Origin of the sequence: Actinoplanes sp. NPDC051475 (assembly GCF_040689425.1) — a bacterium.
Lineage (GTDB): Bacteria > Actinomycetota > Actinomycetes > Mycobacteriales > Micromonosporaceae > Actinoplanes.
On record NZ_JBFAZZ010000007.1, the window covers coordinates 282638 to 338951 of the forward strand.

Here is a 56314-nt window from a genome sequence, read left to right on the forward strand (position 1 = left end):
TCGGCGGAGCCCGCGGGCCCGGGGCCGGAGCCGGTGCCGTCGGAGTTGTCGCCGTCGTACAGGAAGTAGCCGGGGTTCGGCGAGCCGACCATGTCGAAGTTCAGGTAGCCGGTGATGGCGGCCTTCTGCGCGGAGCTGAGCGAGTTCACGTACGCCGTCGAGCCGCGCAGCCCCAGTTCCTCGGCGCCCCACCAGCCGAAGCGCAGGTGCCGGTCGGGGTGGAAGCCGGTGCGCGCCACGGCGAGCGCGACCTCGAGATTGGCCGCCGAGCCCGAACCGTTGTCGTTGATGCCCGGACCGGCCGTGACGCTGTCGAGGTGGGCGCCGACCATCAGCGTGTCGGCGGTGTCGCCGCCCGGCCAGTCCGCGATGAGGTTGTAGCCGGTGGCTCCGCCGTACGTGAACGACTGCTGTTGGGTCTGGAAGCCGGCGCTGTCGAGCAGGCCTTTCACGTAGGTGACCGATGCCAGGAAGCCGGGGCGGCCGTGGGCGCGGTTGCCGCCGTTGGCCGTGGCGATCGACTGGAGCTGCGACAGGTGGTTCTTGACGTTGGCGAGCGGGATGTCCGGGGGCGCCACGGCTGCGGCCTGCGCCGGTGCCGCCGCCGCGACGGTGACCAGCAGGGCCGTCGCGCCGATCAGGGATAGTGCTCTCACGGGAGTCCTCCGCGGGCTCGGGTCGCCGGCGCCGGGGGTGTGGCGCGGCCAAGCCGAGCATTTCAGAGAGGACGGTCGATGGATTCATACCGACTGATACATACCGTCCGGGCTCACGGATCGGTGTAGAAGGTGCTGACGATCATGCCCCAGGTGGCGAAGTTGGCCGGCCAGTCGAGGTCGCGGGTCATCAGCCCGAACGCATAGCCGCTGCCGTCCGACGCTATCCAGCGGGTCATCGCGTGCATGCGGACGCCGGTCGGGCCGTCGTACGCGTACTCCCAGTCGGCGGCCCGGGTCAGCGACGGCACCTTTCTGAGCGCGTACTGCTGATAGCCGGGCAGGTCGCCCGCGGCCCGCAGCCGGGCGGCCTCGTCCCGGCAGGCCTTGACCGGGTCGCCCTTGGCCTTGCGCTCCGGGTCGACGCTGAGCACCCGCAGGTTGCTGGGATCGCGGAAGCAGAGCGTGGTGCCGATCCGCTCGTACGTCCAGCCGTCGGGCACCGCGATGTGGAAGTCGCCCCGGGTGAAGTAGGACCAGCCCTGGTAGAGCGCCCAGCCGTCGCGCAGCTTCTCCGCGCCGGACTGCGGGGTCCGCGGCAACCCGGGCGCGGCCGGGCTCAGACAGCCGACCGGGCTGAAGCCACCGGCGCCGCCGCCGACGCCGGACGAGGACGTCACCGGCAGCGAGCCGACGGCGCTGGGCGGTGTCACCGGGGCGTCGTCACTCATCGTCAGGCCGGCGGCGATCGCGGCCGCACCGAGGACCGCGGCCGTCGCCACCCCCGCGACGAGCAACCGGGATTTCGGGCGGACCGGGACATACGAGGAGTGGTCGCGCTGGCTCGGGATCAGCGGTGCGTCGAGACGCGTGGCGACCCGCGCCGCGGCCAGGAGCGCGCCCCTCGCCGGATCGGCTGCGTGCCGCGGCCCGGTGCCGGCGTCGGCAGACCTCCTCGGCGCCGGTACGGCCGGACGACCGCCCTCGTCGGCGGCGAGAACAGCGTGCAGCCGCTCCCCGGCCTCCTTGCCGGTGAGGCGTTCCACCGGCTCGCGCTGCAGCAGGCCCATCAGCACCGGGGCCAGCGGTCCGGCCCGGGTCGGCAGATCGGGCTCGTCGGTCGCGAGCGCCATCAGGGTCGCCATCGCGCTCTCCCGCGCGAACGGTGAACGGCCCTCGACGGCGGCGTACAGGGTCGCGCCGAAGGACCACATGTCCGACTCCACCGTGGACGCGCCGTCGCGCGCCCGCTCGGGCGACACGTACTGCGGGGAGCCGACCACCAGGCCGGGGCCGGTCACCGAGCCGTCGTCGACGAACGTGGCGAGCCCGAAGTCGGTGAGGACCACCCGGCCGTCGGTCCCGATGAGGACGTTGTGCGGCTTGACGTCGCGGTGCAGCACGCCGGCGCGGTGGGCGGCCGTGATGGCCTCCAGCACGTCGAGGCCGATGCGGGCGGCGTCCTGCGGCGAATAGGGGCCGTCCTCGCCGATGACCTGGTGCAGTGAGCGCGACGGCACGTACTCCATCACGATCCACGGCAGGTCCTCGGCGTGCACGACGTCGTAGATCCGGACCACGTGCGGATGATTGAGCCGGGCCGCACTGCGGGCCTCGCGCAGCGTCCGGGTGCGCAGCCGGGCCTTCTCGCCGTCGGTCATCCAGTCCGGCGGGACGAACTCCTTGACCGCGACGTCCCGGTCCAGCATCTCGTCGCGGGCCAGCCACACCCGGCCCATGCCTCCGGCACCGACCGGCTCGTGGAGACGATACCGACCGGCGATGAGCATCCGCCTGACCGCCATCGGCTCCCACCCGTCGCTTCGTTCTCAGGATAGTCGTGCGGACGGGCCATCGGGTACCACGATCACCCGGCCACCGCGTACACCACCAGGTTGTCCCGGTATGACCGCAGACTTCGGTCGAAGACGCCACCACAGGTGATCAGCCGCAGCTGGCGATCCGGCGTCGGGCCGTAGACGCGGCCGGTCGGGAACGCCTTCTTCGGATACCAGGCGGTCCCGGTGACCGTGAACGTGACCGCCGCACCGCCGCGGATCACCTCGATGCGGTCGCCGACGTCGATCTCCCGGAGCCGGTAGAAGACCGCCGGGCCGCTCCGGGAATCGACGTGGCCCGCGAGCACCGCCGGACCGACGTCGCCGGGCGCGGTGCCGTCGGCGTACCAGCCGGCCCGCTCGTCGCCCTTCGGCGGCACGAGTTCGCCGTCGGCGCCGAGATGCAGCGTCTCCAGCTCCGTGTCGATGCCCACGGCCGCGACCCGCAAGCGGGTCGGCAGGCCGTTCACCTCCGGCTTGGCGGTCCGGAACGGGTCCGGCACCCCCGCCGGCTCCGGCCAATCCGAGGGTACGGGCACATTCGACGGTACGGGCACAGCAGGCGCGACGACATCAGGAGTGGCGCGAGGCTCGTGGGTCACCAGGTAGCCGGCCGCGACGACGATCCCGGTGAGCAGGGCGACTGCGACGGGCAGGAGTGCGCGCCGCGCTGTGGTCCGTACCGTCATCAGGAGATCTTCGGGCGCCGCCTGAGCGCGACCACGACGCCTCCGGCGAGCACGGCCGCGAGGCCGGCCAGCAGCAGAGCCGCCGGCAATGGATCCTCCGGGCGACTGCCGCCCGCGCCGGTGGCGACCCCGCCCTGCGGCACCCCGCCCTGCCGGGCCGCGTCGATGTGCAGCTCCGGCTTGAGGCCGCCGTTCTTGTCGTCGAGCACCAGCAGCGAGTAGACGTTGCCCGCGCCCAATGTGCACGGCAGATCGCTGGTCCTGCCCCCGCCGGACGGCTGTACCTTCACCGTCCACTTGCCCGGGTTCACCTCGCGGTAGGCGGTGGTGGTGGCGAACGCGACCCCGTCGGCGATGGTTCTGCCGTTGGCGCCGCCCACGTCGAGCACGGGTGCGCGTACCGAAGCCTGAATGATTCTGATCTTGGATTCGTCCCGCCCGGGCAGGCGCAGGTCGTCCTTGAGCACCCGCAGGCCCAGGTCGGCGTAACGACCCACGCCGGCGACCGTGTACGCCGCGCCGTCGTCGACGGTGACCTGGGTGGTGAGCACCGGCGGCGTGCTCGCGGCGGCACCCGCCTTGCGCATGGCCACCGAGTAGGTGCCCGTGGGCAGGCGCAGGTAGTCGGACATGGCGCCGTACGCGACGCCGTCGAACCTCTGCGCCTTGGCGCTCTTGCCCTTGAGATACACGTCGACCGCCGGAGTGTCCGGCGACAGATGCGCCAACCGTACATATCCGGCTCCGGCGGCCGTTGCCGGCGTTGCAGGCAGGACGAAAGCGGCGAGCAGGACGAGTACGGCGGCGATGCGGTTCACCACGGAGCCTCCCGTTCGGTCTCAGCGTCAGGCATCAATGTGCTCCCCATCACCTGAGGAGCACCATGGTCCGTCCGGTTCGGCATCGCCGCCGGTCCGGTGCCCGAACTGTGGTCCCGCGTCTGATTTCGTCGGCTCACGCTTTTCTGTCGTACCCCCGGGGCACGATGAGAGACGTGTCAGACGTGCTGGAGCAGTTCGGCCTCGCCACCCGCGAGTGGTTCAAGGCCGCCTTCGCCGCGCCCACGGCCGCCCAGGCCGGGGCGTGGCGGGCCATCGGGGCCGGGCGCAACGCGCTGGTGGTCGCGCCCACAGGCTCCGGCAAGACCCTCGCGGCGTTCCTGTGGTCGATCGACCGGCTGGCCCACGAGGCCGCTCCCGAGGATCCGAAGCACCGCTGCCGCGTCCTCTACATCAGCCCCCTCAAGGCGCTCGCCGTCGACGTCGAGCGCAACCTGCGGGCGCCGCTCACCGGGATCCGCCAGGCCTCGGGGCGGCTCGGCGTGCCTCCCCCGGACATCACCGTCGGCATGCGCACCGGCGACACCCCGGCCGACGAGCGCCGCAGCTTCGCCCGGACCCCGCCGGACATCCTCATCACCACGCCGGAGTCGTTGTTCCTCCTCCTGACCTCCGCCGCCCGCGAGTCCCTGCGCGGCGTGGAGACGGTCATCATCGACGAGGTCCACGCCGTGGCCGCCACCAAGCGCGGCGCGCACCTCGCGCTGTCCCTCGAGCGCCTCGACGGCCTGCTCGGCCGGCCGGCCCAGCGCGTCGGCCTGTCCGCGACCGTACGGCCCATCGAGGACACCGCCCGCTTCCTCGGCGGCGCCCAGGACGTCGAGATCGTCCAGCCGAAGAGCGCCAAGACCATCGAGGTCACGGTCCAGGTGCCGGTCGAGGACATGACGCGCCTGGACGAGACGCCCGACCCCGACGCCGACGACCCGGGAGCGGGCCGCCACTCGCCGTCCATCTGGCCGGCGGTCGAGGAGCGCGTCCTCGACCTCATCCAGGAGCATCGCTCGACGATCGTCTTCACCAATTCGCGGCGCGGCGCCGAGCGGCTCTGCGCGCGGATCAACGAGCTGGCCCTCGAGCGGGCCGGCGGGGAGCTCACCCCGTCGCCGCGGCCCCCGGCACAGGTGATGGCCCAGTCCGGTGAGGCCGGCGGTGCGCCGCCGGTCGTCGCCCGGGCCCACCACGGCAGCGTGTCGCGCGAGGAGCGGAAGCAGATCGAGGAGGCGCTCAAGTCGGGGCAGCTGCCCGCGGTGGTGGCCACCTCGAGCCTGGAGCTGGGCATCGACATGGGCGCGGTCGACCTGGTGGTGCAGATCGAGGCGCCGCCGTCGGTCTCGGCCGGGCTCCAGCGCATCGGCCGGGCCGGCCACCAGGTCGGCGCGATCTCCCGGGGCGTGGTCTTCCCGAAGCACCGCGGCGACCTGGTCTCGTGCGCCGTCGTCGCCGAGCGCATGGGTGAGGGGGCCATCGAGGAGCTGCGCTACCCCCGCAACCCGCTCGACGTCCTCGCCCAGCAGATCGTCGCCATGGTCGCGCTGGACGAGTGGCACGTCGACGAGCTCGCCGCCCTGGTCCGCCGTGCCGCGCCCTATGCCGAGCTGCCCGACTCCGCCCTGCACGCGGTGCTGGACATGCTCTCCGGGCGCTACCCGTCCACCGCCTTCGCCGAGCTGCGGCCCCGCCTGGTCTGGGACCGGACCACCGACCGGCTCACCGGCCGCCCGGGCGCCCAGCGGCTGGCCGTGACCAGCGGCGGCACGATTCCCGACCGCGGCATGTTCGGCGTCTTCCTCGCCGGTTCCGAACGCGCGTCCCGCGTCGGCGAGCTCGACGAGGAGATGGTCTACGAGTCCCGCGTCGGCGACGTGTTCCTGCTCGGCTCCACGTCCTGGCGCATCGAGGACATCACGCCCGACCGCGTCCTCGTCTCCCCCGCGCCCGGCGCGCCCGCGCGCATGCCGTTCTGGAAGGGCGACGCGCTGGGCCGCCCGGTGGAGCTCGGCCGGGCCATCGGGGCCCGGCTGCGGGGCCTCACCCGCGCCGGCGACGACACCGCCACCGCCTCGCTGCGCGAGTCCGGCCTGGACGAGTGGGCGGCGAACAACCTCGTGGCCTACCTGCGCGAGCAGCGCGAGTCCACCCGGAACCTGCCCGACGACCGCACCATCGTGGTCGAGCGCTTCCGCGACGAGCTGGGCGACTGGCGGATGACGGTGCACTGCGTGCTGGGCGCCCGGGTCAACGCGCCGTGGGCCCTGGCCATCGGCCGCCGCCTCAGCGAGCGCTACGGCGTGGACGGTCAGGTCATGCCCTCCGACGACGGCATCGTGGTGCGCCTGCCCGACACCGCCGAGGAGCCGCCCGGCGCCGACCTGGTGGCATTCGACCCGGAGGAGATCGCCCAGCTCGTCGAGGAGTCGGTCGGCACGTCGGCGCTGTTCGCCTCCCGGTTCCGCGAGTGCGCCGCCCGGTCCCTGCTGCTGCCGCGCCGCGACCCCCGTCGCCGCCAGCCGCTCTGGCAGCAGCGGCAGCGCTCGGCCCAGCTCCTCGACGTGGCGCGCGAGTTCGCCGACTTCCCGGTGACGCTCGAGGCGGCCCGCGAGTGCCTGCAGGACGTCTTCGACCTATCCGGCCTCGTCGGGCTGATGCGCGAGATCGCGGGCCGCAAGGTGCGCCTGGTGGAGGCCGAGACGCCGCGCCCGTCGCCCTTCGCCCGTTCGCTGCTCTTCGGGTACGTCGGCGCCTTCCTCTACGAGGGCGACGCACCGCTGGCCGAGCGCCGGGCCGCCGCCCTCGCCCTCGACTCGACGCTGCTCGGCGAGCTGCTCGGCCGCGTCGACCTGCGCGAGCTGCTCGACCCGACGGTGGTGACCGAGAGCGAGAGCCAGCTCCAGTGGCTGACCACCCAGCGCACGCCGCGCGACGCCGAGGACGCCGCCGAGCTGCTGCGGCTGCTCGGCGACCTGTCCCCGGAGGAGCTGACCGCGCGCTCGGTCGACCTCGCCTGGATGGACGAGCTCGTGGCGTCCCGCCGGGCCATCCGGGTCCGCATCGCCGGCGAGGACCGCTGGATCGGCGTGGAGGATGCCGGCCGCTACCGCGACGCGCTCGGTGTCGCCCTGCCGGTCGGCGTCGCGGAGGCCTACCTCGAGCCGGTCAACGACCCCCTCGGCGACCTTGTCGCCCGGTGGGCGCGCACCCACGGCCCCTTCGCGGCGGCCACCTGTGCGGCCCGGTTCGGCCTCGGCGTCTTCGTCGTGGAACAGGCCCTCAAGCGGCTCAGCGCGACCGGCAGGGTGGTCTCCGGCGAGTTCTCCCCCGGCGGCGCCGGCACGGAGTGGTGCGACGCCGAGGTCCTGCGGCTGCTGCGCCGGCGGTCCCTGGCCGCGCTGCGCCGCGAGATCGAGCCTGTGCCACCGCGCGTGCTCGCCGCATTCCTGCCCCGCTGGCACCAGATCGGCGGCAACGCCCGCGGCATCGACGCGGTCGCCGCCGCCGTCGAGCAGCTCCAAGGCGTGGCGGCGCCGGCGTCGGCCTGGGAACGCCTGATCCTGCCGGCCCGCGTCGCCGACTACGCACCCCCGCAGCTCGACGAGCTCTGCGCGGGCGGCGAAGTGCTCTGGGCCGGCTCGGGCAGCATCGCGGGCGGCGACGGCTGGGTCACCCTGGCGTACGCGGACAGCGCCCCGCTGCTGCTCCCACCCCCGGACGACGAGCTGCCGCTCACGCCCCTGCACCAGGCGATCCTCGACACCCTCGGCGACGGCCAGGCGCTGTTCTTCCGCAACCTGTCCGACCGCGTGGGGTCCACCGACGACACCGCCCTCGCGGCGGCCGTCTGGGATCTGGTGTGGGCGGGCCACCTGACGAACGACACCCTCGCACCGCTGCGAGCACTGCTCGGCAGCAGCGGCGCCCATCGCGCTAAGGCCGCCCCGGCCCGTACCCGCTACCGCCGCCCGGGACGCCCCACCATGCCGTCCCGCAGCGGCCCCCCGGCCATGGCAGGCCGCTGGTCCCGCCTCCCCGACCGGGACCTGGACCCCACCCGCCGCGCCGCGGCCCTCGCCGACCTCCTCCTCGAACGCCACGGCGTCGTCACCCGCGGCGCCGTCATGGCCGAGGGCGTCACGGGCGGCTTCGCGGCGGTCTACCCGGTCCTCGGCGCCCTCGAGGAACGCGGAGCAGCCCGCCGCGGCTACTTCGTCGAAGGCCTGGGAGCGGCCCAGTTCGCCGTGCCCGGCGCGGTCGACCGCCTCCGAGCCCTGTCCGAGCCGGCCGAACTCGCCAAACGCACCGGCGTCACGGCCGTGGTCCTGGCCGCCACCGACCCGGCCAACCCGTACGGCGCGGCGCTCCCCTGGCCCGACCGGGTCGTGGACAGTGGCAACGGCGAAACCGTCCCGGCCGCCGGCCACCGCGCAGGCCGCAAAGCAGGAGCCCTCGTAGTCCTGGTAGGAGGCGACCTGACCCTGTACGTCGAACGCGGCGGCCGCACCCTCCTCTCCTTCACCGACGACACGGAAGCGCTGGTCGCGGCCGGGCAGGCGCTGGCAAGCTCGGTCCGCTCGGGCGCCCTGGGAGCGATGTCGGTGGAGCGGGCGGACGGCGAGTCGGTGCATTCCTCGCCGTTGCGGGACGCACTGACGGCGGCGGGCTTCCGTGCCACGCCTAGGGGGTTGCGCTTGCGCGGCTAAATCTCTTCGCGGTGTTCCCATGCGTGCGTTGCTCGGTCGCGTGTCGCTCCAACGTGCATCGCTCAGCCGCCGCCCGTCGCCCGCTGACGTCTCGGGTCCGCCGGGCGCCGTCCCGCCACGTCTTACCACACCACGCGTGCACGCTTGGCGTCACCACGCCTCGTCGCGGCGCGGACCGCCGCACCACGCCCCACCAGCGCGGACCGCCGCACCACGCCCCACCCGGCCAACCAGCGCCCGGGCCGCCGCACCACGCCCCACCACCCCCGCGGGCCAACACCCTCGTCGCGCCCATGACCACCCCACCACCTCGACCCGGGCCACCCGCCATCCCCGCTTGCGCGCCGCACTTCCCCCATCGCCCGCCGCCCGCCACCTCAGCGCCACCGCCACCGGCCGCTAGCACCTGGCCACCCGCCACCGCCACTGCCACCCACCGCCACCCGCCACCCGCCACCCGCGACCGGAATCGGCGACCGGAATCGTTTGATGCGGCGTCGCCGGCACGGCGGCTATCGTTGCGCCGATGAGCCCGGCCCACCCCGTGCCCCGCGCGAAGCAGGCCGACCTCCCGAAGTGGGAGAAGATCCGGATGCTCCGCGCCGAGGCGGAGTACGACGCCGTCAAGAAGGACGTCCGGGTGGCCTACGCCCTCTGGTGCGTCGTCGGCCTCCTCGGCGGCCACCGCTTCTATCTCGGCGACACAGCCCGGTCCCTGGCGATGCTGTTCACCTTCGGCGGCCTCGGCGTGTGGACGCTGCTCGACGTGTTCTTCATCGCCCGCCGGGTCCGCGCCGTCAACCGGTCTCGGCGGGCTTCGGTCATGGCTCGCTACGGCATCCTCGACGATCCCGACTACGCCTGACCCTATGCAGAACTAGGAATAGCCGGCACCGTCGCTCGCCGTGGGCACCCTTCGCATGACGACGCCGCGCTTGCTGGCGCTGCAGACGCTGTTGGACGATCCGGAGCAGGAGCGTTACGGGCTGGATCTGGCCACTCAGGCCGGCCTGGAGCCGGCCACCGTCTATCCGATCCTGGTGGCGTTCGAGACGGTCGGCTGGGTGAGCAGCCGGGAGGAGGACGTCGACGCACACGTGGTCGGGCGGCCGCGGCGGCGCTACTACCGGCTGACCGCGACCGGGGTCACCGCGGCGCGTGACGCCATCGCGGCCCGGCATCAGCGCAGCGCCAGGAGCAGCTCGCGGCGGCTGGCATGGTGAGCCGCGAGGGATCCACGGCAGCGAGTTCGACGAGCGCCGGGCAGGCGGGGACCGTTGCGGCAGGTGCCGAGCGGGCGGCGGTGGCCGTGCTGGCCCGGATGCTGCCGGCCGGTTTCCGGGACCGGCAGCGGGCGGAGTGGACCGCCGACCTGCTGGAGGTCGCCGTCCGCGGCCGGGTGGCGCAGTGGCGCTACCTGTTCGCCGCCGCGTGGACGCTGCCCACCCTGCGCTCATTCGCCCGGAAGGGCGCCGCCGCGGGCGCCGGTGGCCTCCGCGACGTGGTGGCCGCGCCCGCAGGGTTGAGGCTGATTGCCCGGACCCTGGTGGCGAGCGTGGCAGTGCCGGCTCTCTGCGTAGCGGTGTCCATGGTGCTGAGCCAGGATTTCGTCAGGTTGCCGCAGGTGCTGCGCGCCTGGGATGAGATCCCGCTTCAGGTGCTGTATCTGGCTCTCCGGATCCCGGCCCTTGCCATTTGGTACGGCGGTGCCGCGCTGGTCGCCTGGCTAGCCTTGATCGTGATGGTCCTGGGCCCGCTGCAACGGGGCCTGCGCGCCGGGCGACGGGTGGCCGCGGGCCTGGCCGGCCTGGCAACGGTGGCGGCTCTGGTGGTGATCACCTTCTGGCTGAACCAGTACCCGGGCGGCCGGCTTCATTCCGCATTGGACTGGCTGGTCAACGCCGACGGGGACACGGGCGCGATGACGGGGCTGGTCGGTGCGGCGAGCGTGGCGCTGAGCGTACGGGGCCGGACCCTGTCCAGGCGCATCCGCATCGCGCTCACTGTTGCCGGCATCGCCGCGTTGACGCTCACGGTCCTGCATTACAGCCCGGCCGACGCCTGGATCAACCTGCAGTTGCAGGACTAGTTCCAGCGCAGCGTGTACATCCAGTCGGGGCCGTCCTCGCCGGGTTCGTCGAGGTGGTCGGCGCGGAGCAGGCCCGCACGCATGGCGACCCGCTGGGAGGCGATGTTCTCGGGGCGTACCCGGGCCAGGATAGGCCATTCCGGCAGGTGCTCCCCGGCCCATGCCACGACGGCGGACGCGGCCTCCGTTCCCAGGCCGCTGCCCCAGGCCGCGGTGGCGAAGCGGTAGAAGAGGTTGAGCACCTCCCGGTCCCGGAAGCGTACGAACTTGAGACCGCAGAAGCCGATCGTGGTCCCGGCCGCGCGGGTGCGGGCCACCCAGTAGCCGAAGCCGTGCCGCCGCCAGTGCTCGTCCCACTTCGAGAAGAGCTCCTCGGCGTCCGTACGGGCCGCGAGCATGTCCGACGGGTTGTGCCGGCAGGCCTCCGGGTCGTGGTGGATCTCGTAGATCGCGTCGAGGTCGGAAGGGACCGGTGGGTTCAAAGCGAGCCGGGCGGTGACAATCTCCACGGTTTGCGACTTTACGATCTAGCGCGGCATCCCCACCAACGCAACACATACCGGCCCCGCCCGGTTGAGTAGCCGGACGGGGCCGAATGAGCAGAAAGTCGTCAGGCGAGCTGCGGCGCGACCGCCGAGGCGACCAGCTCGACGTGGTCCAGGTCACTCAGGTCGAGCATCTGCAGGTACGTCCGTGAGGCGCCCGCCTCGGCGTACCGGCCGAGGATCTCCACGACCTGGTCCGGGGTGCCCACGATGCCGCCGTTGCCGCGCATCTCGTCGACCTCGCGGCCGATCGCCGCGGCCCGCCGGGCCACCTCCGCGTCGTCGCGGCCCACGCAGAGGACCGCGGCCGCCGAGAACTCCGGGGGTGTCTCGCGGCCGATGGCCCTTGACGCTTCCCGGACCCGGTCGTACATCGCCGGGAGATCGTCGATCTTCGCGAACGGCGTGTTGAACTCGTCGGCGTACCGGGCGGCGAGGGCCGGGGTGCGCTTCTTGCCCGCCCCGCCAACGATGATCGGCGGGCGCGGGGACTGTGCCGGCTTGGGCAGGGCCGGCGAGTCCACGATCTGATAGTGCTTGCCGTCGAAGCTGTACGTGTCGCCCTGCGGGGTGGTCCACAGGCCCGTGACGATCTCGAGTTGCTCCTCGAGGCGGTCGAAGCGCTCACCGAGCGGCGGGAACGGGATGCCGTAGCCGGTGTGCTCGGCCTCGAACCAGCCGCCGCCCAGGCCGAGCTCGACCCGGCCGCCGCTCATGGCGTCGACCTGGGCCACGCTGATCGCGAGCGGGCCGGGGAGGCGGAAGGTCGCCGAGGTGACCAGCGTGCCGAGCCGGATGCGGGAGGTCTGCACGGCCAGCCCGGCCAGCGTCACCCACGCGTCGGTCGGGCCGGGCAGGCCGTCGCCGCCCATGGCGAGGTAGTGGTCGGAGCGGAAGAAGCCGTCGTAGCCCGCCTCCTCGGCGAGCTGGGCGACCCGGCGCAGGTCCTCGTAGGAGGCACCCTGCTGGGGTTCGGTGAAGATGACGAGACGCATGAATCAACCCTGCCAGACCCGGCGACGCGCCCAGGGGACCTGTCGCACACACAGCGTGCCGGGGCAGTAACGTAACTCCTCATGGGCCCCTATGGATGGATCAGCCTCACCACCGACTACGGCACGTTCGACGGGTTCGCCGCCGCCTGCCACGGGGTGATCGCGCGCCTGGCTCCCGCCGTACGTGTCATCGACGTCACCCACCACGTGCCGCCGGCGGACGTCGCTCGCGGGGCCGCGGTGCTGGCGCAGACGGCGCCGCACCTGCCGCTGTCCGTCCATGTCGCCGTGGTCGACCCGGGGGTCGGCACCGAGCGGCGCGGCATCGCCGTCGGCACCCCGAACGGCATCCTCGTGGGCCCCGACAACGGGCTGCTGGTGTGGGCCGCCGAGGCGCTGGGCGGCCTGGACACCGTGGTGGAGCTGACCAACCGGGAGTGGTTCCTCGGCGACGTCTCCCGCACCTTCCACGGCCGCGACATCTTCTCCCCCGTCGCGGCGCGGCTGGCGCTCGGCGAACCGCTCGCCGACGCCGGGCCGTCGGTCGACCCCAAGTCCGTGGTACGCCTGCCCGACCCGGTCGTCGCCATCGGGGACGGCTGGATCGAGGCGGAGGTCGTCACGGTCGACCGGTTCGGCAACGTGCAGCTCGCGGCGGGCGGGAGCATGCTCGCCGACCTCGGACCCGAGCTGGTGGTCGGCGGGGTCAAGGCCCGCCGGGCGCAGACGTTCGGCGACGCCGACAAGGGCGAGATGATCGTGTTCGAGGACTCCGCCGGCCGGCTCGCGATCGCCGTCAACGGTGGCCGGGCGGTCGTCGTCCTGTCCGTCCGGCCCGGCGACGTCGTGCGAGTGGCGGAACGCTAGAGACATGCCCGAGGGTGACACCGTATGGAACACCGCCCGAGGCCTGGAACGCGCGCTGCTCGGTGACGTCCTCACCGGCTCCGACTTCCGGGTGCCGCGGCTGGCGACCACCGACCTGACCGGCTGGACGGTGGCGGAGTCGGCCAGCCGCGGCAAGCACCTGCTGCTCCGGCTCACGCGCGAGGACCGGGCCATGACCCTGCACTCGCACCTGCGCATGGACGGCGCCTGGCGGGCGTACGCGCAGGGTGAACGCTGGACCGGTCGCCCGGCGCACCTCATCCGCGTGGTGCTCAAGACCAAGCGGTCCGTGGCCGTCGGCTATCACCTGCACGAGGTGACGCTGGTGCCGACCGCCGAGGAGGACTCCCTCGTCGGCCATCTCGGCCCGGACCTGCTGGGCGAGGACTGGGACGCGGCGGAGGCGGTGCGCCGCATCGCCGCCCGGCCCGAGGCGAGCATCGCCGAGGCGCTCCTCGACCAGCGCAACCTCGCCGGCGTCGGCAACCTCTACAAGGCCGAGACGCTGTTCCTGCGCGGCCTGTGGCCGTGGACGCCCGTGGCGGACGTGCCGGACCTCGTCGGCACGGTGACCCTGGCCCAGAAGCTCCTCGCCTCGAACCGGGGCCGCTGGACCCAGACGACGACGGGCTCACTACGCAAGGGCCAGACCAGTTACGTGTACGGCCGCAGAGCGCAACCGTGCCGTCGCTGCGGCACAGCGATCGCGAAGGCGGAACAGGACGAGCGCGTGACGTACTGGTGCCCGCACTGCCAGCCGAAACCTCATTGAAGGGCGGGGGTGGATCCGGACGGGGACCGGATCCACGCCCCGCGCCTTCACGAGGCGGCGGTCAGGGGGTGAAGGCCTGCGCCGCCGCGTAGCTGTTCTCGAACATCGTGTAGCGGGTGATCCGGCCCTGCTCCACGGTGATCCGCAGGGCGAACCGGCCCTCGAAGATCTTGCCCGTGGCGATGACCTCGTGGGCGAGCTCGCCGAGGACGATCCCGTCCGCGCCGTCCACGATGGTCTTCTCGATGGCGAAGCGCTGCGTCCGGATGTCCTCCATCGCGCTGCGGACGAAGCCGGCGATCTCGGCCGGGGTCCCTCGCTTGCCGGTCCACGGCACGATCTGCGCACCGGGTACGTCGAAGTCGACCCGGTCGGCGAAGGCGGCGAGCATGCCTTCGGCGTCACCGGCGCCGAAGCGGTCGAAGAACGCCGCGATGGTGTCGGCGGTGCCGCGTACGGCGGTGGGGGCGGGCGTGGTCACGAAGCTCTCCTCGGGTTGGGTTTCGACAGTCACTGCAGCGCGGCAGCCGCGGGTACGGACATCTCGGTGATCGCCGTCAGGTGTTCGCGGATCGCGGGAAGCCCCGGCGTCCGGTCCTGCGCCGCCACGTAGTGGTCGGGTCGGACCAGGGCGGCGGCGAACCGGCGGGGCTGCCACGCGCCCGCGTACCGGAAGCCGGTGCCGCGCGGCGCCTCGATGGCCAGCGGGTCCCGCAGCGCGCCGGTGCCGTCCAGCACCCGGACGTGGATGAGGCCCTCCCGGGTCGACTGCAGGGACCGCAGCGTCATCAGCACGGTGGCCGGCAGTACGTCGCCCGCCGGCACCGTCACCAGCACCGTGTACCGGTCGCTGGGAAGCGCCTCCCGCAGCGGGACCGCGGTCGGGTGCCCCGGGGCGATCACGGGCGGGTTCGGCAGCAACCGCCCGGCGTGGAAGTCGGTACGGCGCCCGCGTCCCCGGCGCGGCACCGGTCCGACGATGGCCCCGCTCTCCGGGTAGTCGTTGGTGAGCCCGGCCAGCCAGGGCGAGTACCAGCGGTCGAAGGCGCCGGTGGCCTCGGCCAGCCGCGCGGAGCCGTCCCGCAGCGCCACCTGCCAGCGCTTCTTGAACAGCCACGCCTTGGTCTGCCACTCGGCCTGCTTCACCACTGCCGTCGCGACCGCGCCTCGTTCCGTACCGTAGGTGTCGAGCAGACCCGGAACGGCGCGGCCTCCGTGCACCAGCGCGAGCTTCCATGCCAGATTGTTGGCATCGGTGATGCCGGTGTTGAGGCCCTGGCCACCGGCCGGGCTGTGGATGTGGGCGGCGTCGCCGGCCAGGAAGACGCGACCCTCACGGAACCGGTCGGTGTGCCGCGCGTGGATGCTGAACGCGGTGTGCCAGCCGACGTTGTGCAGCTCGAGGCCGCCGGGGCCGCGCTCGTCGACGTACTGCTGCAGCAGCGGCACGGTCAGGTCGTCGGGCTTCATCGTGGGCGGGCCCGCGGTGAAGATCCGGAACCGGCCGTTGGGCATCGGCACCATCACCAGGATGCCGCGGTCGGAACAGTAGTAGTGCACGGCGTCGAACTGGAGGTCGCCGCGGACCTCCGTGTCGGCGAGCAGGAACAGGTTCGGGTACGTGGCACCGTGGAACTCCATGCCGACCAGGTCACGTACGGTGCTGCCCGCGCCGTCGCAGCCGACTACGTACGAGAACTCTTCGACGGTCTCGGTGCCGTCGGCCGCGCGCAGCCGGGCGTGCACCCGGTCCGGCTCCTGTTCGAGGCCGAGCAGGCGGGTCTCCCACTCCGTCGCGCCGCCCGCCTCCTTGAGGGACGCGCGCAGCAGATCCTCCACATCCGGCTGCGGTAGCACCACGGGCTGCGTGATGCCGTCGAAGCCGATGCGGCAGATCTGCTTGGCGTTCGAGTAGTAACGGAACGAGTCGACCGGCAGGCCGTGGTCGACGATGTGGTCGACGCCGCCGAGCTGACGCAGGATGTCCAGGGTCCGGGGCCAGACCATCAGCGCCTTGGTCAGCGGGCTGGGCTGGGCGGCCTTGTCGACCAGGCGCGTCTCGACGCCGCGGCGGGTGAGCTCGGTCGCGGCCGCCAGCCCGACGGGCCCGGCGCCGACGACGAGCACCGGCAGTTCTTCTCGCATGAGGAAACTCCGATCGGGATGTCGGGACCGGTTCAAGGACGGCCCGCGGGTTCGGTGAGGGGTGCCGCCGCCAGGTCCGCGGGGGCGGCGGGTGTCCGGCGCTCGCGCAGCAGGGCGACGATCGCGGGGGCACCGACCGCGCAGACCGCCGCGAGGATCCACAGCACGGTGTGGAAGGCATCGGTGTAGGCGCCGCTCACGACGTCCACGAAGGCGGACTGCTGGCCGCCCGGGACGTTCGCCGCCGCGGCGGCGATCTCACCCTGGGCGGCGCGGTTGGCGACGGTGCCGACGTCCTGTGCGTACGGGCCGAAGCCGTCCAGCGTCCCGGTCAGCTCCCGCCGCGTGAGCGTCACCAGCAGGGCACCCATGCCCGCGATGGCGACGGCCTCGCCGGTGAGCCGCATCGTGTTGAACATGCCGGCCGCCATGCCGGCGCGCGACGAGTCGACCGCGCTGAGCGCCGCGCCGTCGAGCAGGCCGAACGAGATGCCCACCCCGGTGCCGATGACCAGCAGTGGCCCGATCAGCGCCGGCACGGTCGTGTCCCGGTCGATGACCGTCAGCCAGGCGGCACCCGCGGCGATGAGCAGCAGGCTCGTGCCGAGCAGCACCCGCGGCGGCACGGTCCGCGACACGGCGCCCGCGATCACCGGGAACAGCAGGACCGGGCCGGTCAGCAACAGCATCGTCGCGCCGGCACGACCCGAGCTCATCCCGTTGATCCCGATGAAGAACGACGGCAGGAAGACCAGCAGGCACACGAAGCCGAACGCCAGCAGGACCGGCATCAGGCAGATCGCGGTGAACGCCGGCCGCTGGAACAGCGCCAGGTCGAACATCGGGCGCACCTGACGGCGTTCCACGACGGTGAAGGCCACCAGCAGCAGCACGAACGTGGCCAGCAGGCCCAGCACCGCCGGAGAGGCCCAGCCCAGCTGCGGAGCTTCCACCAGGGCGAGGGTGAGGGCGAACAGGCTACCGCTGAAAGTGAGCGTGCCCCAGCGGTCGATCCCCGTGGCCGCCGGGTCACGCGACTCCCGCAGGAACGGCAGCGCGAGCATGACGAGGGCGGCGACGATCGCGTGGACGATGAAGACGGTCCGCCAGCCGCCCCAGCCGATCAGCACCCCGGAGGTCGACGGGCCGAGCACCAGCCCGAGGCCGAACGAGGAGCCGAGCGCCCCGAAGGCCCGCATCCGGGACGGGCCGTCGAAGGTGTGCGCGAGCAGGGCCGACGCGGCGGTGAGCACCATCGCGGCGCCGATGCCGGCGACGCCGCGCAGCACGTCGATCACCACGATGTCCGACACCGCGGCGCAGCCGGCCGTGCAGGCCACGAAGACGACGAGTCCCCAGGTGAACATCCGGCGCCGGCCCAGCAGGTCGGCGAGCGCGCCCGCCGCCAGCATGACGCTGGCGAACGTCAGGTTGTACGCGTTGACGACCCACTGGAGGCTCGTCAGGGAGGTGTGCAGGTCCTCGCTGATGCCCGGCAGCGCGATCGACGTGCCGGTCAGCGAGGCCGGAAGCAGGCCGCAGGCCACGCACACCGCGACGAGCGTGACGGCGGGATGGACCCGGCGGGGCGGGGCGCCGTTGATCCTGGGCACGGCAGACTCCTTCGAAAGGCACAAAGAAAGGGGATGGCCCGACGCTAACAGCAATCGCGAACCGGTAAATGTTGGCGCTTATCGTGGTACCGCGAACACCTGGCTCGGGTCCCGGCCGGAAACCACTTCGTGACAAACGGCTGCCACCATCGCAGACGCTTGTGCGAATGTTTTCCGTACGACGGGGGGAATGACGTGGTGGCGACTCATCTGGGACCGGTCGAGGTGCGCCCGGCCTATCGGGACGAGCAACTCGTGGCGAAACTCGGCATCGAGATCCTGTGCTGCGAACCGGGACTCGTGGTCGGCTCGATGCCGGTCGCCGGCAACCGGCAGCCGGTCGGGATCATGCACGGCGGCGCCAACGCGGTGCTGGCCGAGACGCTGGGTTCACTCGCTGCCTGGCTGCACGCGGGCACCGACCGGCAGATCGTCGGCCTGGACCTGTCGTGCACGCATCACCGCTGGGTGGCCGCGGGCACGGTGACCGGCGTGTGCCGCCCGCTGCACGAGGGTGCGGCGACGGCCACGTACGAGATCGCCATCAGCGACGCCTCGGGTGTGCGTACCTGCACGGCACGCTTGACCTGCGCGATCAGCCGGCGTCCCGCGGGCGCCGGCAGCTGAGCATGCCGACCGGCCGCGGCTGGGGCCGCGGCCGGGTCAGGCTTCGCGGGTGGCGGGACGCGTGGACTCGGGCGCGTTCCACATCGCGATGAGGTCGAGGGCCGCCTGGGCCGGGCCGGCCGGATCGGCCGAGAAGGCGACCAGGCGCTGGCCGGCCACCCCGGGCAGGTCGAAATTCTCGAATCGCAATGTCAGTTCGCCGACAAGCGGATGCCGGAATCGTTTCTGGCCGTGCGTGCGTTCCCGGACGTCGCGGCCCGACCACAGATTCCGGAATGCCTCGCTGCGCATGGTCAGCTCGCCGAGAAGTGTGGCGAGCGCCTCATCGTCGGAATAGCGACCCGCGGCCAGCCGCAGGGCGCCGACAGTCGCTTTGGCGACATCCGCCCAATCGACCCACCGTTCGCCGCTCGCGGGGTCCAGAAAGGCGAACCGGGCAAGGTTGCGTTCCCTCGGCGAGACCGCGTCGAAGTCGAAGAACAACATGGCCGCCAGCCGGTTCCAGGCCAGCACGTCCATCCGGTAGTTGATCAGCAGCGCCGGGGTCTTCTCCATCAGCCCGAGCAGCTGCACCAGCTCCGGGCGGGCCCGCTCGGGCTGCGCCGACCGGCGCGGGATGACGGTGCCGGTCCGGGTGAGGTCCTGCAGGTGGGCGCGTTCGACGTCGTCCAGCTCGAGGGCCCGGGCCAGGGCGTCGAGGACCTCCGGGCTCGGGCGGGTGGCCCGGCCCTGCTCCAGCCGGACGTAGTACTCGACGCTGATGTCGGCCAGCAGCGCCACCTCCTCGCGGCGCAGTCCCTGCACCCGCCGGCGCGCGGAGACGTGCAAGCCGGCGCGTTCCGGGCTGATCAGGGCCCGGCGTGATTGCAGGAAGCGGCCCAGTTCGCGGCGATCGTCCATGGTGGCCAGTATTCCCTGCCCTGGCCACGGGAGGGTGGTCCTGTCATTACCAGTAAAGCCGGTACCCGGGTCGGACAGGGGTCTGGCTGTCCCCGCTCGCGGTCAGCAGCATGGGTCGCACCGCACCTCGAGACCGAAGGAGCACCACCCATGTGTCACAGCACCGAGAGCAGGCCGCCGGCGGCGCCGGTCACCGGCAGCGTCAAGGAGGACGGCCCGCTCACGCTGACCTCCGCGGACGGTACGCGATTCGGCGCGTTCCAGGCCCTCCCGGACGAGCCGAACGGCCGCAACGTGGTGATCCTGCCCGACGTCCGCGGCGTGCACGCGTACTACCAGGACCTGGCCCGGCGCTTCGCCGAGGCGGGCTTCGGCGCCGTCGTGGTCGACTACTACGGGCGTACCGCCGGGGTGGGCGAGCGTAACGACGACTTCGAGTGGCAGCCGCTCCTCCCCCAGGTGCAGGCGGACGAGGTGGCCGCGGACGTGCGCGCGGCGGCCGAGCACGTGACGGCGGCCAACCCCGGCGCGACGTTCTCGGTCGGCTTCTGCTTCGGCGGCGGCCAGTCGTGGCGGCTCGCCGCGGGTGACCTGCCGCTCGCGGGCTCGATCGGCTTCTACGGCAACCCGGCGCACGTCGAGGACGTCGTCGACCAGGTCTCGTCGCCGGTGCTGATGCTCGTCGCGGGCGACGACGTCGCGACCCCCCAGGAGAAGTTCCACGAGCTGGACGCCAAGCTCAAGGAGGCCGGCGCCACCCACGAGATGTACGTCTACGACAACGCCCCGCACTCCTTCTTCGACCGCTCGTTCGGCGAGTGGCGAGAGGCCTGCGACGACGCGTGGCGCCGCATCCTCACCTTCACCAGCACCCACGGCGCCAGGTCATGAGCGACGGCACCGCCCGCGCGTGGGGGGAAGGCGAGCGGTACGACCGGGGTGCCGCCCGCATCGCCGAGATCGACGGCGACCGGCCGGAGCGCCGGCAGGAGGCGTACCGGGTCCTGGCGGAGGTCGCCCCGGATCTGCCCCGTTTCGCGATCGAGTTCGCGTACGGCGACATCCATTCCCGCCCGGGTCTCGACGCCGCCCGTCGGGAACTGGTCACCATCGGCGTGCTGATCGCGCTGGGCGACACCGAACGCCAGCTCACCTCGCATCTCGTCAGCGGCCTGAACATGGGGCTGAAGCCGCACGAGATCGTCGAGGCGGTGCTGCAGGCACTTCCCTATGCCGGTTTCCCCCGCACCATCAACGCCATGAGCGTGGTGCGCCGGGTGCTCGAGGAACGGGGGGAGTTGCCGCTGCCGCCGTCCTGAGCACCCGTTTCCCGGTCCCGGTCACCGCCGCCCCCGCGGTGGCCGGGACCGGCGTGCTCGCCATTCCGTGAAATCGCAAGAATTCGGACGTGGCGGGGGGTCGCCACGCCATTTACTCACGCTTTCAATAATGCGTGATCCAGCAACGCCCGGAAATGCAACCCCACGATTGCGCGTTGCCTCCGTCACCTCGTCGTCATGTTGCTTGACAGGGGCGGAGCCAGTAAACCAGCATCAATTCATGCGTAGTCATGGGGGAAACGCAAGGCACCTGGAAGAATTGAGTCAGTTCCTGCGCAGCCGGCGCGCCCGGCTGAGCCCCGGCGATCTCGGCCTGACCGTGTCGAGCCGGCGCCGCACGCCGGGCCTGCGCCGCGAAGAGGTCGCCGTTCTGGCCGGCGTGGGCACGTCCTGGTACACCTGGCTCGAGCAGGGCCGGGACATCAACGTGTCGGAGTCGGTGGCCCGCGCGATCGGCCGGGCGTTGCGACTGAGCCCGTCCGAGCGGACGTACATGTTCCGGTTGCTCGGCATCCGGCCCCCGCTGCCCGAGTCCGGCGAGCGCCGCCACGGCGAGTTCGCCTCGGTGGTGCAGGAGTGGATGCCGAGTCCGGCACTGGTGCTCGACGAGTTCTGGAATCTCCTGGATTGCAACAAAGCGGCCCGCGAAGTGTTCGGACTGTCCGATTCGGACAAGAACATGCTCGTCAGCTTCTTCGTCAATGAAGAACACCAGGGGCGGTACGTCGATCCGCGCGCTCAGGCACGGCTCGCCGTCGCCCAGTTCCGCACCGACATCGCGCAGTATCACCAGGATCCGCGCTTCTTCGAGATCGTGGACGATCTGCGGCTGCGCAGCGAATTGTTCGCCACGCTGTGGCACGGCCACGAGGTCCAGCAGGTGGCCAACAAGGACAAGCATCTGCTGCACCCGCGGGCCGGCCGGCTCAGCTTCAGCACCCTTCCGGTGCAGATGAGCGGCAACGAGCGGATCCGGATGATCCTCTGCATCCCGAAGGCGGGGACCGGGACGCGCGACCGGCTGGTGTCGCTGCTGCACGAACAGCCCGTTCTCGCCGCCGTCGGCGGCTGCGCGAGATAACTGCGAGATTCCTGTCAGATCATCTTCACCCAAGCGGATCCGGCACCCGCCGGATCCGCTTTTCGCGGGCTCGTGGAAGGGCCTTGGTCACGGCTTGTCCGTTTGCCGATGAATTGATCCTGGTAGTGGTGCCACCCGTTTCGCCGTACCGGTATAAACAATCGTACGGAAAGCGCTCTGGATCATGCTAACTTTTCCACCGGAATAACAACCGGCAGCGCGCCGCGTATGACGGCGCCCCGGATTCCGTCATTGTTTCGGCAATGTTCCCGCCACGTCAAGAATCCTGATTCCTTCGATGGGAGTCGATATGACACAGGCCATTTCGTCCGGTAGATCGATCGACGACTACCTGGGCTCGTCCGACAAGCGGTTCTTCTCCGCGGGCTACCGGAGGGTGGACTACCGCTTCGGCGAGGTGTCGGTGACCGCCGGCGCCGGCCCGGCCGAGCTGAACACCGCGGTGTCCCTGAGCTACCCCGGCAACTGGTCGAAGAAGGCCACCGGGGATCTGCGCCCGCACTTGAGCACCATCGACGCCATCCTGCTCGGCGTCGCCGCCAGTGAGGCGTATCTGCTGCACACGACGGCGCCGGGCGCGGAGGACCGGCGGCGCATGTGGGTGAGCCGCGTCCGGATCCGGGCCGCTGCCAGCCCGGACGAGCAGCTCGAGCAGGTGCCGTTGCGGGCCCGCCTGCGGGCCACCCACGACCGGCCCGGCCTCCCGGGCGTCGTCTCCGAGCTCGAGGTCCGGGTCGGCGGCATGCGGATCATCGTGGACGTCGTGCATCCGGGGCATTTCCCGGACGGCGGACCGGCCGAGGCCGCAGCGGCCACCGCCCGGGGCATATACCGCGATCTGGAGGAGCTCGCCGGTCCCGCCGCCGCCCGCTACTACGGCGCCGGCTTCAAGCGCCGGTCCCACCGCATCACCGACCCGGTGATCGACCTCGAGGCCCGTACGGCCACCGCCGCCGTCCACCTCAGCGACGAGGAGACGGTCGTCGACCAGGGCATCGAGGGCGGCTACCCGTCGTCGGCAACCATGGTCGACTGCTTCGCCACCAGCCTCCAGCTGGCCCAGATCCTGCTCTACGAGCTCGACGGCATGAAGCGCAGCATCAGCAACACCCTGTGGATGCGCAGCACCGACCTGCGGGTACGCGACGCGGCCCGGCCCCCCGTGAACGCGTCGGGACTGCCCCTGACGTGCGCCCTCGAGGGCCTGGGGCTCACCGAGATGGGCGGCGGCCGGTGGCGTACCACCGACATCGTCTCCCACCTCGCGGGAGTCGACCTGCGCTGCGCCGTCGCCCACCGCCTTCCGTCCTGACACGACACTCGAGAAGAGAGAAGCACCCCATGAAGCTCGCGATCTCCGGCACCTACTCCTCGGGCAAGACGCTGACGTCGTACGCCCTCTCCCACCTCATCGGGATCCCGCGGACCCGCGCCCGCACCATGCGGGAGCTGCTGCCGTTCGCCGTGCCGGGCAAGACCCTCGAGCAGTGCAACGGCGCCGAGCTGCTCCAGCTGATCGTGCGGCGGCACGTCGAGCGCTGCGTGCACGAGAGCCACCTCACCGACGGGTTCATCTCCGACGGCTCGTCGCTGCAGGAGTGGATCTACGGCTCGGTCCGGGTCATCGTCGGGATCAACCCGAACGACTCCGTGCACCTCGCCGACACCGAGCGGGTCGTGCGCACCGAGGAGATGGCGTTCTTCGAGGCCGTCGTGGACCAGCTCGGCATCGCCATCAAGGAGCACGTCAAGGAGACGTACGACGCGTTCGTGCACCTGCCCAACGAGCTCACCCTCGCCAAGGACGGGCACCGGCCGGTGAACGAGCGTTTCCGGACGCTGGCCGACGAGTCGATCGCCCAGAACATCGACGCGCTGGGCATCCCCCGGCACGTCGTCAGCGGCACCCTGCCCGAGCGCCTCGAGCGGATCGTCGAGATCTTCGGCTTCGAGCCGGTCACCGACGTCGACAAGGCGATCGCCCTGGCCGAGGACGAGTACAAGGCCGTCGACATGACCATCGAGTCCGACCGAGCCTGGGCCACGAAGTGAGGCACGCCGTCCTAGCGGGGCTGGGTGCCGCCGTACCGGAGCAGCGCATCACCAATGCGATGCTGGCCGAGCGGATGGACACCAGCGACGAGTGGATCCGCAGCCGCACGGGGATCGCCGAGCGGCGGCGGGTCGGCCCGGAGGAGTCCACCAGCGACCTGGCCGTGGCCGCGGGCCGCCGGGCCCTCGAGTCGGCCGGCGGGGAACCGGTCGACGCCGTCGTGGTCGCGACCACCACCCCGGACCACACCTGCCCGGCCACCGCACCCGTGGTGGCCAGCCGGCTCGGGCTCGGCACGGTGCCCGCCTTCGACGTGGCCGCGGTCTGCTCCGGCTTCGTCTACGGCTTGTTCACCGCGGCCGGGCTGATCGCCCAGGGCGGCGCCGGCCGGGTGCTGGTCATCGGGGCGGAGGCCTTCAGCACCATCATCAACCCGGACGACCGCACCACTGCGCCGATCTTCGGGGACGGCGCGGGCGCGGTGGTCCTGCGGGCCGGTGACGAGACCGAGCCCGGTGCCCTGCTCGAGTTCGCCCTGGGCAGCGACGGCAGCCTCGCAGACCTCATCATCGTGCCGGCCGGCGGCGCCCGGCAGCGCTCGTCGGGCAAACCGGCGGCGCCGGACGACCACTACTTCCAGATGCAGGGCAAGACGGTGTTCATGCACGCGGTCCTGCGGATGGAGGAGTCGTCGCGGGAGGTGCTCCGGCGCGCGGGGTGGGACACCTCCAGTGTGGACCTGCTCGTGGGCCACCAGGCCAACATCCGCATCCTGCACGCCGTCGCCGACCGGCTGGACATTCCGGCCGAGCGGGCCTTCGTCAACCTCGGCCACTACGGCAACACGTCGGCCGCCTCGATCCCCCTGGCGCTGGACGAGGCCGCGGCCACCGGGGCGCTCAAGGCCGGCGACCGGGTGCTGCTGACCGCCTTCGGCGGCGGTGTCACCTGGGGATCGGTCGCCCTTCGGTGGCCCGACCTGGCCGCCGCCTGATCGACACACCACAACACACATCGCATCCCACGGGGAGGACACAATGGAAAGCACGTTGAAGCCACGGGTCGTCGAGCTCATCGCCGAGAAGGCGGAGCTGCCGGTCACGGAGCTGGAGCTGGGCCGGACGCTGGAGGACGCCGGGCTCGACTCGCTGCACATCATGGAACTCGCGCTCACCGTTCAGAAGGAGTTCGGTGTCACGATCGTCGAGGGCGAACTGCAGCTCGAGCAGACCGTCGCCGAGGTCGTGTCGCACCTGGAAGCCCGGATCGGCTGACCGCACGATGGGCATCCCCGCGGCGATCTTCGACCTCGACGAGACCCTCCTCGGCGTCACCAGCATCTTCCGGTTCCTCGAGTACGACCTCGCCGCGCGGGGGCGGCCACCGTCGGCGTACGAGGCGGAACGGGCCTGGCTCGGGGAGCTGAGGTCCGCCGGGGTGCCCCGTACCGAGCGCAACCGGGCCTTCTACCAGGCCTTCGCGGGACGCTCGGCCGCCGAGGTGAGCGGACGGGGCGAGGTGTGGTTCCTCGAGGAGCACGCCCGTGGTGCCCTGTTCGATCCCCGGGTGCTGCGCCGCTTCCGGGCGCACACCCGGGCCGGGCACCTGACGGTCCTGGTCACCGGTTCCTTCCCGCCGTGCGTCGAGCCGATCGCCCGGTACGTGCGGGCCGACGTCGTCGTCTGCACACGACCCGAGGTCGTCGGCGGCCGGTACACCGGCCGGGTCGACGTCCCGATGGTGGGCGAGAACAAGGTCGTCGCCGTACGGCAGCTCGCCGCCCGGCACGGCATCGACCTGCACCAGAGCTACGCCTACGGCGACGACGCCTCCGACCTGCCGGTGCTCGGCCTGGTCGGCAGTCCCTGCGCCGTCGGCGACGATCCCGTCCTGCTCGAGCACGCCGAGCGGCTCGGCTGGACCACGTTGAGAAGAGGAGTCACGTGCCGGACACCATGAAGGTCATGCGCACCACCGCCGTCGGCGGGCCCGAGGTGCTTCAGGTCGCGGAGGTGCCCAAGCCGGTGCCCCTGCCGACCGAGGTTCTCGTCAAGGTGCACGCGGCCGGCATCAACCCGGTCGACTGGAAGATCCGCGGCGGCGTGTTCCCCACCGGGGCCCTCGGCGCGCCACCGTTCGTGCAGGGCTGGGATGTCGCCGGGGTCGTCACCTCCGCACCCCGGGTCACCCGCTTCCAGCCCGGGGACGAGGTCTACGGCCTGCTCTGGTTCCCGCGCCAGGCCGGCGGCTACGGCGAGTACGTCACCGCACCCGCCCGTCAGTTCGCCCGCAAGCCGCGCGGACTGTCCTTCACCGACGCGGCGGCCCTGCCGCTCGCCGGCCTCACCGCCTGGCAGACCCTCGTGGAGGTCGCCGGTGTCACCGCCGGGCAGCGGGTTCTCGTCACGGCCGCGGCCGGCGGCGTCGGTCACCTCGCCACCCAGCTCGCCCGGCACCTCGGCGCCGAGGTGACCGGCACGGCCCGTACGGCCAAGCACCCGTTCCTGCGCGACCACGGCGTCGACCACCCGGTGGACTACACGACCACCGACGTGGCGGCGGCCGTCCGCGACCAGGACCTCGTGCTGGACCTGCTCGGCGGGGCGAACAGTGTCGCGCTGCTCTCCACGCTGCGCCCGGGCGGCCTGTTGATCACGACGATCGGCCAGCCGAGTGAGGAACTGCTCGGCACGGCCGAGCGGCTGGGCGTACGCGTGTCGCCGTTCCTGGTCGAGCCGGACCGCCTGGGCCTGGAAGCCCTGACCACGCTCGTCGAGGACGGCGCGCTGCGCGTACACGTCGATCAGGTCTTCGACCTGGAGGAGGCGGCCAAGGCCCACGAGGTCGGCCAGTCCGACCGCACCACGGGAAAGCTCGTCCTGTCCGTCAGCGCCTGACCTGCCCGCATCGCCCGGTGGCCACCTGTGAGGTGGTCGCCGGGCTTTTCCCGTACCCGGAGAATCTCGCCATGCCCACGCAGCCCGTCGCCGGCGGTGGTCTGTCCGGCCGCGCGACCACCCTGTTCGCGGTCGCGGCCGGCCTCGCCGTCGCCAACATCTACTACGCCCAACCCCTGCTCACCGGCATCGCCCACACCTTCGGGGTGGGCAGCGGCCGGGCATCGCTGATCGTCACCGTCACCTCGATCGGATACGCCGCCGGCCTCGCCCTCGTGGTCCCGCTCGGCGACATCCTGCGCCGGCGGCGCCTCGTCGTGACCATGCTGCTCGTCGTCGCCGTGGCCCAGGCTGCCTCCGCCTGCGCGCCGTCGATCGGCTGGCTCACCGGCTTCTCCGCGCTGCTGGCCGTCTGCGCCGGGGTCGCGCCGCTGCTGGTCGCCTTCGCCGCCACCCTCGCCACGCCCGACCAACGGGGCCGCGTCACGGGCCGGGTGATGGGCGGCACCCTCACCGGCGTACTCCTGGCCCGCGCGGGCGGCGGCCTGATCGCGGAGTTCTTCGGCGGCTGGCGCACCGTGTACGCGGTCGCCGCCGTCCTCATGGTCGTGCTCGCGCTGGTGCTGCACCGCGCCCTGCCGGACCTGGCCCCCGGTGCCCGGCTGCGGTATCCGACGCTGCTGAGGTCCACCGCCACACTGCTCCGGGAGGAGCCCCTGCTGCGGCTGCGCTGCGCGTACGGGTTCCTGTCCTTCGCGGGCTTCTCCGCCCTGTGGGCCTCGCTGGCGTTCCTGCTGGCCGGCGCGCCGTATCACTACGGTGAGGCAGGAATCGGCCTCGTCGGGCTGGCAGGCGCCGCGGGCGCGCTGGCGGCGCCGCTGGCCGGCCGGCTCATCGACCGCGGCCACGAACGCCGCGCGACCGGGCTGCTGATGGTGTGCATCCTCGCCGGCTGGGGCCTCACCGCGATAGCGGGCGGACGCGTCACGGCAACGCTGCTGCTCGGGATCATCCTGTTGGACCTCGGCGTCCAGGGCCTGCAGACGACGAACCTGAGCGTCATCTACGCCCTGCGGCCCGAGGCTCGCAACCGGGTGACCACCGCGTACACCGTCACGTACTTCCTGGGCGGGTTCGCCGGGGCCGCGGTGTCCGGGGTGGCCTACGACCGGGCCGGCTGGCCCGGGGTGTGCGTGGCGGGAGCCGTGTTCGCCGTGCTGGCGCTGCTGCTGCGGTTCGTGGCGGCACGGCGCGAACGACGGGCCCGCGTGAGGGCCGGCACGGTCGCCGGCTGAGAAGGCTCAGACGGCCGGCGTCGGCGGGCGCTTCAGCTCGGAGAGGCCCTCGGCCAGGCCACGCAGGCGGTCCGTCGCGTCGGTGAGGCTGCTGAGGGCCGGGTGCTGGCCGGTGACCGGGTGCCCGTCCTCGGCGACGTAGCTCGCCGCCGCCGCGACCAGCCGCTCGTAGGCGGACACGCCCCCGGTGAACTGCGTCGCCAGGCTCTCGTGGGACTCCTCCAGGACGGCGCGCCGGTCCGGCGGGGTCAGCGGAAGGGCCCGCTCGACGCTGGCCACGCGCTGGCCGAGGTCGCGGAGCCACTGCTCGGCCACGGCCGCCTCGAGGACCGCGCCCTCGCCGGGACCCGTCAGCCGGCCGCTGAGGCCGGCGAGGGTGGTCGAGGCGCGGTCCAGCCGGTCCCAGGCCTGCGCGACGGCGGATCCGCGGACCGCGTACCGGTTGCGCTGGCGGCGGACCTCCTGGACGACCTGGCGGCCGGCGGGGAGACGCTCGACCGCGGCCATCAGGCGCTGACCCGGCAGGGCCGGCGGAGGGGCCGGCGGGGGCGGGATCGCGGCGAGTTCCCGGTGGTCGCTCCACCGCCACCAGGCGAGCGCCACCGAGGCCCCGGCGGAGGCGGCCCAGGCGGCGTCGGCGATCCCGATTCCCGCGTACGGCGTGAGGACAGCGGTGGCCGCGGTCAGCCCACCTCCGATGACGCTCCACCGCCGCGCCGAACCGCGCAGCCGCTTGAGCCGCCGGAAGTACCTGGTCCTGTCGTCCACCGTCCGCTCCCCTTCCGCTGTGGGCCGCCCGGCCCGGATCAGCCCGCGGCGGAGGTGTCCCCGCGCTTGCTGTTGATGCTGGCCCGGATCTCGTCGAGGCGGGCGACGCCGGCCGGGTCCGACGCCGGGGCGGCCTGCTCGACCGCCGGCTGGGCCGGGGCGCTGCCGAGCTTCTCGCCGGCCATGCTGGCCCGGATCTGCTCCAGGCGGGACGAGCCCGCCATGTCGAGGCTCGACTTCTGCACCTCGAGCATGCGGCCCTCGACCGAGTTCGAGGCGAGCTCGGCGCGGCCCATCGCGTTCGCGTACCGCTGCTCGATCTTGTCGCGGACCTCGTCCAGGGACGGGGTGTTGCCCGGCGCGGCGAGCGAGGACATCGACTCGAGCGACTTGGCGACCGTCTCCTGCATCTTGGCCTGCTCGAGCTGGCTGAGCAGGCGGGAGCGCTCGGCGATGCGCTGCTGGAGCACCATCGCGTTGTTCTCGACCGCCTTGCGGGCCTGCCCGGCGGCGCCCAGCGCCTGGTCGTGCAGGGTCTTCAGGTCTTCCATCGACTGCTCGCCGGAGACGAGCTGGGTGGCGAGCGTCTGAGCGGTCGACTCGTACTTCTGGGCCTCGGCCTCGTCACCGCCGGCGCGGGCCCGGTCGGCCAGGACGAGCGCCTGACGCGCCATGCCCTGGAGCTTCTCGACCTCGGACATCTGCCGCGACAGCTTCATCTCGAGCTGGCGCTGGTTGCCGATCACGGCCGCGGCCTGCTGCACGAGCGCCTGGTGCTGCCGCTGGGCATCCTCGATGGCCTGCTGGATCTGCACCTTCGGGTCGGCGTACTCGTCGATCTTGGCGCCGAAGAGCGCCATCATGTAACGCCAGCCCTTGACGAACGGGTTCGCCATATCCGCGGTATCCCCTCAATGTCGCTGCACAGGACGCGCCACCGACGCGGGCCCGAGGGGTCTTCACGATGGCGCGGGCTCCATCGTGCCAGCTCCATGCCACCGGCGTCACGTGACCTCGGGGGGATCTCAGGGTGTTACCCCAGGCCCCCCACCACGAGGCTACGCGCCGATCGGCGTTCCGGCGACGGCCCCGGCCTGCGCCGGGTCGGGCGGCATGGAAAAGCCCGCGCGGAACCGCGCGGGCAGGGCGAGAAATGCCGGCCCCACCCCCGCCCCCGGGAGAAAGGCCGGCGGAAATCAGGCGGCGTAGATCACGTCGCGCTCGCGCTTGCGGCGCGTGCGCAGGGTGGCCTTGAGCGGCGTGTCCTGGCGGACCGAGACCGACACGGTGCCGTCGGTGGTCACCTGGCGGACCGGTGCCGCCTCCTTCGCCTGCTGCGTGGCCTTCGCGCCGGCGGCCGCGGCACTCATCGCGGCCGAGGCGGCCTTGACCGGGGCTTCCGGCGCCGCGGCGGCGCCCGATCCGGTCGACTGGCTCGGCGCGGTCCCGACCGGGACGAGCACACCCTGCATGCCCTCCGCGAGGGCGAGCGTGTCGCTCACCTCGCCGAGCACCTCGGACAGGCGTGCGCCCAGCGCCTCGCAGATGGCGGCGAGCAGCTCGCTCGACGCCTCCTTCTGGCCACGTTCGATCTCGGAGAGATATCCCAGGCTGACGTTGGCGGCGGTCGACACCTCACGCAGTGTGCGGTGCTGTCCCTGCCGACGCGCCCGAAGTGCGTCACCGATAACCCGGCGTAGCAGGACCATGGCACCTCCTCCTGCGGCGGGGCCGCCGGCAGCCGCCGGAGGCTTCCCGCAACCGTACCCGCTGCGGGCCACGCCGACATCCCGCCCCGCCGAATTCCGGGACGGCCGGGCAGCGCCGGTCGCCCGCGGGGGTGCCGCGTCCATCAATACGCACAGCGCGGCGCCGACTCTCAATCCGCTGGCCGGTCGCCGGATTCACGCAGCTCATCGACGAGGAGGGCGAGGGCCGAGGTCATCGTCTCGCGCCGGACGTCGTCCCTCGACCCGCTCAGCTTGAGCTCCTGCACCGTCGTCCGTGCAGGACCGGCCACGGCGACGAAAACCATCCCCACGGGTTTGCCGTCCTGCGGCTCGGGGCCGGCGACACCGGTGGTGGCGAGGCCCCAGTCGGCCCCGCAACGGCCGCGCGCGCCCTCTGCCAGGGCCTTGGCCACGTCGGCGTCGACCGGGCCGCGGTCGGCCAGCAGCTTCTCCGGTACGCCGGCGAGCGAGTGCTTGAGATCTGTCGCATACACGACCAGGCCGCCCCGGAAGACGGAGCTGACCCCGGGGATCTCCACGACGGTCGCGGCCAGCAGCCCGCCGGTCAGCGACTCCGCCACCGCGAGGGTCTGCCGACGTTCGACGAGCGCGTGTACGGCCGCAGCCGCGGCTACCCCGGTGTCCATGTCCCCATCGTCGCCCACCTTCACAGTCGGCGGATGACGACCCCCGGCTTGACCTGCGATGCAAGCGAGAGTTGTGCAATATCGTCCGGATCGCTGGTGAACACGATGGCGCCGCAGCTGAGCGCGACAGTGACCACGATGGCGTCGACAACGTCCCTCGTCTGCGCCTTGCCGCACAACATGCCGGCCGCCTTGGCCAGCTCCGATCCGACCGGGACAACCTCGCAACTCTGCAGGAACCTCCCGAGCTGAACCTGGCGGCGCGGATCGCGCCATGCCTGACTCACCACCACCGCCGGGACGAGGATCTGCCTGCCCTCCTCGATCGCCAGGTGATGGATCGCCCACATCCTCCGGTCATTGCCGTCGATCGCGATCAGAGCGCCGGCGTCGTAGACGTAAGGGATGCTCACGCGGCCGCCGTCGCGGAGCTGCTGAGCGCTTGACTATCGGCTGCGGCCATTTCCGCCTTGGCGGCGGCGAGTTCCTCCACGGTGAAGGCGCCGTGTTCGGCTTGCCATTCAGCGACCAGCTGCCGGCCGATCCGCCGACGCAGTTCCCGCTCGGCAGCGGCCGCCACAAGCCTCGAGAGGGGAACACCGTCCTCGAGTGCGGCCGCGCCGAGAGCGTCGACGAGTTCCTGAGGAAGAGTAACCGTGACCTTCTTCGTCGCCATACAAGCACCATACATCGGTATGGCGCTGGTATGGCGCCCGCGTCGACAGGCTAGCCGCGGGCCTTCCGGCGGATGCGTACCGCCTGCAGGACGTAGTCCACGCCGGTGACGAGGGTGACGATCAGCGCCGCCACCATGAGTCCGGTGCCGATCAGGTCGAACGGCTCCGGCACGGGCCAGAGGAACCATGCGATCGCCGCGATCTGCAGGGCGGTCTTGAGCTTGCCGCCCCGGCTGGCCGGGATGATGCCGTAGCGGATCACCCAGAACCGAAGCGCCGTGACCCCCCACTCGCGGACCAGGATCAACCCCGTCACCCACCAGGACAGTTTCCCGTACGCCGAGAGCAGCACCAGCGCGCTTCCGGTGAGGGCCTTGTCGGCGATGGGATCCGCCACCTTGCCGAACGAGGTGACGAGCTCGTAGCGCCGGGCGATCCAGCCGTCCGCGAAGTCGGTCGCCGAGGCCACGCAGAAGGTCAGGCAGGCCGCGATGCGCCAGGCCGACTCGGCCATCTCGGAGACGACGACCATCACCACGAAGACCGGGACGAGCACGATGCGGGCGGCCGTCAGCAGGTTGGCCGGGTTGTTGAGCGGGACCCGCCGGGTGGCGGCGACCGGCACCGGCTCGTCGGTCATGGTGTTGCCGTCGCCACCGGCGCCGCAGACGCCGTCCGGACCACGGGGGCCGCCGAGACCATCTCGATCGGGACGGCGATGAGGTCGACGCCCTCGGTCGCGGTCACCCTGGCGCGTACGAGGTCGCCGGGGCGCAGCGCCGCCAGATCGACCTGCGCGTCACCCGCGACCAGGGTGGTGGAGCCGTCGACCTCGGGCGCCTGGTGCTCGGCACGGCCCTCGACCTCGCTCGCGTCCACCGAGTCGATCATGACCTCGACCAGTGAGCCCAGCCGGTCCTCGGCGCGCTGGGCACACAGCTCGTCGGCCAGGTCGCTGATCCGGGCGTACCGGCGTTTGATCGTGTCCTCGCGCACCTTGCCGGACAGGCCGGCGGCCTCGGTGCCGTCCTCGTCGCTGTAGTCGAAGACGCCGATGGCGTCGAGGCGCGCATCGGTCAGGAAGCGGACCAGCTCCTCGACGTCCTGCTTCGTCTCGCCGGGGAAGCCGACGATGAAGTTGCTGCGCGCGCCCGCCTCGGGGGCGAGCGCCCGCGCCGAGGCGAGCAGGTCCAGGAAGCGGTCGGTCGAGCCGAAGCGGCGCATCCGGCGCAGCACCGGCTCGCTGGAGTGCTGGAACGACAGGTCGTAGTACGCGGCGACGCCCGGCGTGGTGGCGATGACCTCGACCAGGCCCGGCCGCGTCTCGGCGGGCTGCAGATAACTGGCCCGCACCCGCACGATCCCGTCGACGGCGGCGAGCTGCGGCAGGAGCTTCTCGAGAGCGCGGGGATCGCCGAGGTCCTTGCCGTACGAGGTGCTGTTCTCGCTGACCAGCACCAGCTCGCGCACGCCGGTCTTGGCCAGCCACTCCGCCTCGGCGAGCAGCTCCTGCGGGTCCCGGGAGACGAACGCGCCGCGGAACGCCGGGATCGCGCAGAACGAGCACCGGCGGTCGCAGCCGCTGGCGAGTTTCAGGCTGGCGACCGGCCCGGTGTCGAGCCGGCGGCGCAGCACCGTACGCAGGTGGGCGGGGGTGTGCTCGTCGACGGTGGCGTGCCCGGGGACCACCACCTTGGCCGCCTGCCGGTGGACCGGGGTCAGCGGCAGCAGCTCCCGCCGGTCGCGCGGGGTGTGGGAGTCGAACCGCTCCCCCGCCAGCACGCCGTCGAGCCGGGCGGCGATGTCGGTGTAGTCGTCGAAGCCCAGCACGGCCTGCGCCTCGGGCAGACTCTCGGCCAGCTCACGCCCGTACCGTTCGGCCATGCAGCCCGCGGCGACCACCTTGGCGCCGGTGTCCGCGGCCGCGAGCAGCGTCTCGATCGAGTCCTGCTTCGCCTTCTCGACGAAGCCGCAGGTGTTGACGACCACCACGTCGGCGCCCTCGGCGTCCGTGCTGACTTGCCATCCCCCCGCATCGAGGCGCGCGGCGAGCTCCTCGGAGTCGACCTCGTTACGGGCACAACCGAGGGTGAGAAGAGCGACGCGGCGGGGCGGAGGAGTCACGGACACCCGACAAGGTTACCGGCAGTCCCGGCTCAGTCGTCGAGGCGGAGGGTGGCGAGGGTTGCTTCCAGTTCGTCCGGTTTGACCAGCACCTCGCGGGCCTTCGAGCCCTCCGAAGGGCCGACGATGCCCCGCGTCTCCATGAGGTCCATCAGGCGGCCCGCCTTGGCGAAGCCGACCCGCAGCTTGCGCTGGAGCATCGAGGTGGAGCCGAACTGGGAGGTGACCACGAGCTCGATGGCCTGGAGCAGGACGTTCAGGTCCTCGCCGATCTCCTCGTCGACGTCCTTCTTCTTGTTCGCCACCGGGGCGGTGACGTCCTCGCGAAACTCGGGCTCGCGCTGGTCCTTGCAGAACTTGACGACCTCGGAGATTTCCTTCTCGTCCACCCAGGCGCCCTGGATGCGAACCGGCTTCGAGGCGCCCATCGGCAGGAAGAGGCCGTCGCCGCGGCCCAGCAGCTTCTCCGCGCCGGGCTGGTCGAGGATGACCCGGGAGTCGGCCAGCGAGCTGGTCGCGAACGCGAGGCGGGACGGGACGTTGGCCTTGATCAGGCCGGTCACCACGTCGACCGAGGGCCGCTGGGTGGCCAGCACCAGGTGGATGCCGGCCGCGCGGGCCAGCTGGGTGATGCGGACGACCGAGTCCTCCACGTCGCGCGGCGCGACCATCATCAGGTCGGCGAGCTCGTCGACGATGACCAGCAGATACGGGTACGGCTTCATGACCCGCTCACTGCCCGGCGGTGCCGTGATCTCGCCGCTGCGCACCTTGCGGTTGAAGTCGTCGATGTGGCGTACGCCGTTGGCCGCGAGGTCGTCGTAGCGCATGTCCATCTCACGGACCACCCATTCGAGGGCGTCGGCCGCCTTCTTCGGGTTGGTGACGATGGGCGTGACGAGGTGCGGGATGCCCTCGTACGCGGTCATCTCCACGCGCTTGGGGTCGACCAGCAGCAGCCGTACCTCGTCCGGGGTGGCCCGGGTCAGGACCGACACGAGCAGGGAGTTGAGGCAGGACGACTTGCCGGCACCGGTGGCGCCCGCGATCAGGATGTGCGGCATCTTCGCCAGGTTGGCGACGACGAACCCGCCCTCGATGTCCTTGCCGAGCGCGACCAGCATCGGGTGGTGGTCGGCCGTCGCGGCGCGCGATCGCAGGACGTCGCCGAGCGAGACGTTCTCCGGGTCGGTGTTCGGGATCTCCACGCCGACCGCGCTCTTGCCCGGGATCGGCGACAGGATGCGCACGTCGGGGGACTTCACCGCGTACGCGATGTTGCGCGACAACTGGGTGATCCGCTCGACCTTGACGCCCGGGCCGACCTCGACCTCGTAGCGGGTCACCGTCGGGCCCCGCATGAAGCCGGTGACCTGGGCGTCGATGTTGAACTGGTCGAAGACGCCGGTGAGCGCCGCCATGATCTCGTCGTTGGCGCGGCTGCGGGACTTGGGCGGAGTGCCCTTGCCGAGCAGGTTGGGCGGGGGGAGGCGGTAGTCGCCCGGCACCGAGGTGATGTCGAGCTGCTCGGCGCGGGTCGGCAGCGGCGAGTGCTCCGGCGGCTCCGGGGCCTTGCGGCTCCCGGGCAGCTTGGCACCGCGGGGCAGGGCGACCGTGTCGTGCAGGATCTCGCCCTCGGCCGACTCCTCCTCGTCCTCGCCGGGAGCCAGGCCTATGTCGGCGAGCGAGCCCTGCCGGCGCCGGGCGGGCCGGCGGCGCTTGGGCTCCTCCTCGGCGCCCTCCTCGTCGTTGTCGCCCAGGTCGGGCAGGTCGGGGTCGGGCAGCGGCGCGCGGGTCGTCGACCGGCCCAGCAGCACGTCGGTGAGGAGCAGCAGCCGCTCGGGGATCTTGTTGATCGGCGTCGCGGTGATCACGAGCAGGCCGAAGACGAACAGCAGGATCAGCAACGGTACGGCGACCCAGGCGGTGACCGCGTGCTCCAGCAGCGAACCCACGCCGTACCCCAGGAGCCCGCCGGCGCCGGTGAGCTCCACGTCGTCGGCGGGCTGGCGGCTGATGTGCAGCAGGCTCGCCGTGGCGATCAGCAGCGCGCTCCAGCCGACCAGGGACCGGCCCCGGTGCTCGGGGTCGGCCGGCTTGCGCATGAAGCGGACGGCGCCGTACAGGAGAAGCAGCGGGAGCAGCACGCCCAGACCGCCGAGGAAGAGCCGGACGGCGTCGGCGAGCCACTTGCCGACCGGGCCGGCGGAGCCCGCCCAGACCGCGACGCCGACGAGGATCGCGAGGCCGAGCATGAGCAGCCCGGCACCGTCGCGGCGGTGTTCGGGATCGATCTCCTTGGCGGTGGCCGCCTGGCGGCCGACGCCGCGGGCGACCCAGCCGACGCTGTGCGCCACGCCCATCCAGAGGGCGCCGATGCCGCGGCCGACACCGCCGGCGACGGCCGAGCCGACGCTCGGACGCGCGCGGGAGGCGCTGCGGGCCCGGGTGCGTGCGGAAGTGGACTTGCGGGCCGGGGCGGCGGCGGCCTTACGGGCGGGCTGGCGCACCGGCTGCCGGGCACGCTCCGACGCGGAGCCGCCCTTGGACGCGGCACGGCCCCGGCTCGCCGGAGGAGTACGGCCCGCCATGTCCCTTACCGTAACGGTGCGGCGCCCGCGAGCCCGCGCGCCGCACCGTGACCAGGATTCGCTTTTTCCCCGATTAGGATGATCACCATGTCCGCGCCCCTGCAGCCGCTGAGCCACGACATGATCGTCTCGGCGCTCTCCGCCCGCGAGTTCGCCCACTTCGTCGACGAGGACGGCGACGTCGGCGGCAACTGGCAGGGCTGCCTCATCTACTTCTTCCGGCTCGGCAAGAACCAGGAGATTTTCCAGGTCCGCGCGCTGACCCATCCCTCGTTCACCACCGACGACGTGCCCCAGCTGTACGCGTTCTGCAACGCCTGGAACCACGACCGGCTCTGGCCGAAGGCGTACGTGCACACCGGCGACGACGGGGTGGTGCACGTGGTGGGTGAGGTGGGCGCCGACTTCGAGCACGGCGTCACGCCGGAGCAGCTAGACCAGGTGATGGTCTGCGGCATCGCCACCGGCATCGAGCTGGCGGAGGCGGTTCTGGCGCTGAAGTAGCGCGAAGCCGATCCACGAGGTCAGCACCAGGACGGCCACCACGATCTGGGCGACCCACTCGTAGCCGTGCGGGTAGAAGACGCCCGCGGCGTGGTTGTCGAGGAAGCCACCCTCCAGGGCCGGCTTGCCGAGCCCCTCCCGGCCCCGGTCCTCGAGCCAGGTAAGCGGGCAGTAGAGCTTGGCCACGACGATCACCAGGAGCCAGAGCGCGGCCACGACCTGCACCCGGATGAGCCGGGGCCAGCGCCAGGCGAGGAAGCCGCCGAAGATGCCGAACGCCAGGAACGCGAAGTGCGCCCCGACGGCGGCCACGATCAGCAGCGAATAGCCCACCTCTACCACGCTATAGACACAGCGCTGCCCGCGTAGGACGGAGGATGACCTACGCGGGCAGCACGTTCCTGGGTGAATCAGTTGTTGCCGAGAAGCTGTCCGAGCCCGCGGTGCCCGTGACCGCGGCCGCGGCCTTGGCCGTTCCCGTTGTTGCCGGGCGGCTGGGTCGCCTCGGCGGGCGGCTGCGTCGCCTCGGCCGGCGGCGGGTTCGCGCCGGCGTTGTCGCCGCCACCGGCGCCACCGTTGTCGCCGCCACCGGCGCCTCCGCCACCCGTGGTGAGCAGCGTCAGGTTGTTGCGATCGAGGATCTCGGTGACCGGCTGGAAGAACGTCTCGCCGCCGGCCTTGCAGTCGCCCGAGCCGCCCGAAGTGACACCCTGCGCCTGGTCACCCGACAGCCACGGGCCGCCCGAGTCGCCACCCTCGGCGCAGACATCGGTACGGGTGAGGCCGGTGACCGTACCCTCCGGGTAGTTGACCGTCTGGTTCTTCGCCAGGATCGTCCCGCAGAAGGTGCCGGTGGTGGAGCCGGACCGGCAGACGGCCGCGCCGACGGGCGACTCGGTCGAACCGCCGACCGGCAGCGCGTTGCCGTCGAAGTCGTCGACGAACGGCTGGAGCTGCACGTCGGCTTCCGTCTGGACGAAGCCCATGTCGGCGTTGCCCGGGAAGACCGACGCCGCCACCTCGCCCTGCGGCTGGTTGTCGAGGTCGGTGGTCGGGGTGCCCGCCTCGCCGCAGTGGCCGGCGGTGATGAAGCCGCCCTCGACCGCGAAGCCGATCGAGCACCGGGCCTGGGCGTTGCCGAGGTTGATGAAGTACGGCTGGGCGCCGATCACGTCGGCCAGCGGCCGCGGCTTCGCCTTCACGGTCACCACGCGGAACGCGGCGTCCGGCAGGCCCGCGTCGCCGGCGAGGTCCTGGGCGCGGGCCGCGTCGCCCGGCAGCGCCTGGAGCACGACCTGGTTCGACGGCACGTCCACGTACCAGCCGGGCAGGTCGCGGTCGGCCTTGGTCGCGGCCGCGTCCAGCGCCTGCTTCGCCCGGTCCAGCTGGCCGACGCTGCGCTGCACCAGCTTGGGCTGGGCACCGGCGGCGCGGACCTCGTCTGCCAGGGCGGCGTCGGTGATCGCGACGTTGAGCGTGGTGCCGTCCTTGGCCAGCCAGGAGCCGCCGTACGAGTCACCCGAGGCGCTGCGGAGCTTGGCGCTCACGCCGCTGGCCCACTTCGCGCGCTGAACGCGGGCGGTGGCCTCGTCGGCGCTGAGGCCGAGGTCGCGCTTCATCGCGGCGAGCAGCTGCGGGGCCACACCGGCGGCCGGCTGCTGAGCGGCGGAGCGCCGGGTGGGGGTGGTGCCCGCCATCGACGGCAGGGTGAAGGCCACCGCCGCGCCCGCCGCCGTCACCGTCGCCGCGATCGCGACGACCGTTCTGCGCTGCATTCGGTACTCCCCTCGCATCGCGGTGCCGTGGGGGCGGCACCGTGCTCATCGATACGAAGGGGAGCCCGGAACAGTTCAAAAAAAGGTCAAACCTCGACCACGGTGGGGACGATCATGGGCCGGCGGCGGTACGCGTCGTTGACCCAGCGGCCCACCGTGCGGCGCACGACCTGCTGCAACTGATGGGGGTCGGTGACGCCCTCCTCCGCCGAGCGGTGAAGCGCGGCGGTGAGCAACGGGATCACCGGGTTGAACGCCTCGGGGTCCTCGGAGAAGCCCTTCGCCATGACGCTGGGCTCGCCGACCACCTTGCCGGTGACCGAGTCGATGACCACGGTGGCGGAGATGAAGCCTCCGTCGCCGAGGATGCGCCGCTCGGTCAGCAGGGACTCGCTCACGTCGCCGACGGCGAGGCCGTCCACGTACACGTAGCGGTTCTTGACCCGGCCCACGTGCCGGGCGTGCCCCTCGACCAGGTCGACCACGTCGCCGTCCTCGCAGAGGACCACCCGGTCCGGCGCGACGCCGGACTCGATGCCGAGCTGGGCGTGGGCGCGCAGGTGCCTCCACTCGCCGTGCACGGGCATCAGGTTGCTCGGGCGTACGACGTTGAGCAGGTAGAGCAGCTCACCGGCCGGGGCGTGCCCGGAGACGTGCACCTTGGCGGTGTCCTTGTGCACCACCGTCGCACCGGCCCGGGCCAGCTGGTTGATGACCCGGTAGACCGACGTCTCGTTGCCGGGCACCAGCGAGCTCGCCAGCACGACGGTGTCGCCGGGGGCGATCGTGATGTGCCGGTGGTCGCCGGTCGACATCCGGCCGAGCGCGCTCATCGGCTCGCCCTGGGACCCGGTCGACATGAAGACGATCTCGTCGGGCGGCAGGTTCGTCGCCTCGTCCAGGCTGACCAGCAGGCCGTCCGGGATCCGCAGCAGGCCGAGGTCGCGGGCGATGCCCATGTTGCGGACCATCGAGCGGCCGATCAGGGCCACCTTGCGGTCGTACTCGTACGCGGCGTCCATGACCTGCTGCACCCGGTGCACGTGGGAGGCGAAGCTCGCCACGATGACCCGGCCGCTCGCCTTGGCGAAGATCGAGTTGAGGACCGGGCCGATGTCGCGCTCCGGGGTGACGAAGCCGGGGATCTCCGCGTTGGTGGAGTCCGACAGCAGCAGGTCCACGCCCTCGGCGCCGAGCCGGGCGAACCCGGCCAGGTCGGTGATCCGCCCGTCCAGCGGCACCTGGTCCATCTTGAAGTCGCCGGTGTGCAGCACCAGGCCGGCCGGCGTCCGCACGGCGACGGCCAGCGCGTCCGGGATGGAGTGGTTGACCGCGAAGAACTCGCACTCGAACGGGCCGAGCCGCTCGGTGCCGCCCTCGCGCACGGTCAGCGTGTACGGGTCCAGCCGCCGCTCCGCCAGTTTCGCCTCGACGAGCGCGAGCGTGAACTCGGAGCCGACCAGCGGGATGTCCGGCTTGAGCGCGAGCAGGTACGGGACCGCGCCGATGTGGTCCTCGTGCCCGTGGGTGAGCACTATCGCTTGCACGTCCTCCAGGCGGTCCCGGATCGGCTCGAAGTCCGGCAGGATCAGGTCGACGCCCGGCTGTTCCACGTCGGGGAACAGCACGCCGCAGTCGACGATCAGCAGCTTGCCGTCGTACTCGTAAACCGTCATGTTGCGGCCGATGGCGCCGAGTCCACCGAGCGGCATGACACGCAGGGCGCCCTCGGGAAGCGGCGGGGGCGGATCCAGCTCGACGTGCGCTTGGCTCATGTGTGTCTTTCCCGTTGTCAGAGGTCCACGCCGGCCGCCGTGGCGTCCTGGCGCAGCTGGTTCAGTTCCGCGTCGGTGGCGTCCACCAGCGGCGATCGCACCGGGCCGGCCGGGAGGCCCTGGGCGCGCAGGCCGGCCTTCACGAGAATCGTGCCCTGGGTGCGGAAGATCCCGGTGTACAACGGCAGCAGCTGCCGGTGCAGGGCGAGGGCGCCGGCGACGTCGCCGTGCTCGTACGCCTCGATCATCTCCTTGGTCCGCGCCCCGACGAAGTGCGTCGAGGTGCCGACGACCCCGACCGCGCCCACGGACAGCAGCGGGAGGATGGCCGCGTCCTCGCCGGAGTAATACGCCAGGTCGGTCCGTCGCAGCACGTCGGAGCTGGCCGCGATGTCACCCTTGGCGTCCTTGACCCCGACGATGTTCGGGTGCTCGGCGAGCCGCACCAGCGTCTCGGTGGCGATCGGCACGCCGGACCGGTGCGGGATGTCGTAGAGCAGCACGGGCAGCCCGGTCGCGTCGGCGACGGTGGTGAAGTGCCGCAGCAGCCCGGCCTGCGGCGGCTTGTTGTAGTACGGCGTGACGACCAGCAGACCGTGGGCACCGGCCTTCTCGGCGGAGCGGGCCAGCTCGATCGTGTGCGCCGTGTTGTTGGTGCCGACCCCGGCGATGATCCGGGCCCGGTCCCCGACCGCCTCGGCGACGACCCGGATGAGGGTCTCCTTCTCGGCGTCGGTGGTGGTGGGCGACTCACCGCCGGTGCCACTGATGACGAGCGCGTCGTGACGCTGCTCGTCGACCAGGTGGGTGGCGAGAGCGGCGGCCCCGTCGGCGTCGAGCGAGCCGTCCGCGGCGAACGGGGTCACCATGGCCGTGATCAGCCGGCCGAAGGGCCGGGCGGGGTCGTGCGTCATACCCAACAACTTATCGGACGCCTCGGGGCCCCGCCGTGGGGCAGTCAGACGGCGAACGCGGTGAAGGGTGCCCAGGGGAGGTTGCGGAGAACGCTGAAGAGGCCCCATGCCGCGATGAAGGCCCCGATGACGCCCGGGGACAGGACCAGCTGCGGGACCTTCCAGCCGAAGAGGCGTTTTCCGGCCCAGGCCACGTACATGTACAGCAGGAAGGGCACGGCGAAGACGAAGAGCGCGTGATGCCGGGCCGCCGCAGGGAGATCGCCGTGCAGCAGGAACCAGGCGGCGCGGGTACCGCCGCAGCCCGGGCAGGTGAAGCCGGTCGTGTACTTGAGCAGGCAGCTGGGCGCCGCCCCTGCGTTCACCTCGGTGGGGTGCGTGGCCAGCGTGTAGCCGACCGCGCCGGCCATGCAGACGAGCATCGCCGTCGGCGCCACCCAGAGCGGCGAATTGCGCCATTTGCGCTGGATGAAGCGGGTGACCCGGTCCTGCTGGGGCTCCTGGTACGGCGCGTACGGCGGATAGCCGGCCCACGCCGGCACCTGGTGCGGCAGAGCCGGGTGCGACGCGTCCGGCTGCGCGGGAGCCACCGGCTCGGTCGCACTGCTCATGGCCGCCACGGTACACCGGCCATGACACCAGTCGGCGCCCGTGCTCACCGCTTGCTAGGACGTCGCCTTGAGGGCCGAGGTCAGCGGACCGGCGAGATCACCTCTCTCCGGGGCCGCGATCGCGTTCAGCCCCAGCCATCCCGCCAGCCGCCGCAGTTCCGCCGCCAGCGCCTCCGCCGTCTCGTCCTGGTCGGCGGTGGGTTCGATCCAGGCCGCCGGGATCTGCAGGACGCCCGCCTTCCGGTCCGCCTTGAGGTCGAGCCGGGCCGCGAACCGGTCGCCCAGCAGGAACGGCAGGACGTAGTAGCCGTACAGCCGCTGGGCGGCCGGGACATAGATCTCGATGCGGTAGTTCATCGCGAACAGCCGCTCGGTGCGGCCACGCTCCCAGATCAGCGGGTCGAACGGGCTCACCAGCGTCGCCGCGCGCACCCAGCGCGGGAGGCGGGCCTCGTGGTGCAGGTAGGCGGGGTTCTTCCAGCCCTTGACCGTCGCGGGCAGCAGGACCTTGTCCTCCACCAGCTCGGCCAGCGCCTGCTTGAAGCCCGCCAGCGGCAGGCGGAAGTAGTCGCGCAGCTCGGGCTCGGCTGCCACACCGAGCGCCCGGGCCGACATCTCCACCAGCGCCCGGAACGCGTCCTGCGGCGCCGGGGTGGGGGTCTCGAGGACCTGCCGGGGCAGGACGCGCTCGGTCAGGTCGTAGCGGCGGGCGAACGAGGTCGTGCGCTCGGCGGCGGTGACCTGGCCGGTGTAGAAGAGCCATTCGAGGGCCTGCTTGACCGCCGACCAGTTCCAGCCCCACTGGTCCTTGGTGCGCGGAACGTCGTGCTCGATCTGGGCGGCCGTGATCGGGCCCCGGTCGCGGACCTCGCTCAGCACGCGCTCGACCAGCTCGGGCTGCTGGGTGGCGATGCGGACCATGCCGCCCCACGCGTATTCCCTGGCTCGCTCCATCCGCCAGCGGAACAGCGGCTGGAGGTCGGTGGTGATCAGCGACGCCTCGTGGCCCCAGAACTCGAAGAGCTCCCGGGGGTCACGGTAGGCGGCCCGTTCCAGCAGCCCCGGCTCGTACGGCCCCAGCCGGCTGTAGAGCGGCATGTAGTGCGCGCGCCGGAGCACGTTGACCGAGTCCATCTGGATCAGGTGCATGCGGCGCAGCACCCGGCGCAGGTGCCGCCGATCGGTGGCGCCGCCGGGTGCGGGGTCGGTGAAACCCTGCGCGGCCAGCGCGATCCGGCGGGCCTGCGCAACGGAGAGAGATTCGGGAAGGGCCATCGACCGAGACCCTAAATTATGGGTACGACAAAACGCAGCCGCCGACGAGGATGGGCCCGTGTTCGAGATCCGTCCCCAGACCGACGCCGACATCGACGAGGTCGCCGCCCTGCACCTGCGCACCTGGCAGGTCGCGTACGCCGGCATCGTCCCCGCCGACTACCTCGCCGGCCTGAAGCATGAGGACTTCGCGGCACGCCGTAAGTACGGCACGACGCTGCTGGCGGTCGGCGACGGCGCCGTCGCCGGATTCGTCAGCGTCGGACCCGGCACGGAGGGCGAGGGACACGGTCAGCTGTACGCCCTCTACGTCGCCCCCGAACGGTGGAACATCGGTGCCGGGCGGGCGCTCGTCGAGGCCGCGGAGAAGCAGCTGGCGGGCGCGTACCCGGATATGCGCCTCTGGGTTCTCGAGGAGAATCACCGGGCTCGGCGGTTCTACGAGCGCGCGGGACTGCGCCCCGACGGCGAGCGGTATCTGTGGCGGCCGCACGGCACGAGCGTGGATCTGCCCGAGGTCCGGTACGCGAAGCCTCTGTAGGCTGCCCGGCATGGCACTCGGCTTCGTCCGTCCGGCCCGTCCCGAGGACGCCGGTGAGATCGCGCGCATCCAGCTGTCGACGTGGCGTACGGCGTACCGGCGCATGTTGCCGGCGCATGTGCTCGCCAATCTGGACGAGGCTTACCTGGCCCGCGGATGGGCCGAGGCGATCGAGGCCGCGCCGTCGGGCCGGCATCGGGTGCTGATCGCCGTGGAGCAGAGCGAGTCGGCGCAGACGGTGGTCGGTTTCGTGGCCGCCGGGCCGGCCGACGAGCAGGCGCTGGCGCCCGAGGAGCCGCCGCTGGCCGACGGCGTCGCGGCGATCACCGACCTGCTGGTCGAACCGCGCTGGGGCCGGCGCGGGCACGGCAGCCGCCTGCTCGCGGCGACCGTCGACCTGTGGCGCGAGGACGGCTTCACCTCCGCGGTCGCGTGGGCGTACGACGCCGACGACGTGATGAAGAAGTTCCTGACCTCGACCGGGTGGGAGCCCGACGGCGCCACCCGCGCCCTGGACGTGGACGACATGCTGGTCAACCAGCTCCGGCTGCATGTCGGGCTCGAGCAGGCCTGACCCGATGCAGCCGCTGCTGCACGACCTAGTCGTCGCCGTCGCGGCGCCCACCTCGGTGCTATGCGGCGCCGACGGGCAGATCCGGGCGACCGGCGTGCAGGGCATGTTCCACGCCGACGCGCGCGTGCTGTCCGAGGCCGTGCTGCGGCTCGACGGCGAGGAACCCGAGCCGGTCGGTCACGCCCCGGCCTCGGCGGGAACCACACACTTCGTCGCTGTCGCGCGCCGGCCCGACGGTCCGACGGTGCGGATCCGGCGGACGAGGATCGTCTCCCCCGCGCGGATGCAGGAGCGCATCACGGTCGAGGCGCCCGCGCCGGTGACTGTCACGGTGACCCTCGACCTGGCCGCCGACCTCGCCCCGATGGCGGTGGTCCGCTCGGGCGGCACCGGCAACCCCCTGTCGCCGCGTCCGGGCGCCGGCTCGCTGAGCTGGTCGCGCGAGGGCATCACCGTCACGGCCGTCCATGACGGCATCGGGCCGGGGAGCCGTCTGAGCTGGGCGGTGACCCTCGAGCCGGGTGCGGCCCGGGACCTGACCTTCACGGTACGGGTGGACGACCCGTCCGCCGTCATCTCCCCACCGGTACGCGACCACGACTGGAGCCAGGCCCGCGTGACCTCGGGTGACCGGCGGCTGGGTCGCCTCGTCGCCCGCTCCCTCGACGACCTGCGCGGGTTGCGGCTCGCCGAGGGCGACGACACGTACCTGGCCGCCGGGGTGCCGTGGTATCTGACGCTCTTCGGGCGCGACAGCATCTGGGCCGCCCGGATGCTGCTGCCGCTCGGCACGGACCTCGCCCTGGGGACGCTGCGGGTGCTCGCCCGCCGCCAGGGCGCCCGGCTCGACGCGGTTTCCGGCGAGGCGCCCGGCAAGATCATGCACGAGCTGCGGCGGGCGGATCTGCACCTGCCCGGGGCGGGGCTGACCCTGCCGGCGGCGTACTACGGGACGATCGACGCCACGCCGCTCTGGATCAGCCTGCTGCACGACGCCTGGCGCTGGGGTCTGCCCGCCGGGCGGGTTGCCGAGCTGCTGCCGCACCTCGACGCGGCGCTGGGCTGGCTCGCGGCGCAGGGCGACGGCTTCCTCGAGTATCTCGACACCAGCGGGCACGGCCTGGTCCACCAGGGATGGAAAGACTCGGGGGACGCGGTGCGGTTCCGCGACGGGCGCCTGGCCGAGCCGCCCATCGCCCTGGCCGAGGTGCAGGGCTACGCCTATCGGGCGGCCCTCGACGCGGCCGCGCTGCTGGACGCGTTCGGCCGGGCGGACGGCGACCGCTGGCGGGAATTCGCCGCCGCCCTTGCCACCCGGTTCCGGGAACGTTTCTGGGTCGCCGGCGGCTACGCGGCTCTCGCGCTGGACCGGGAGGGGCGGCCGGTCGACTCCTTGACCAGCAACATCGGGCACCTGCTCGGCACCGGACTGCTCGCCGGGCCCGAGGAGCGGTCGGTGGTCGCGGCGCTCTCCTCGCAGGCCATGTCCGGGGGCTACGGGCTCCGGACGATGTCCGCCGACGACCGCGGGTTCGCGCCGCTGTCGTACCACTGTGGATCGGTCTGGGCGCACGACACGGCGATCGTCGCCGCCGGGATGGCCCGCGCCGGGTTCGGCGCGGAGGCGGCGACCTTGATCGACGGGCTGCTGACCGCCGCCGAGGGGTTCGACTACCGGCTGCCCGAGCTGCACTCCGGGGACTCGCGGGCGGTGCTGAGCCGGCCGATGCCGTACCCCGCGGCCTGCCGTCCGCAGGCGTGGTCCGCGGCGGCGTCGGTGCTCATGCTCCAGGCGGTGCTGGGGCTGGAGGTGGACGTGCCGGGCGACCGGGTGCGGCTGAATCCCCCGCCGGGGCTGCCGTTCGGGACGCTGGAGGCCACCGGGCTGGTGATCGCCGGGGCGCCGGTCGGTGTCACGGTGGACGCGACCGGCGCGACGATCAGCGGGCTGCCGGCGGGGCTCTCAGTCGAGTAGCGGGTCGAGGCCCAGCGTGAGGCCGGGGCGGTTCCGGATGGCGCGCACCGCGAGCAGGACGCCGGGCATGAACGAGACTCGGTCCAGGCTGTCGTGCCGGATGGTCAGCGTCTCTCCCTGCGTACCGAAGAGGACCTCCTGGTGGGCGACCAGGCCCGCCGCTCGCACCGCATGGACCCGCACCCCCTCGATCTCCGTGCCGCGGGCGCCGGCCATCTCCTCCTTGGTGGCGTCGGGCATCGGCCCGAGGCCCGCCTCGGCGCGGGCGGCGCCGATCAGCCGGGCCGTGTGGCTCGCCGTGCCGCTGGGGGCGTCGAGCTTGCGCGGGTGGTGCTGCTCGATGATCTCGGCGGACTCGAAGTAGCGGGCCGCGCGGGCCGCGAACTGCATCATCAGCACCGCGCCGATGCCGAAGTTCGGGGCGATCAGCACGCCGGCCCCGGGCTTGCCGGACAGCCAGGAGCGCACCTGGTCGAGGCGCTGCTCGGAGAAGCCGCTCGTGCCGACGACCACGTCGATGCCCTGCTCGACGGCCCACCGCACGTTGTCCATCACCACGTCGGGGGTGGTGAAGTCGACGAGCACCTGCGCGCCGGCGTCGGCGGCGCCGGACAGCCGGTCGCCCTGGTCGAGCCTCGCCACGAGCTCGAGGTCGTCGGCGGCGTCCACCGCCTTGCACACCTCGAGACCCATGCGGCCACCGGCGCCGAGGACGCCCACCCGGATCCGTTCACGCTCGTCAGTCACGCCGACAATTTACTGCCCTCGGGGTCCGGGCCGACGACGAGGTCGTCGCCGACCGGGCCGAGGCTGCCTCCCGGTTCCGGTTCCGGCGCCACCGGATGCCGGGTGCGCCACCACCGCTCGGCCGCGCCGACCAGCAGGAAGACCGCTGCCACGTACGCCCACCCGACCAGCACGTCGATGACGTAGTGCTCGCCCGAGTAGACCAGCGTGAAGGTCATCGCCAGCGGGTACGCGAGCATCAGCGGCCACCAGCGCCGCGCCACCATCGGCAGGAAGAAGGCGGCGGCCATCATCGCGTACGCGGTGTGCAGCGACGGCATCGCGGCGACCGGGTTCGACGCCTCCACCTGCAGCGCGTTGAGGGTGTTGCCGGCGCTGTGCAGGCCGATCGCGTTCCACCCGTTGGTGGAGATCCGCTCGACGTGCTGCTCGAGCTGCCCGTGCAGGGACGCCCACCACGGCGGCGCGGCCGGGTAGAGGAAGTACGTGATCAGGCCCGCGACGCTGAGCGTGAACCAGCGGCGCATGAAGCGCGCCCACTGCTCCCGCCGCCGCAGCCAGAGGATCACGCCGATGGTCGGCACCGCGAGGAAGTGCGAGACGTAGACGAGGGAGACCACGACCTCCCACCACTGCACCGCGCCGGGCTGGTAGAGGTGCTGCTGCAGCCAGATGGTCGGGACATGCCCGCCGAACATGGCCTTGTCGGCGTGGATCAGCTCGGTGACGTGCGGGGCGAACAGGTCGTCGGCGTACCCGCGGGAGATGTTGTAGACGACCAGCAGCAGCGAGATCGGCAGCCAGTCCCGCAGGAACACCAGGTGCTGCCGCCAGGGCAGGTCGCTGCGCCAGGCGATGGTGGCCAGCCAGAGCCAGCCGAAGGCGATCAGCGGGTCGCTGGTCGGCACGCCGATGAAGTACGTGCCGACCGCGAACAGCGCCGCCCACACGAGCATGCCGATGATGCGGCGTTTCCGGCGGGCGGCCGGGACCGACTCGTCGGCGGGGGGTGGGGGGCTGAGGATGGTCACGGCGTCCCAGGCTAGCGGGCGGACGGAAATGCGCCGTCGTCGAACGGGCCGACCACGGCCAGCGACATCGGGCGGGAGAGCAGCTCGGCGGCGAGCGCGTTGACCTCGTCGAGGGTGACGGCGTCGACCCGGCCGAGGAGCTCGTCGACGCTCATCATGTCGCCGTAGAGCAGCTCGGACTTGGCCAGCCGGCTCATCCGCGAGCCGGTGTCCTCCAGGCCGAGGACGTACGTGCCCTTGGCCATGCCCTTGCCGCGGGCCAGCTCGGTCGGGGTGACGCCCTCCGCCGCGACGGTGGCGAGTTCGGTCCGGATCAGCTCCAGGACCTCCTCCGCCTTGCCCGGCGCGCACCCGGCGTAGACCGCGAAGACGCCCGCGTCGGCGTACTGGCTGCCGTACGAGTAGACCGAGTACGCGAGGCCGCGCTTCTCCCGGATCTCCTGGAACAGCCGGCTCGACATGCCGCCGCCGAGCACGTTGTTGAGCACGCCCTGGGCGAAGCGGCGCTCGTCGTCGCGGCCGAGGCCCTCGCAGCCCAGCACGAGGTGGGCCTGCTCGGTGTCCCGGTGGCGCACCACGGTCGTCGGCGGCTTGACCTTGTGCTTGCGCGAACCGTCCCGGACCGCGGCCGGGGTGGCCGGGGTGTCGAGCGAGGTGCCGCCCAGCGCGGCCCGGACCAGCCGGACGACCTTGCCGTGGTCGAGATTGCCGGCCGCGGTGATGACGATCTGCGGCGCCTTGTAGCGGGCGCGATAGAACCGGTTGATCTGACTCCGGGTCATCGGCGAGATGGTCGCCTCGGTGCCGGAGATCAGCCGGCCGAGCGGGGTGCCGGCGCCGAACATCGCCTCGGTGAAGACGTCGTGCACCTCGTCACCGGGCTCGTCGTCGTGCATGGCGATCTCTTCGAGGATCACGCCGCGCTCGGTCTCCACGTCGGCCGGGTCGAGCACCGAGTTGGCGACCGCGTCGCAGAGCACGTCCACCGCCAGCGGCAGGTCGGCGTCGAGCACCCGCGCGTAGTAGCAGGTGTATTCCTTCGTGGTGAAGGCGTTCGTCTCGCCGCCGACGGCCTCGATCTCCGCGGAGATGTCGAGGGCCGAGCGCCTCTCCGTGCCCTTGAAGAGCAGGTGCTCGAGGAAGTGGGAGGCGCCCGACAGCGCGGGCGTCTCGTCGCGGGAGCCGACCCCGACCCACACGCCGAGCGACGCGCTGCGGGTGGTGGGGATCGACTCCGTGATGATGCGCAGACCGCTGGGCAGGACGGTTCGGCGTACTCCATCTTGCAGGATGACAGTTTTCATCCGTTTTTGGGCGGCGGCGGGGTGGTTGGACGGGGTGACGACGCGGGCCGGCCTTTCGGCCGGCCCGCGGTTATTCGCTGTCATGTGGTGACTTAGCCGCGGTCGCCGCCGCGGTCACCGCTCGGGCGCGAGCGACGACGACGGGGCTCGCCGCCCTCGCCGCCACGGTCACCGCGCGGGGCGCGGTCCTCGCGGGGCTTGTCCGACGCGGCCGGGGCGCCCGCCGGGGCCTCCTCGCCCGCGGGGCGGACCTTGTCCAGGTAGATCTTGCCGCGGTTGTCGATCTCCGCGATGGAGACCTCGACCTTGTCGCCGACGTTGAGGAAGTCCTCGACCTTGTCGACGCGCTTGCCGTCGCCCACCTTGGAGATGTGCAGCAGGCCGTCGCGGCCGGGCAGCAGCGAGATGAACGCGCCGAACGCGGCCGTCTTGACCACGGTGCCGAGGAACTTGTCGCCGGCCTTCGGCATCGTCGGGTTGGCGATCGCGTTGATCCGCTCCACCGCGGCCTCGGCCGCCGGGCCGTTGGTCGCGCCGACGTAGATCGTGCCGTCGTCCTCGATGGAGATGTCGGCGCCGGTCTCGTCCTGGATCGCGTTGATCGTCTGGCCCTTGGGGCCGATGACCATGCCGATCTTGTCGACCGGGATCTTCACGCTGGTGACCCGCGGGGCGTACTCCGACATCTCGGCCGGGCTGTTGATGGCCGCGTCCATGACGCCGAGGATCGTCGCCCGGGCGTCGTGCGCCTGCTGCAGGGCGGCGGCGAGCACGTCCGACGGGATGCCGTCGAGCTTGGTGTCGAGCTGCAGCGCGGTGACGAACTCCGGCGTGCCGGCGACCTTGAAGTCCATGTCGCCGAACGCGTCCTCGGCACCGAGGATGTCGGTCAGCGTCACGTACTCGGTCTTGCCGTCGACCTCGTCGGAGATCAGGCCCATCGCGATGCCGGCGACCGGCGCCTTCAGCGGCACACCGGCGCTGAGCAGGGCCAGCGTCGAGGCGCAGACCGAACCCATCGAGGTGGAGCCGTTGGAGCTCAGGGCCTCGGAGACCTGGCGGATCGCGTACGGGAACTCCTCGCGCGACGGCAGCACGGGCACGAGGGCCCGCTCGGCCAGCGCGCCGTGACCGATCTCGCGGCGCTTCGGCGAACCCACCCGGCCGGTCTCACCGGTCGAGTACGGCGGGAAGTTGTAGTTGTGCATGTAGCGCTTGGACTTCTCGGGAGCGAGAGTGTCCAGCGACTGCTCGAGACGCAACATGTTCAGCGTGGTGACGCCCAGGATCTGGGTCTCGCCCCGCTCGAACAGCGCCGAGCCGTGCACCCGGGGCAGGATGCCGACCTCGGCGGACAGCGGCCGGATGTCGCGCGGGCCGCGGCCGTCCATGCGGACCTGCTCCCGCAGCACGCGGTTGCGCACCTCGGACTTGGTGACCGAGCGGAACGCGGCGCTGATCTCCTTCTCGCGGCCCTCGAACTGCGGGCCGACGGCCTCGAGCACCTTGGCCTTGATCCGGTCCAGGGCCTCCTCGCGGTCCGCCTTCTGGACGATCTTCAGCGCCTCGGCGAGCTCGCCGCCGGTAGCGGAGGAGACGGCCGCGTAGACGTCGTCCTGATAGTCCAGGAAGACCGGGAAGTCCTGCACGGGCTTCGCGGCGACCTCGGCCAGTTCGCTCTGCGCGCGGCACAGCTCGCGGATGGCCGGCTTGGCGGCCTCGAGGCCGCTGGCGACGACCTCCTCGGTCGGCGCGACGGCGCCGGCCTGGATCAGCTTGATCGCGTGCGGGGTGGCCTCGGCCTCGACCATCATGATCGCGACGTCGCCGTCGGCGAGCACGCGGCCCGCGACGACCATGTCGAAGGTGGCGCGCTCGAGCTCCTCGAGGGTCGGGAAGGCGACCCACTGGCCCTCGACGTGCGCGACGCGGGTCGAGCCGACCGGGCCGCTGAACGGCAGGCCGGAGAGCTTGGTCGACATCGAGGCGCCGTTCATGGCGACGACGTCGTACGGGTGTTGCGGGTCGAGCGCGAGGACGGTCTCGACGACCTGGACCTCGTTGCGCAGGCCCTTGGTGAAGGACGGGCGCAGCGGCCGGTCGATCAGCCGGCAGGTGAGGATCGCGTCCTCGCTCGGGCGGCCCTCGCGGCGGAAGAACGAGCCGGGGATGCGGCCGGCCGCGTACATCCGCTCCTCGACGTCGACCGTCAGCGGGAAGAAGTCGAAGTGCTCCTTGGGAGTCTTGCCGGCCGTGGTGGCCGACAGGACGGTGGTCTCGCCCAGCTGGACGATGACCGAGCCGGCGGCCTGCTTGGCCAGGCGGCCGGTGGAGAAGACGACCTCGCGGGTGCCGAACGATCCGTTGTCGATGACGGCGGTGCGAGTTTCGGTGCCGAGAGCTTTCTGCTCTGTCATGTGGTGCGGTACTCCTTCGTCGAGGACCCGGCGGTCTCTACAGCGCGGTTACAGCGTGGCCGGTCTTCGATCGAAGTGCCCGGGAATCAGCCCGGGAACCACTACCGGAGACCGGTGCCGTCTTTGAACTGCGGCCGCGCGGGTCCGTGGGTGTAACACGGGGGAGCGGCCACCTCGGCCACTCCCCCGTCAGGTCATCGGCGCAGGCCGAGACGCTCGATCAGCGTCCGGTAGCGCGCGATGTCCTTCTTCTGTACGTAGTTGAGCAGGCGGCGGCGACGACCCACCAGCAGCAGCAGACCACGACGGCTGTGGTGGTCGTGCTTGTGCACCTTGAGGTGCTCGGTGAGGTCGGCGATCCGCTTGGTGAGCATCGCGACCTGAACCTCGGGAGAGCCGGTGTCGCCCTCCAGGGTCGCGTACTCGCCCATGATCTTGTTCTTGGTCTCTTGATCGAGCGCCATGTTCTCCGTGATTCTGTGTTGCCGGTGATGTGGTTTCCCCGCGGCCCGCGGCGTCGGGCAGGCAGGCGGGACCATGGACATACGAAAACTGCGGCCCGGATAAACCGATCCGGGGTCAACCCTACCAGCCGTTCAGCGCACGATTGAGCGGGTGTCTTCCACGTCCTGCCGGATCTGCGCCACCAGCGGCTCGATGCCGGTGTATACCCGCTGCTCGCGCAGGTGGGCGACGAAGTCGAGGCTGACCCGCTCGCCGTACAGGTCACCCGAGAAGTCGAGCACGTACGCCTCGACCCGGCGCTCGCGGCCGGAGAAGGTCGGGTTGGTGCCGATCGACACCGATGCGGCCAGCGGGCGGCCGTGGTCGCCGCCGCGGATGAGCCGGGCGGCGTAGACGCCGTCGGCCGGGATGGCCGCGTACCGATGGCACATGAGGTTGGCGGTCGGGAAGCCCAGCTCGCGGCCGCGCTGGTCGCCGCGGACCACCACGCCGGCCAGCCGATGCGGACGGCCGAGGGCCTCCGCCGCGGCCTTGACGTCCCCGGCGTCGACACAGCTGCGGATGTACGTGGACGAGAAGACCAGCCCGTCCTCGGTCACCAGCGGCGCCTCCTCGACGGAGAAGCCGAAGGTGCGCCCCAGCCGGGCCAGCAGGGCGAGGTCGCCGGCCGCCTTGTGGCCGAAGCGGAAGTTGTCCCCCTCGACCACCACCGCGGCGTGCAGCGCATCCACCAGCACGTCGTGCACGAACTCCTCGGGCCCGAGGTGGGAGAACGCCGGCGTGAACGGCACCACGCAGAGCGCGTCGACACCGAGCTGCTCGATCAGCTCGGCCTTGCGGACCGGCTCGGTCAGCACGGCGGGATGCGAGCCGGGGCGGACCACCTCGGCCGGGTGCGGATCGAAGGTCACCACCACCGACTGCAGGCCGAGGTCCCGGGCCCGCTTCACGGCGTACCCGATGATCGCCTGATGGCCGCGGTGCACCCCGTCGAAGACGCCGATCGTCACGACCGACCGGCCGAACCCGCCGGGCACCGCCTCGTAGCCGCGCCACCGCTGCATCTTCCGAGCCTCCCCTGTGCGTCCCGGCGTAAGCGTATCGGTCTCGACGACTGCCTGAAACGGTACAGTTGATGCCGATATGCGCATCGACTGGAGTGCCGTCATCCTCCTGGCGGCGGAGTTCACCTTCGCCGTTCTCTTCGTGCGGGCACTGCTCGGTTATCTGCGCCGGCGCGACCCGCTGCAGCGCGACGTCACCCTTGTTTTCGCACCCTGCACGGTCCTCTTCGGCCTGGACATCGGACGCCGGATCGTCGACGGCACGCTGCCGGTCTGGGTGAACTCGGCCTCCCTCGCCTTCCTGCTGGCGCAGCCCTACCTGACCGTCCGCCTGGCCGGACGGGTCCGGTCGGTGCCGCTCTGGCTGCACCTCGTCCTACCGGTGATCTACGTCGCAGTCGCCGCGCCGCTGTTCCTCCTGGACCGGCCGCTGCCCCGGAGCTGGGTGCTGCCCGCGGTCGGCTACTTCCTCGTCACCGAGGTCATCGCGGCCGCGCTGCTCTTCGGCAAGGCCCGTTCCCGCACCGGGGCCAACCGGGCCCGGCTGACCATCGCCGCCTGCGCCACCCTGGCCTTCGGCATCATGATCGTCCTCCTCGGCGTCAGCGGGCTGCCCGCCGCCGTGAACCGCATGCTCGCCCTCGTCTCCGGCATCGGCTATCTGATCGCCTTCGTGCCGCCGCGCTGGCTGCGCCGGGCCTTCGGCGCCTCCGCCGGCCAGTCGGTCACCGAGCGGCTGCTGCGGGCGCAGGTCAGCACGCCGGAACAGGTCTGGCAGACGTACGCGGAGATCATGCGGCAGCAGACCGGGGCGGACGCGGTGGCCGTACTGATGCCGCGCAGCGACGGTCTGCTGGCACCCGCGGCCTATTCCGGGCCCGCCGTGCGCACCCCCGAGGGGCTCCGGGCCGCCGACCTGACCGCGTTGATCCGGGCCGGGCGCCCCGCCCGGCTGCGCGAGGGCGACCCGGCCCTGGTCCAGCACTTCGGCAACGACCTGGGCGACGACTTCGTGACCGTGCTCAGCATGCCGGTGCCGCCCGAGGCCGAGGGCGCGGTCCTGCTGTTCAACCGGCACCGCACGCTGTTCAGCGACGACGACCTGCGGCTGCTCGCCCTGCTCGGCGGCCAGGCGGGCATCCTCGCCGAGCGGCAGGCCGTCATGGCCGCGCAGAGCCGGATGGCGCACGAACTCAGCGCCTCGGTGGAGGCACTCACCCGGGCCAGCCAGGCGAAGAGCGCGTTCCTGGCCAACATGAGCCACGAACTGCGTACCCCGCTCAACGCGATCATCGGGTTCAGCGACCTCATGCGCATGGAGGAGCCCGACGGCGACCGGCGCCGGGTGCCCGCGGAGTGGGTCGAGCACATCCACACCAGCGGCCGGCACCTGCTCGGCCTGATCAACGACATCCTCGACCTGGCGAAGGTCGAGGCCGGCCGGCTGGATCTGCGGCTCGCCCCGCTGCGGGTCGACACCGCGATCGAGGAGCTGCTCACCGGCCTGGCCCCGCTGCTCACGACCGGCGAGCTGACCGTGGTCACCGCCCTGGCGCCGGCCACCGCGTCGGCCGACCGGCTGCGCTTCCGGCAGATCGTCGAGAACCTGCTCTCCAACGCCATCAAGTTCACCCCGAAGGGCGGCCGGATCACGGTCACGACCGAGGCCGACGACAAGGTCGTGACCGTCACCGTGGCGGACACGGGGGTCGGCATCGCGCCGGCGGACCAGCAGAAGGTCTTCGAGGAATTCCAGCAGGTCGGTGACCCCGACCGGCAACGGGCGGGCACCGGGCTCGGCCTCGCGCTCACCAAGCGCCTGGTCGAGGCCCACGACGGGGAGATCTCGCTGATGTCGGCGCCGGGTGCGGGCAGTGCTTTCACGGTACGGCTGCCCGCCGCGCCCGTGGTCCGCTCGCCGGCCCCGGACCAGACCGGCGGCGGCGCCCGGGTGCTGCTCGTCGAGGACGACCCGCAGGCGGCGGAGCTGATGCGGACCCAGCTCGAGAACGCGGGCTACGGCGTCGAGGTCGCCGGATCGGGCGAGGCCGGGCTCACCGCGGCCGGGGCGCACCCACCGGACGCGATCGTGCTGGACGTGGCGCTGCCGGGCATGGACGGCTTCGAGGTCCTCCGGCGGCTCAAGGCCGACGAGCGGCTGTCCGGCATCCCGGTGTTCTTCGCCACCATCATCGACGAGCGGCAGGCCGGCCTGGCGCTCGGCGCCGACGACTACTTCGTCAAGCCGGTCGACCAGGCGGCGCTGCTGGGCGCGCTGGCCCGCTCGATCGCCTGCCGTCCGGTGCCGCGTGTCCTCGTGGTCGACCACGACGACACGATCCGGCAGGCCATCGAGGACGGCCTGCGCGCCGGCGGCGCCGACGTGGTGGCGGTCGCCGACGGCCGCGACGGGCTGGCGATGAGCCGCGAGGGCCACTTCGACCTGATCGTCTGCGACATGCAGGCCCGCGAGGTCGACGGCTTCAGCATGCTGGCGGCGCTCGAGCAGGACCCGGCGACCCGGCAGACGCCGGTGCTGGGCCTCACCCCGGCGGCCGGGGACGCCTCCCGGGTGGCCACCGCGCTGGCGGGCGGCGTTGTCGCCACCGCGATGGCCGGCGGGGCCGGCTCGGACAAACTCGCGCCGTTGCTCGGCGTGCGCAATGACGTGGACAAGGAGAAGCCGTGACGGCCGACAACCCGCGCATCCTGCTGGTCGAGGACGAGGAACTGAACCGCACGCTGGTGAAGGCGGTCCTCGCGCGGGCCGACATCGAGGCCGTCCGCGACGCCGAGGTCATCGACGCGCCCAGCCTGGCGGCGGC

Annotated in this window: 54 protein-coding genes (2 of these 54 cut by a window edge); 23 read left to right on the forward strand and 31 right to left on the reverse strand. The window is 72.1% G+C overall.

The window, feature by feature from the left end:
- The 4 genes from AB0368_RS17290 to AB0368_RS17305 form a co-directional block, all read right to left on the reverse strand.
- Positions 1–656 carry the 5' portion of a M28 family peptidase gene (locus AB0368_RS17290; protein ID WP_366154843.1) on the reverse strand. Its footprint begins 850 nt before the window's first position, so the window shows 656 of its 1506 coding nt (coding positions 1–656); its start codon is at positions 654–656; the stop codon falls past the left edge of the window.
- Positions 657–769: 113 nt separating this feature from the next.
- The gene (locus AB0368_RS17295) at positions 770–2461 is read right to left on the reverse strand and encodes a serine/threonine-protein kinase (protein ID WP_366154844.1); all 1692 of its coding nucleotides are present in this window, start codon (positions 2459–2461) and stop codon (positions 770–772) included.
- A gap of 62 nt (positions 2462–2523) precedes the next feature.
- Positions 2524–3183, reverse strand: a complete 660-nt coding sequence (locus AB0368_RS17300; RefSeq protein ID WP_366154845.1) for a class F sortase — start codon at positions 3181–3183, stop codon at positions 2524–2526.
- The gene (locus AB0368_RS17305; RefSeq protein ID WP_366154846.1) at positions 3183–4004 is read right to left on the reverse strand and encodes a DUF4397 domain-containing protein; all 822 of its coding nucleotides are present in this window, start codon (positions 4002–4004) and stop codon (positions 3183–3185) included. The genes AB0368_RS17300 and AB0368_RS17305 overlap by 1 nt, the downstream gene beginning before the upstream one ends.
- A 164-nt stretch (positions 4005–4168) precedes the next feature.
- Here AB0368_RS17305 and AB0368_RS17310 point away from each other — a divergent pair, with 164 nt between their 5' ends.
- The 4 genes from AB0368_RS17310 (at position 4169) to AB0368_RS17325 (ending at position 10808) form a co-directional block, all read left to right on the forward strand.
- The gene (locus tag AB0368_RS17310) at positions 4169–8719 is read left to right on the forward strand and encodes an ATP-dependent helicase (RefSeq protein WP_366154847.1); all 4551 of its coding nucleotides are present in this window, start codon (positions 4169–4171) and stop codon (positions 8717–8719) included.
- Between the two features lie 526 nt (positions 8720–9245).
- Positions 9246–9584, forward strand: coding sequence for a TM2 domain-containing protein (locus AB0368_RS17315; protein ID WP_366154848.1), 339 nt, complete (start codon positions 9246–9248; stop codon positions 9582–9584).
- A 40-nt stretch (positions 9585–9624) separates the two neighbouring features.
- Positions 9625–9942, forward strand: coding sequence for a helix-turn-helix transcriptional regulator (locus AB0368_RS17320; protein WP_366154849.1), 318 nt, complete (start codon positions 9625–9627; stop codon positions 9940–9942).
- Complete coding sequence (locus tag AB0368_RS17325) at positions 9936–10808, forward strand: hypothetical protein (RefSeq protein ID WP_366154850.1); 873 nt, start codon at positions 9936–9938, stop codon at positions 10806–10808. The genes AB0368_RS17320 and AB0368_RS17325 overlap by 7 nt, the downstream gene beginning before the upstream one ends.
- Here the strand turns inward: AB0368_RS17325 and AB0368_RS17330 are convergent.
- Positions 10805–11317, reverse strand: a complete 513-nt coding sequence (locus AB0368_RS17330; RefSeq protein ID WP_366154851.1) for a GNAT family N-acetyltransferase — start codon at positions 11315–11317, stop codon at positions 10805–10807. The genes AB0368_RS17325 and AB0368_RS17330 overlap by 4 nt on opposite strands.
- Positions 11318–11418: 101 nt before the next feature.
- Positions 11419–12348, reverse strand: coding sequence for an LLM class F420-dependent oxidoreductase (locus AB0368_RS17335; protein ID WP_366154852.1), 930 nt, complete (start codon positions 12346–12348; stop codon positions 11419–11421).
- Between the two features lie 81 nt (positions 12349–12429).
- On the opposite strand from AB0368_RS17335, the gene AB0368_RS17340 reads away from it, so the two are divergent.
- Complete coding sequence (locus tag AB0368_RS17340) at positions 12430–13215, forward strand: SAM-dependent chlorinase/fluorinase (RefSeq protein ID WP_366154853.1); 786 nt, start codon at positions 12430–12432, stop codon at positions 13213–13215.
- Between the two features lie 4 nt (positions 13216–13219).
- Entirely contained in the window at positions 13220–14008 is a 789-nt protein-coding gene (locus AB0368_RS17345; protein ID WP_366154854.1) for a DNA-formamidopyrimidine glycosylase family protein, read from the forward strand.
- A gap of 61 nt (positions 14009–14069) precedes the next feature.
- Here AB0368_RS17345 and AB0368_RS17350 read toward each other — a convergent pair whose 3' ends face one another.
- Genes AB0368_RS17350 through AB0368_RS17360 form a run of 3 tightly spaced genes read right to left on the reverse strand, consistent with a single transcriptional unit; the run spans position 14070 to position 17766 of the window.
- Positions 14070–14489, reverse strand: a complete 420-nt coding sequence (locus AB0368_RS17350) for a nuclear transport factor 2 family protein (RefSeq protein WP_366154855.1) — start codon at positions 14487–14489, stop codon at positions 14070–14072.
- Positions 14490–14518: 29 nt separating this feature from the next.
- A complete protein-coding gene (locus AB0368_RS17355; protein ID WP_366154856.1) occupies positions 14519–16153 on the reverse strand; it encodes an FAD-dependent monooxygenase in 1635 nt (544 codons plus the stop codon).
- A gap of 32 nt (positions 16154–16185) precedes the next feature.
- Positions 16186–17766, reverse strand: coding sequence for an MFS transporter (locus tag AB0368_RS17360; protein ID WP_366154857.1), 1581 nt, complete (start codon positions 17764–17766; stop codon positions 16186–16188).
- A gap of 198 nt (positions 17767–17964) precedes the next feature.
- Here AB0368_RS17360 and AB0368_RS17365 point away from each other — a divergent pair, with 198 nt between their 5' ends.
- On the forward strand, positions 17965–18393 hold the full coding sequence (locus AB0368_RS17365) for a hotdog fold thioesterase (protein WP_366154858.1): 429 nt from the start codon (positions 17965–17967) through the stop codon (positions 18391–18393).
- A gap of 36 nt (positions 18394–18429) precedes the next feature.
- Here the strand turns inward: AB0368_RS17365 and AB0368_RS17370 are convergent, their stop codons facing one another.
- Positions 18430–19293: a helix-turn-helix transcriptional regulator gene (locus tag AB0368_RS17370; RefSeq protein WP_366154859.1), complete on the reverse strand. Its 864-nt coding sequence runs from the start codon at positions 19291–19293 to the stop codon at positions 18430–18432.
- Between the two features lie 150 nt (positions 19294–19443).
- On the opposite strand from AB0368_RS17370, the gene AB0368_RS17375 reads away from it, so the two are divergent.
- From AB0368_RS17375 to AB0368_RS17420, 10 genes are all read left to right on the forward strand, one after another.
- Positions 19444–20184 carry a dienelactone hydrolase family protein gene (locus AB0368_RS17375; protein WP_366154860.1) on the forward strand — a complete coding sequence of 247 codons (741 nt, stop codon included), beginning with the start codon at positions 19444–19446 and terminating at the stop codon, positions 20182–20184.
- On the forward strand, positions 20181–20612 hold the full coding sequence (locus AB0368_RS17380) for a carboxymuconolactone decarboxylase family protein (RefSeq protein ID WP_366154861.1): 432 nt from the start codon (positions 20181–20183) through the stop codon (positions 20610–20612). Before AB0368_RS17375 ends, AB0368_RS17380 begins: the two co-directional genes overlap by 4 nt.
- Before the next feature lie 241 nt (positions 20613–20853).
- Positions 20854–21714 carry a helix-turn-helix transcriptional regulator gene (locus AB0368_RS17385; protein WP_366154862.1) on the forward strand — a complete coding sequence of 287 codons (861 nt, stop codon included), beginning with the start codon at positions 20854–20856 and terminating at the stop codon, positions 21712–21714.
- Between the two features lie 310 nt (positions 21715–22024).
- Entirely contained in the window at positions 22025–23047 is a 1023-nt protein-coding gene (locus AB0368_RS17390; RefSeq protein WP_366154863.1) for an AvrD family protein, read from the forward strand.
- A gap of 29 nt (positions 23048–23076) precedes the next feature.
- Positions 23077–23787, forward strand: coding sequence for an AAA family ATPase (locus AB0368_RS17395; RefSeq protein ID WP_366154864.1), 711 nt, complete (start codon positions 23077–23079; stop codon positions 23785–23787).
- Positions 23784–24782, forward strand: a complete 999-nt coding sequence (locus AB0368_RS17400; protein WP_366154865.1) for a beta-ketoacyl-ACP synthase III — start codon at positions 23784–23786, stop codon at positions 24780–24782. Before AB0368_RS17395 ends, AB0368_RS17400 begins: the two co-directional genes overlap by 4 nt.
- Positions 24783–24825: 43 nt before the next feature.
- A complete protein-coding gene (locus AB0368_RS17405) occupies positions 24826–25062 on the forward strand; it encodes an acyl carrier protein (protein WP_366154866.1) in 237 nt (78 codons plus the stop codon).
- 7 nt (positions 25063–25069) lie between these two features.
- A complete protein-coding gene (locus AB0368_RS17410; RefSeq protein WP_366154867.1) occupies positions 25070–25747 on the forward strand; it encodes an HAD-IB family hydrolase in 678 nt (225 codons plus the stop codon).
- Positions 25732–26685: an NADP-dependent oxidoreductase gene (locus AB0368_RS17415; RefSeq protein ID WP_366154868.1), complete on the forward strand. Its 954-nt coding sequence runs from the start codon at positions 25732–25734 to the stop codon at positions 26683–26685. Before AB0368_RS17410 ends, AB0368_RS17415 begins: the two co-directional genes overlap by 16 nt.
- 71 nt (positions 26686–26756) lie before the next feature.
- Positions 26757–27980, forward strand: coding sequence for an MFS transporter (locus AB0368_RS17420; RefSeq protein WP_366154869.1), 1224 nt, complete (start codon positions 26757–26759; stop codon positions 27978–27980).
- 6 nt (positions 27981–27986) lie between these two features.
- Here the strand turns inward: AB0368_RS17420 and AB0368_RS17425 are convergent, their stop codons facing one another.
- The 9 genes from AB0368_RS17425 to AB0368_RS17465 all read right to left on the reverse strand — a co-directional run bounded on the left by AB0368_RS17425 (position 27987) and on the right by AB0368_RS17465 (position 36517).
- On the reverse strand, positions 27987–28748 hold the full coding sequence (locus AB0368_RS17425) for a hypothetical protein (RefSeq protein ID WP_366154870.1): 762 nt from the start codon (positions 28746–28748) through the stop codon (positions 27987–27989).
- A gap of 38 nt (positions 28749–28786) precedes the next feature.
- On the reverse strand, positions 28787–29644 hold the full coding sequence (locus AB0368_RS17430; RefSeq protein ID WP_366154871.1) for a PspA/IM30 family protein: 858 nt from the start codon (positions 29642–29644) through the stop codon (positions 28787–28789).
- A 300-nt stretch (positions 29645–29944) separates the two neighbouring features.
- Positions 29945–30457, reverse strand: coding sequence for a helix-turn-helix transcriptional regulator (locus AB0368_RS17435; RefSeq protein ID WP_366154872.1), 513 nt, complete (start codon positions 30455–30457; stop codon positions 29945–29947).
- Between the two features lie 170 nt (positions 30458–30627).
- Positions 30628–31125 (reverse strand): CinA family protein, encoded by a 498-nt coding sequence (locus tag AB0368_RS17440; RefSeq protein ID WP_366154873.1) that lies wholly within the window; start codon positions 31123–31125, stop codon positions 30628–30630.
- Positions 31126–31145: 20 nt separating this feature from the next.
- Positions 31146–31538 carry a PIN domain-containing protein gene (locus AB0368_RS17445; RefSeq protein ID WP_366154874.1) on the reverse strand — a complete coding sequence of 131 codons (393 nt, stop codon included), beginning with the start codon at positions 31536–31538 and terminating at the stop codon, positions 31146–31148.
- Complete coding sequence (locus AB0368_RS17450; protein WP_366154875.1) at positions 31535–31801, reverse strand: YlcI/YnfO family protein; 267 nt, start codon at positions 31799–31801, stop codon at positions 31535–31537. Before AB0368_RS17450 ends, AB0368_RS17445 begins: the two co-directional genes overlap by 4 nt.
- A gap of 50 nt (positions 31802–31851) precedes the next feature.
- Positions 31852–32442, reverse strand: coding sequence for a CDP-diacylglycerol--glycerol-3-phosphate 3-phosphatidyltransferase (gene pgsA, locus AB0368_RS17455; protein WP_366154876.1), 591 nt, complete (start codon positions 32440–32442; stop codon positions 31852–31854).
- Positions 32439–33932, reverse strand: a complete 1494-nt coding sequence (gene rimO / locus AB0368_RS17460) for a 30S ribosomal protein S12 methylthiotransferase RimO (RefSeq protein WP_366154877.1) — start codon at positions 33930–33932, stop codon at positions 32439–32441. Before rimO ends, pgsA begins: the two co-directional genes overlap by 4 nt.
- Positions 33933–33958: 26 nt before the next feature.
- Positions 33959–36517: a DNA translocase FtsK 4TM domain-containing protein gene (locus tag AB0368_RS17465; RefSeq protein WP_366154878.1), complete on the reverse strand. Its 2559-nt coding sequence runs from the start codon at positions 36515–36517 to the stop codon at positions 33959–33961.
- 87 nt (positions 36518–36604) lie between these two features.
- On the opposite strand from AB0368_RS17465, the gene AB0368_RS17470 reads away from it, so the two are divergent.
- Positions 36605–37021 (forward strand): YbjN domain-containing protein, encoded by a 417-nt coding sequence (locus tag AB0368_RS17470; RefSeq protein ID WP_366154879.1) that lies wholly within the window; start codon positions 36605–36607, stop codon positions 37019–37021.
- On the opposite strand, the gene AB0368_RS17475 is transcribed toward AB0368_RS17470, so the two are convergent.
- From AB0368_RS17475 to AB0368_RS17500, 6 genes are all read right to left on the reverse strand, one after another.
- The gene (locus AB0368_RS17475; protein ID WP_366154880.1) at positions 36950–37354 is read right to left on the reverse strand and encodes a DUF2784 domain-containing protein; all 405 of its coding nucleotides are present in this window, start codon (positions 37352–37354) and stop codon (positions 36950–36952) included. The two genes, AB0368_RS17470 and AB0368_RS17475, sit on opposite strands and share 72 nt — an antisense overlap.
- A gap of 77 nt (positions 37355–37431) precedes the next feature.
- Positions 37432–38796 (reverse strand): S1 family peptidase, encoded by a 1365-nt coding sequence (locus AB0368_RS17480; protein WP_366154881.1) that lies wholly within the window; start codon positions 38794–38796, stop codon positions 37432–37434.
- An 86-nt stretch (positions 38797–38882) separates the two neighbouring features.
- Positions 38883–40571 (reverse strand): ribonuclease J, encoded by a 1689-nt coding sequence (locus AB0368_RS17485; protein ID WP_366154882.1) that lies wholly within the window; start codon positions 40569–40571, stop codon positions 38883–38885.
- A gap of 17 nt (positions 40572–40588) precedes the next feature.
- Positions 40589–41485, reverse strand: coding sequence for a 4-hydroxy-tetrahydrodipicolinate synthase (dapA, locus tag AB0368_RS17490; RefSeq protein ID WP_366154883.1), 897 nt, complete (start codon positions 41483–41485; stop codon positions 40589–40591).
- Positions 41486–41529: 44 nt separating this feature from the next.
- Positions 41530–42096 (reverse strand): DUF2752 domain-containing protein, encoded by a 567-nt coding sequence (locus AB0368_RS17495; protein ID WP_366154884.1) that lies wholly within the window; start codon positions 42094–42096, stop codon positions 41530–41532.
- A gap of 54 nt (positions 42097–42150) precedes the next feature.
- Complete coding sequence (locus AB0368_RS17500; RefSeq protein WP_366154885.1) at positions 42151–43371, reverse strand: crosslink repair DNA glycosylase YcaQ family protein; 1221 nt, start codon at positions 43369–43371, stop codon at positions 42151–42153.
- Positions 43372–43429: 58 nt separating this feature from the next.
- Between AB0368_RS17500 and AB0368_RS17505 the strand changes: the two genes are divergently transcribed.
- The 3 genes from AB0368_RS17505 to AB0368_RS17515 are packed head-to-tail and all read left to right on the forward strand — an operon-like array spanning position 43430 to position 46461.
- Positions 43430–43912 carry a GNAT family N-acetyltransferase gene (locus AB0368_RS17505; protein ID WP_366154886.1) on the forward strand — a complete coding sequence of 161 codons (483 nt, stop codon included), beginning with the start codon at positions 43430–43432 and terminating at the stop codon, positions 43910–43912.
- Positions 43913–43922: 10 nt separating this feature from the next.
- A complete protein-coding gene (locus AB0368_RS17510) occupies positions 43923–44486 on the forward strand; it encodes a GNAT family N-acetyltransferase (protein WP_366154887.1) in 564 nt (187 codons plus the stop codon).
- 4 nt (positions 44487–44490) lie between these two features.
- A complete protein-coding gene (locus AB0368_RS17515) occupies positions 44491–46461 on the forward strand; it encodes a glycogen debranching N-terminal domain-containing protein (protein WP_366154888.1) in 1971 nt (656 codons plus the stop codon).
- Here the strand turns inward: AB0368_RS17515 and dapB are convergent.
- From dapB to AB0368_RS17545, 6 genes are all read right to left on the reverse strand, one after another.
- Positions 46450–47208 (reverse strand): 4-hydroxy-tetrahydrodipicolinate reductase, encoded by a 759-nt coding sequence (dapB, locus tag AB0368_RS17520; protein WP_366154889.1) that lies wholly within the window; start codon positions 47206–47208, stop codon positions 46450–46452. The genes AB0368_RS17515 and dapB overlap by 12 nt on opposite strands.
- Complete coding sequence (locus AB0368_RS17525) at positions 47205–48164, reverse strand: phosphatase PAP2 family protein (RefSeq protein ID WP_366154925.1); 960 nt, start codon at positions 48162–48164, stop codon at positions 47205–47207. The genes dapB and AB0368_RS17525 overlap by 4 nt, the downstream gene beginning before the upstream one ends.
- Before the next feature lie 86 nt (positions 48165–48250).
- Positions 48251–49543, reverse strand: a complete 1293-nt coding sequence (locus AB0368_RS17530) for a pitrilysin family protein (protein ID WP_366154890.1) — start codon at positions 49541–49543, stop codon at positions 48251–48253.
- 92 nt (positions 49544–49635) lie between these two features.
- Positions 49636–51960, reverse strand: a complete 2325-nt coding sequence (locus AB0368_RS17535) for a polyribonucleotide nucleotidyltransferase (RefSeq protein ID WP_366154891.1) — start codon at positions 51958–51960, stop codon at positions 49636–49638.
- Positions 51961–52154: 194 nt separating this feature from the next.
- Complete coding sequence (gene rpsO / locus AB0368_RS17540; protein WP_366154892.1) at positions 52155–52424, reverse strand: 30S ribosomal protein S15; 270 nt, start codon at positions 52422–52424, stop codon at positions 52155–52157.
- A gap of 132 nt (positions 52425–52556) precedes the next feature.
- Positions 52557–53489 (reverse strand): bifunctional riboflavin kinase/FAD synthetase, encoded by a 933-nt coding sequence (locus AB0368_RS17545; RefSeq protein WP_366154893.1) that lies wholly within the window; start codon positions 53487–53489, stop codon positions 52557–52559.
- A gap of 79 nt (positions 53490–53568) precedes the next feature.
- On the opposite strand from AB0368_RS17545, the gene AB0368_RS17550 reads away from it, so the two are divergent.
- On the forward strand, positions 53569–56178 hold the full coding sequence (locus tag AB0368_RS17550; RefSeq protein ID WP_366154894.1) for a response regulator: 2610 nt from the start codon (positions 53569–53571) through the stop codon (positions 56176–56178).
- A protein-coding gene (locus AB0368_RS17555; protein WP_366154896.1) for a response regulator crosses the window boundary here: on the forward strand, positions 56175–56314 show its 5' portion. The gene runs 271 nt beyond the window's last position; the window shows 140 of its 411 coding nt (coding positions 1–140); it begins with the start codon at positions 56175–56177; its stop codon lies beyond the right edge, outside the window. The genes AB0368_RS17550 and AB0368_RS17555 overlap by 4 nt, the downstream gene beginning before the upstream one ends.

Bases quoted from the DNA above. Each gene is read 5' to 3' on its own strand.
- AB0368_RS17295 (WP_366154844.1), bottom strand. From the start codon at position 2,461: ATGGCGGTCAGGCGGATGCTCATCGCCGGTCGGTATCGTCTCCACGAG.
- AB0368_RS17300 (WP_366154845.1), bottom strand. From the start codon at position 3,183: ATGACGGTACGGACCACAGCGCGGCGCGCACTCCTGCCCGTCGCAGTC.
- AB0368_RS17310 (WP_366154847.1), top strand. From the start codon at position 4,169: ATGAGAGACGTGTCAGACGTGCTGGAGCAGTTCGGCCTCGCCACCCGC.
- AB0368_RS17315 (WP_366154848.1), top strand. From the start codon at position 9,246: ATGAGCCCGGCCCACCCCGTGCCCCGCGCGAAGCAGGCCGACCTCCCG.
- AB0368_RS17325 (WP_366154850.1), top strand. From the start codon at position 9,936: ATGGTGAGCCGCGAGGGATCCACGGCAGCGAGTTCGACGAGCGCCGGG.
- AB0368_RS17335 (WP_366154852.1), bottom strand. From the start codon at position 12,348: ATGCGTCTCGTCATCTTCACCGAACCCCAGCAGGGTGCCTCCTACGAG.
- AB0368_RS17340 (WP_366154853.1), top strand. From the start codon at position 12,430: ATGGGCCCCTATGGATGGATCAGCCTCACCACCGACTACGGCACGTTC.
- AB0368_RS17345 (WP_366154854.1), top strand. From the start codon at position 13,220: ATGCCCGAGGGTGACACCGTATGGAACACCGCCCGAGGCCTGGAACGC.
- AB0368_RS17355 (WP_366154856.1), bottom strand. From the start codon at position 16,153: ATGCGAGAAGAACTGCCGGTGCTCGTCGTCGGCGCCGGGCCCGTCGGG.
- AB0368_RS17370 (WP_366154859.1), bottom strand. From the start codon at position 19,293: ATGGACGATCGCCGCGAACTGGGCCGCTTCCTGCAATCACGCCGGGCC.
- AB0368_RS17375 (WP_366154860.1), top strand. From the start codon at position 19,444: ATGTGTCACAGCACCGAGAGCAGGCCGCCGGCGGCGCCGGTCACCGGC.
- AB0368_RS17380 (WP_366154861.1), top strand. From the start codon at position 20,181: ATGAGCGACGGCACCGCCCGCGCGTGGGGGGAAGGCGAGCGGTACGAC.
- AB0368_RS17385 (WP_366154862.1), top strand. From the start codon at position 20,854: ATGCGTAGTCATGGGGGAAACGCAAGGCACCTGGAAGAATTGAGTCAG.
- AB0368_RS17390 (WP_366154863.1), top strand. From the start codon at position 22,025: ATGACACAGGCCATTTCGTCCGGTAGATCGATCGACGACTACCTGGGC.
- AB0368_RS17395 (WP_366154864.1), top strand. From the start codon at position 23,077: ATGAAGCTCGCGATCTCCGGCACCTACTCCTCGGGCAAGACGCTGACG.
- AB0368_RS17405 (WP_366154866.1), top strand. From the start codon at position 24,826: ATGGAAAGCACGTTGAAGCCACGGGTCGTCGAGCTCATCGCCGAGAAG.
- AB0368_RS17410 (WP_366154867.1), top strand. From the start codon at position 25,070: ATGGGCATCCCCGCGGCGATCTTCGACCTCGACGAGACCCTCCTCGGC.
- AB0368_RS17420 (WP_366154869.1), top strand. From the start codon at position 26,757: ATGCCCACGCAGCCCGTCGCCGGCGGTGGTCTGTCCGGCCGCGCGACC.
- AB0368_RS17430 (WP_366154871.1), bottom strand. From the start codon at position 29,644: ATGGCGAACCCGTTCGTCAAGGGCTGGCGTTACATGATGGCGCTCTTC.
- AB0368_RS17435 (WP_366154872.1), bottom strand. From the start codon at position 30,457: ATGGTCCTGCTACGCCGGGTTATCGGTGACGCACTTCGGGCGCGTCGG.
- AB0368_RS17440 (WP_366154873.1), bottom strand. From the start codon at position 31,125: ATGGACACCGGGGTAGCCGCGGCTGCGGCCGTACACGCGCTCGTCGAA.
- AB0368_RS17450 (WP_366154875.1), bottom strand. From the start codon at position 31,801: ATGGCGACGAAGAAGGTCACGGTTACTCTTCCTCAGGAACTCGTCGAC.
- pgsA (WP_366154876.1), bottom strand. From the start codon at position 32,442: ATGACCGACGAGCCGGTGCCGGTCGCCGCCACCCGGCGGGTCCCGCTC.
- AB0368_RS17465 (WP_366154878.1), bottom strand. From the start codon at position 36,517: ATGGCGGGCCGTACTCCTCCGGCGAGCCGGGGCCGTGCCGCGTCCAAG.
- AB0368_RS17470 (WP_366154879.1), top strand. From the start codon at position 36,605: ATGTCCGCGCCCCTGCAGCCGCTGAGCCACGACATGATCGTCTCGGCG.
- AB0368_RS17480 (WP_366154881.1), bottom strand. From the start codon at position 38,796: ATGCAGCGCAGAACGGTCGTCGCGATCGCGGCGACGGTGACGGCGGCG.
- AB0368_RS17485 (WP_366154882.1), bottom strand. From the start codon at position 40,571: ATGAGCCAAGCGCACGTCGAGCTGGATCCGCCCCCGCCGCTTCCCGAG.
- dapA (WP_366154883.1), bottom strand. From the start codon at position 41,485: ATGACGCACGACCCCGCCCGGCCCTTCGGCCGGCTGATCACGGCCATG.
- AB0368_RS17495 (WP_366154884.1), bottom strand. From the start codon at position 42,096: ATGAGCAGTGCGACCGAGCCGGTGGCTCCCGCGCAGCCGGACGCGTCG.
- AB0368_RS17500 (WP_366154885.1), bottom strand. From the start codon at position 43,371: ATGGCCCTTCCCGAATCTCTCTCCGTTGCGCAGGCCCGCCGGATCGCG.
- AB0368_RS17510 (WP_366154887.1), top strand. From the start codon at position 43,923: ATGGCACTCGGCTTCGTCCGTCCGGCCCGTCCCGAGGACGCCGGTGAG.
- AB0368_RS17515 (WP_366154888.1), top strand. From the start codon at position 44,491: ATGCAGCCGCTGCTGCACGACCTAGTCGTCGCCGTCGCGGCGCCCACC.
- AB0368_RS17525 (WP_366154925.1), bottom strand. From the start codon at position 48,164: ATGCTCGTGTGGGCGGCGCTGTTCGCGGTCGGCACGTACTTCATCGGC.
- AB0368_RS17530 (WP_366154890.1), bottom strand. From the start codon at position 49,543: ATGAAAACTGTCATCCTGCAAGATGGAGTACGCCGAACCGTCCTGCCC.
- AB0368_RS17535 (WP_366154891.1), bottom strand. From the start codon at position 51,960: ATGACAGAGCAGAAAGCTCTCGGCACCGAAACTCGCACCGCCGTCATC.
- rpsO (WP_366154892.1), bottom strand. From the start codon at position 52,424: ATGGCGCTCGATCAAGAGACCAAGAACAAGATCATGGGCGAGTACGCG.
- AB0368_RS17545 (WP_366154893.1), bottom strand. From the start codon at position 53,489: ATGCAGCGGTGGCGCGGCTACGAGGCGGTGCCCGGCGGGTTCGGCCGG.
- AB0368_RS17550 (WP_366154894.1), top strand. From the start codon at position 53,569: ATGCGCATCGACTGGAGTGCCGTCATCCTCCTGGCGGCGGAGTTCACC.